Annotated in this window: 42 protein-coding genes (1 of these 42 running past the window's edge); 31 read left to right on the top strand and 11 right to left on the bottom strand. The window is 64.2% G+C overall.

Going from position 1 to position 56556, the window contains the following annotated elements; translation table 11 throughout:
• Window positions 1-131 precede the first annotated feature (131 nt).
• The 6 genes from ACEQZD_RS12060 to ACEQZD_RS12035 all read left to right on the top strand — a co-directional run bounded on the left by ACEQZD_RS12060 (window position 132) and on the right by ACEQZD_RS12035 (window position 6563).
• A complete protein-coding gene (locus ACEQZD_RS12060; protein WP_370185801.1) occupies window positions 132-983 on the top strand; it encodes an energy transducer TonB in 852 nt (283 codons plus the stop codon).
• 88 nt (window positions 984-1071) lie between these two features.
• The gene (locus ACEQZD_RS12055) at window positions 1072-2946 is read left to right on the top strand and encodes a PhoX family phosphatase (protein WP_370185798.1); all 1875 of its coding nucleotides are present in this window, start codon (window positions 1072-1074) and stop codon (window positions 2944-2946) included.
• Window positions 2947-3078: 132 nt separating this feature from the next.
• Complete coding sequence (locus ACEQZD_RS12050; RefSeq protein WP_370185795.1) at window positions 3079-4137, top strand: NAD-dependent epimerase/dehydratase family protein; 1059 nt, start codon at window positions 3079-3081, stop codon at window positions 4135-4137.
• 98 nt (window positions 4138-4235) lie between these two features.
• Window positions 4236-5663 carry a diguanylate cyclase gene (locus ACEQZD_RS12045; RefSeq protein WP_370185793.1) on the top strand — a complete coding sequence of 476 codons (1428 nt, stop codon included), beginning with the start codon at window positions 4236-4238 and terminating at the stop codon, window positions 5661-5663.
• 247 nt (window positions 5664-5910) lie between these two features.
• The gene (locus ACEQZD_RS12040) at window positions 5911-6255 is read left to right on the top strand and encodes a toxin (protein WP_370185790.1); all 345 of its coding nucleotides are present in this window, start codon (window positions 5911-5913) and stop codon (window positions 6253-6255) included.
• Window positions 6252-6563 carry a DNA-binding transcriptional regulator gene (locus ACEQZD_RS12035; RefSeq protein WP_194855767.1) on the top strand — a complete coding sequence of 104 codons (312 nt, stop codon included), beginning with the start codon at window positions 6252-6254 and terminating at the stop codon, window positions 6561-6563. Before ACEQZD_RS12040 ends, ACEQZD_RS12035 begins: the two co-directional genes overlap by 4 nt.
• Here the strand turns inward: ACEQZD_RS12035 and ACEQZD_RS12030 are convergent.
• Both ACEQZD_RS12030 and ACEQZD_RS12025 read right to left on the bottom strand, forming a co-directional pair.
• A complete protein-coding gene (locus ACEQZD_RS12030; protein WP_370185787.1) occupies window positions 6560-8599 on the bottom strand; it encodes a carboxylesterase family protein in 2040 nt (679 codons plus the stop codon). The genes ACEQZD_RS12035 and ACEQZD_RS12030 overlap by 4 nt on opposite strands.
• A 12-nt stretch (window positions 8600-8611) precedes the next feature.
• Window positions 8612-10459: a carboxylesterase/lipase family protein gene (locus ACEQZD_RS12025; RefSeq protein ID WP_370185784.1), complete on the bottom strand. Its 1848-nt coding sequence runs from the start codon at window positions 10457-10459 to the stop codon at window positions 8612-8614.
• A 326-nt stretch (window positions 10460-10785) separates the two neighbouring features.
• On the opposite strand from ACEQZD_RS12025, the gene ACEQZD_RS12020 reads away from it, so the two are divergent.
• From ACEQZD_RS12020 to ACEQZD_RS11995, 6 genes are all read left to right on the top strand, one after another.
• Window positions 10786-11649: a helix-turn-helix domain-containing protein gene (locus ACEQZD_RS12020; RefSeq protein WP_370185781.1), complete on the top strand. Its 864-nt coding sequence runs from the start codon at window positions 10786-10788 to the stop codon at window positions 11647-11649.
• A 117-nt stretch (window positions 11650-11766) separates the two neighbouring features.
• Complete coding sequence (locus ACEQZD_RS12015) at window positions 11767-13011, top strand: DUF1611 domain-containing protein (protein WP_370185778.1); 1245 nt, start codon at window positions 11767-11769, stop codon at window positions 13009-13011.
• A complete protein-coding gene (locus tag ACEQZD_RS12010; RefSeq protein ID WP_370185775.1) occupies window positions 13008-14102 on the top strand; it encodes an alanine/ornithine racemase family PLP-dependent enzyme in 1095 nt (364 codons plus the stop codon). The genes ACEQZD_RS12015 and ACEQZD_RS12010 overlap by 4 nt, the downstream gene beginning before the upstream one ends.
• Before the next feature lie 108 nt (window positions 14103-14210).
• Window positions 14211-14957 (top strand): subclass B1 metallo-beta-lactamase, encoded by a 747-nt coding sequence (gene bla / locus ACEQZD_RS12005; protein ID WP_370185772.1) that lies wholly within the window; start codon window positions 14211-14213, stop codon window positions 14955-14957.
• Window positions 14958-15010: 53 nt separating this feature from the next.
• Entirely contained in the window at window positions 15011-15670 is a 660-nt protein-coding gene (locus ACEQZD_RS12000; protein ID WP_335629726.1) for a methyltransferase, read from the top strand.
• Window positions 15660-16436, top strand: a complete 777-nt coding sequence (locus ACEQZD_RS11995) for a nucleotidyltransferase domain-containing protein (RefSeq protein ID WP_335629727.1) — start codon at window positions 15660-15662, stop codon at window positions 16434-16436. The genes ACEQZD_RS12000 and ACEQZD_RS11995 overlap by 11 nt, the downstream gene beginning before the upstream one ends.
• An 8-nt stretch (window positions 16437-16444) precedes the next feature.
• On the opposite strand, the gene ACEQZD_RS11990 is transcribed toward ACEQZD_RS11995, so the two are convergent.
• Window positions 16445-18163, bottom strand: coding sequence for an alpha/beta fold hydrolase (locus tag ACEQZD_RS11990; RefSeq protein ID WP_370185768.1), 1719 nt, complete (start codon window positions 18161-18163; stop codon window positions 16445-16447).
• Window positions 18164-18300: 137 nt separating this feature from the next.
• Window positions 18301-20313 (bottom strand): hypothetical protein, encoded by a 2013-nt coding sequence (locus ACEQZD_RS11985; RefSeq protein WP_335629729.1) that lies wholly within the window; start codon window positions 20311-20313, stop codon window positions 18301-18303.
• A 152-nt stretch (window positions 20314-20465) separates the two neighbouring features.
• Between ACEQZD_RS11985 and ACEQZD_RS11980 the strand changes: the two genes are divergently transcribed.
• Together ACEQZD_RS11980 and ACEQZD_RS11975 are read left to right on the top strand one after the other, a co-directional pair.
• Window positions 20466-21632 carry a zinc-binding dehydrogenase gene (locus ACEQZD_RS11980; RefSeq protein ID WP_335629730.1) on the top strand — a complete coding sequence of 389 codons (1167 nt, stop codon included), beginning with the start codon at window positions 20466-20468 and terminating at the stop codon, window positions 21630-21632.
• Window positions 21632-22672: a proline racemase family protein gene (locus ACEQZD_RS11975; protein WP_370185764.1), complete on the top strand. Its 1041-nt coding sequence runs from the start codon at window positions 21632-21634 to the stop codon at window positions 22670-22672. The genes ACEQZD_RS11980 and ACEQZD_RS11975 overlap by 1 nt, the downstream gene beginning before the upstream one ends.
• 181 nt (window positions 22673-22853) lie before the next feature.
• On the opposite strand, the gene ACEQZD_RS11970 is transcribed toward ACEQZD_RS11975, so the two are convergent.
• Both ACEQZD_RS11970 and ACEQZD_RS11965 read right to left on the bottom strand, forming a co-directional pair.
• Window positions 22854-23711: a PA4780 family RIO1-like protein kinase gene (locus tag ACEQZD_RS11970; RefSeq protein WP_370185761.1), complete on the bottom strand. Its 858-nt coding sequence runs from the start codon at window positions 23709-23711 to the stop codon at window positions 22854-22856.
• Window positions 23712-23766: 55 nt separating this feature from the next.
• On the bottom strand, window positions 23767-24921 hold the full coding sequence (locus tag ACEQZD_RS11965) for an aromatic ring-hydroxylating dioxygenase subunit alpha (protein ID WP_370185758.1): 1155 nt from the start codon (window positions 24919-24921) through the stop codon (window positions 23767-23769).
• Window positions 24922-25086: 165 nt separating this feature from the next.
• On the opposite strand from ACEQZD_RS11965, the gene ACEQZD_RS11960 reads away from it, so the two are divergent.
• From ACEQZD_RS11960 to ACEQZD_RS11950, 3 genes are all read left to right on the top strand, one after another.
• Window positions 25087-25701 (top strand): DUF2238 domain-containing protein, encoded by a 615-nt coding sequence (locus tag ACEQZD_RS11960; protein WP_335629596.1) that lies wholly within the window; start codon window positions 25087-25089, stop codon window positions 25699-25701.
• 97 nt (window positions 25702-25798) lie between these two features.
• On the top strand, window positions 25799-26176 hold the full coding sequence (locus tag ACEQZD_RS11955; RefSeq protein ID WP_142948552.1) for a thioredoxin family protein: 378 nt from the start codon (window positions 25799-25801) through the stop codon (window positions 26174-26176).
• A gap of 110 nt (window positions 26177-26286) precedes the next feature.
• Window positions 26287-27246, top strand: a complete 960-nt coding sequence (locus tag ACEQZD_RS11950) for a DegV family protein (RefSeq protein WP_194855755.1) — start codon at window positions 26287-26289, stop codon at window positions 27244-27246.
• A gap of 10 nt (window positions 27247-27256) precedes the next feature.
• Here the strand turns inward: ACEQZD_RS11950 and ACEQZD_RS11945 are convergent, their stop codons facing one another.
• Window positions 27257-28834 (bottom strand): MFS transporter, encoded by a 1578-nt coding sequence (locus tag ACEQZD_RS11945; protein ID WP_370185753.1) that lies wholly within the window; start codon window positions 28832-28834, stop codon window positions 27257-27259.
• Between the two features lie 12 nt (window positions 28835-28846).
• On the bottom strand, window positions 28847-29215 hold the full coding sequence (locus ACEQZD_RS11940; protein ID WP_142948555.1) for a YciI family protein: 369 nt from the start codon (window positions 29213-29215) through the stop codon (window positions 28847-28849).
• Window positions 29216-29378: 163 nt separating this feature from the next.
• Between ACEQZD_RS11940 and ACEQZD_RS11935 the strand changes: the two genes are divergently transcribed.
• The 4 genes from ACEQZD_RS11935 (at window position 29379) to ACEQZD_RS11920 (ending at window position 33438) form a co-directional block, all read left to right on the top strand.
• Window positions 29379-30317 carry an aldo/keto reductase gene (locus ACEQZD_RS11935; RefSeq protein WP_370185750.1) on the top strand — a complete coding sequence of 313 codons (939 nt, stop codon included), beginning with the start codon at window positions 29379-29381 and terminating at the stop codon, window positions 30315-30317.
• Between the two features lie 4 nt (window positions 30318-30321).
• Window positions 30322-31617, top strand: coding sequence for an NTP/NDP exchange transporter (locus ACEQZD_RS11930; protein WP_370185747.1), 1296 nt, complete (start codon window positions 30322-30324; stop codon window positions 31615-31617).
• A 106-nt stretch (window positions 31618-31723) separates the two neighbouring features.
• Window positions 31724-32179 (top strand): hypothetical protein, encoded by a 456-nt coding sequence (locus ACEQZD_RS11925; protein WP_370185744.1) that lies wholly within the window; start codon window positions 31724-31726, stop codon window positions 32177-32179.
• Between the two features lie 8 nt (window positions 32180-32187).
• Window positions 32188-33438 carry a cytochrome-c peroxidase gene (locus tag ACEQZD_RS11920; RefSeq protein WP_370233020.1) on the top strand — a complete coding sequence of 417 codons (1251 nt, stop codon included), beginning with the start codon at window positions 32188-32190 and terminating at the stop codon, window positions 33436-33438.
• On the opposite strand, the gene ACEQZD_RS11915 is transcribed toward ACEQZD_RS11920, so the two are convergent.
• Window positions 33416-34324: a LysR family transcriptional regulator gene (locus ACEQZD_RS11915; RefSeq protein ID WP_142948559.1), complete on the bottom strand. Its 909-nt coding sequence runs from the start codon at window positions 34322-34324 to the stop codon at window positions 33416-33418. The two genes, ACEQZD_RS11920 and ACEQZD_RS11915, sit on opposite strands and share 23 nt — an antisense overlap.
• Window positions 34325-34501: 177 nt before the next feature.
• Here ACEQZD_RS11915 and ACEQZD_RS11910 point away from each other — a divergent pair, with 177 nt between their 5' ends.
• The 9 genes from ACEQZD_RS11910 to ACEQZD_RS11870 all read left to right on the top strand — a co-directional run bounded on the left by ACEQZD_RS11910 (window position 34502) and on the right by ACEQZD_RS11870 (window position 53953).
• The gene (locus ACEQZD_RS11910; RefSeq protein ID WP_370185738.1) at window positions 34502-35689 is read left to right on the top strand and encodes an acyl-CoA dehydrogenase; all 1188 of its coding nucleotides are present in this window, start codon (window positions 34502-34504) and stop codon (window positions 35687-35689) included.
• The gene (locus tag ACEQZD_RS11905) at window positions 35686-36933 is read left to right on the top strand and encodes a CaiB/BaiF CoA transferase family protein (RefSeq protein ID WP_370185736.1); all 1248 of its coding nucleotides are present in this window, start codon (window positions 35686-35688) and stop codon (window positions 36931-36933) included. The genes ACEQZD_RS11910 and ACEQZD_RS11905 overlap by 4 nt, the downstream gene beginning before the upstream one ends.
• Window positions 36934-36982: 49 nt before the next feature.
• Window positions 36983-38620 carry a VRR-NUC domain-containing protein gene (locus tag ACEQZD_RS11900; protein ID WP_370185733.1) on the top strand — a complete coding sequence of 546 codons (1638 nt, stop codon included), beginning with the start codon at window positions 36983-36985 and terminating at the stop codon, window positions 38618-38620.
• Complete coding sequence (locus tag ACEQZD_RS11895) at window positions 38617-40902, top strand: helicase C-terminal domain-containing protein (RefSeq protein ID WP_370185731.1); 2286 nt, start codon at window positions 38617-38619, stop codon at window positions 40900-40902. The genes ACEQZD_RS11900 and ACEQZD_RS11895 overlap by 4 nt, the downstream gene beginning before the upstream one ends.
• Before the next feature lie 187 nt (window positions 40903-41089).
• Window positions 41090-47320 (top strand): carboxypeptidase regulatory-like domain-containing protein, encoded by a 6231-nt coding sequence (locus ACEQZD_RS11890; RefSeq protein WP_370185728.1) that lies wholly within the window; start codon window positions 41090-41092, stop codon window positions 47318-47320.
• A gap of 41 nt (window positions 47321-47361) precedes the next feature.
• A complete protein-coding gene (locus ACEQZD_RS11885; RefSeq protein WP_370185725.1) occupies window positions 47362-50421 on the top strand; it encodes a transglutaminase domain-containing protein in 3060 nt (1019 codons plus the stop codon).
• A 966-nt stretch (window positions 50422-51387) separates the two neighbouring features.
• Window positions 51388-51834 carry a hypothetical protein gene (locus ACEQZD_RS11880; RefSeq protein ID WP_370185722.1) on the top strand — a complete coding sequence of 149 codons (447 nt, stop codon included), beginning with the start codon at window positions 51388-51390 and terminating at the stop codon, window positions 51832-51834.
• Window positions 51835-52677: 843 nt separating this feature from the next.
• Entirely contained in the window at window positions 52678-53310 is a 633-nt protein-coding gene (locus ACEQZD_RS11875) for a hypothetical protein (RefSeq protein WP_372530079.1), read from the top strand.
• 208 nt (window positions 53311-53518) lie between these two features.
• A complete protein-coding gene (locus ACEQZD_RS11870; protein WP_370185717.1) occupies window positions 53519-53953 on the top strand; it encodes a DUF3617 domain-containing protein in 435 nt (144 codons plus the stop codon).
• Here the strand turns inward: ACEQZD_RS11870 and ACEQZD_RS11865 are convergent.
• Window positions 53950-55479 (bottom strand): AMP-binding protein, encoded by a 1530-nt coding sequence (locus ACEQZD_RS11865; protein WP_370185714.1) that lies wholly within the window; start codon window positions 55477-55479, stop codon window positions 53950-53952. The two genes, ACEQZD_RS11870 and ACEQZD_RS11865, sit on opposite strands and share 4 nt — an antisense overlap.
• A gap of 30 nt (window positions 55480-55509) precedes the next feature.
• Window positions 55510-56289: a crotonase/enoyl-CoA hydratase family protein gene (locus ACEQZD_RS11860; protein WP_370185711.1), complete on the bottom strand. Its 780-nt coding sequence runs from the start codon at window positions 56287-56289 to the stop codon at window positions 55510-55512.
• Between ACEQZD_RS11860 and ACEQZD_RS11855 the strand changes: the two genes are divergently transcribed.
• On the top strand, window positions 56282-56556 hold the 5' end (the start) of the coding sequence (locus ACEQZD_RS11855; RefSeq protein ID WP_372530078.1) for a PaaX family transcriptional regulator. It continues 661 nt past the right edge of the window; the window shows 275 of its 936 coding nt (coding positions 1-275); it begins with the start codon at window positions 56282-56284; its stop codon lies beyond the right edge, outside the window. The two genes, ACEQZD_RS11860 and ACEQZD_RS11855, sit on opposite strands and share 8 nt — an antisense overlap.

Here is a 56556-nt window from a genome sequence, read left to right as displayed (position 1 = left end):
GCCCGCGAGGCCAACGTGCAGGTCTTTATTCGTGCCGATGAAGACGCGGTGTACAGCATGGTTGTATCCGGCATGGCCTCGCTGCAACGGGCCGGGGTGACACAGCTCGGGTTGATTACCGAGGCCCCGCAATGACGGATGTGATCCGTGCCCACCACCTGCCGGAAGACAGCGTGTGGCAACGCCGCCAGCGGTGGCTGGCGGTGGCGATCAGTGTGCTGCTGCATGGCCTGCTGGCGTTGTTTCTGTTTGGCGACTGGATGCCGTCCACGCCGCCGGCGCCGGTGATTCAGACCCTGGAGGCCCGTCTGGTGACCTTGCCGCCGCCACCCCCGGAGGTCGCCCCCGCGCCCGCCCCGGAACCCGAACCGGAACCCGCCCCGGAACCTGAGCCGAAGCAGGCGGACCTGGCGTGGGAGAGGACTGAGCCGGAGCCTGAACCAGAGCCAGAGCCAGAGCCAGAGCCAGAGCCAGAGCCAGAGCCAGAGCCAGAGCCGGAGCCGGAGCCGGAGCCGGAGCCGGAGCCTAAGCCCGAGCCCGAACCCGAACCTGAACCTGAACCTGAACCTGAACCGGAGCCCCGGCCGGAATCCCAGCCCGAGGCGAGGGAGCAACCGCCGCGGGCGCAGGAAGAAGTGGCCGGCGAGTCCACCGCCGAGTCCTCGGCGCCGGTCTTTGTCCCCGAGCAGGTGGCCGCCAGCGACATCGAGAGCAGCTACCGGCCACTGAGCAAGGCACCGCCGAACTATCCGCGCCGCGCCCTGATGCGCGACATGGAAGCGGACTGCACCGTGACCTACACGGTCAACAAGCAAGGGCGTGTGGAAGCCTTGAAGATTGAGGAAGGCGAGTGCCATCCGCTGTTCGAGCAGCCGTCGCTGGCGGCGGCCCGAAAGTTCCGGTACAGCCCGCACAAGATCGACGGTAAAGCGGTCACCGTCACCGGCGTCAAAAATACTTTCCATTACCGGCTGAGTCGTTGAGCGCGCGGCCAGGGGGAATATCGTGAAAAAACTCCGTCAACAACATGAACACTTTCACCGGACCCTTGAGGCCCAGGGTGATGTGTCAGTGAATACGTCAACCAACCGGTCGCTGGACGACGTGATCCGGCTGCGTCGCCGCGGTTTTTTGAAAGGCTCCCTGGCGCTGGCGGTATCCGGTTTCATGGGCGGCTCGTTATCGGGCTGCGCTTCCGGAGGCCGCGCCGCGCCGCAGGGCTTCGAGGCGGTGCCGATACATACCGGGGAAGACTTCGACACCGTGGTGGTGCCGCCGGGCTATACCGCCCGGCCGTTCTTTTCCTGGGGCGACGCGGTGCTGGCGGACGCGCCCGCCTGGCGGCCGGACGCCGGCAACAGCTGGCAGGATCAGCTCAAGCAGGGCGGGCAGAACAACGACGGCATGCACTTCTTCCCGTTCCCGGACGATCCCAACGGCCGTGGCCTGCTGGTGGTCAACCACGAGTACGTCAATCCGACGCTGCATCGCGATGGCTTTGACTTCGTCGATGGCAAACGGCCGCTGGAACAGGTGCGCAAGGAGCAGGCCGCCCATGGCGTCAGCGTGATCGAGATTGCAAAAGACCCGGCCGGCCAGTGGCAGCGGGTCGTCCCCTCACGGTGGAACCGCCGCGTCAGCAATCTGACGGATATGGAAATCCGCGGTCCGCTGGCCGGGCACGATCTGATGAAGACGGTGGACGACCCGGCGGGCAAAACCGTGATCGGGACCTTGAATAACTGCTCCATGGGGTACACGCCCTGGGGTACCTACCTCGCCTGCGAAGAGAACTGGCACGACTATTTCGTCAACCGGGACAGCAGCGACCGGCGGACGTCCCATCGGCGTTACGGGATCCTCGATGGGGAGCGGGCGGACAAGTACGCCTGGAATACGGCGGAGCCGCGCTTCGACGCCACCGCCGATCACAGCCGGCCCTTCGGCGGCCACGTTCAGGAACCGCACCGCTTCGGCTGGGTGGTGGAGATCGACCCCTTCGACCCGGACTCCCGGCCCATCAAACGCACCGCCTTCGGCCGCTTCTGCCGGGAAGGCTGCACCGCCTCCCTGGGCGACGATGGCAGCATGGCGTTTTACTCCGGCGACGACTCCCGTGGCGAATACCTCTACAAGTTCGTGCCGGAGGGCCGCTACATCGAAGGCGACCGCGAGCACAACCGCCACCTGCTCGACAGCGGCACCCTGTACGTGGCCCGCTTCGATGGCGACGGGCGCGGCGTCTGGCTGCCGCTGGTGCACGGTGAGAACGGCCTGACCCGGGCCAACGGCTTCGCCGACCAGGGCGAGGTGCTGGTCAACGCCCGCGCCGCCGCCGACCGGCTGGGCGCCACGCCCATGGACCGCCCGGAGTGGGTGGCCGTGGACCCGAATAATCGGGAGGTGTACGCCACCCTCACCAACAACCACAAGCGTGGTCACGCCCACCCGATTAACGCCGCCAACCCCCGCCACGACAATCACCATGGCCAGATCATCCGCTGGCGCGAGCAGGGCGCGGATGTCACCGCCACCCGCTTCACCTGGGATTTGTTTTTGCTGGCCGGGGAAGCGCAAGGCGGCCACCCCGATCACCTCACCGGCACCATCAACGGCGATATTTTCTCTTCGCCGGACGGGCTGGCCTTCGACGCCGCTGGCCGGCTGTGGATCGAAACCGACTACGACGACCGGGACCCGTTGATGGAAAACATGGGCTGCAACCAGCTGCTGTGCGCCGACCCGCAAAGCCGGGAGGTGCGCCGCTTTCTGGTGGGGCCGCGCGGCTGCGAGATCACCGGCATTACCTTTACGCCGGACCAGCGCACCCTGTGGGTGAATATCCAGCACCCGAAAATCAGCTACCCCGCCAGTGATGGTGTGACCCGCCCCCGTTCCACCACCGTGATGATCACAAAAGAGGACGGCGGAGTGATCGGCACCTGACCTCACTCTTTACTCCGGCGACCCGCCGCACGTGCCGGGTAACCTAATGTCCACCTTGTTTGGCACGAAAGGCCCGTTACAGGTCCATCCGCCGGCGCCATGATGGTGGCCGACTTGGTAAAGGGGCTGACTATGCAAATCGATACGAGCACGCCGGTGATGGTCACTGGCGCCACCGGCTACGTGGCCGGCCGTCTGGTGGAGCGTTTGCTGGAAGAGGGCGTCACCGTGCACGCAGCGGTGCGCAACCCGGATGACAGCCACAAGCTTCAGTATCTGAACGCCATCGCGGAAAAAACGCCGGGTAGCATCCGCTACTTCAAGGCGGACCTGCTCTCACCCGGTTCCTACGCGGAGGCCATGGCCGGCTGTTCGGTGGTGTTTCACACCGCGTCGCCGTTCACCACCACGGTGAAGGATCCGCAAAAGGAGCTGGTGGAACCGGCGCAGCTGGGCACCCGCAACGTGCTGGAAACCGTCAACGAGACGCCGTCCGTGAAACGGGTGGTGCTGACCAGCAGCTGCGCGGCGATCTACGGTGACAACGCGGACCTGAAGCACACCGCCAGCGGCGTCTTCACCGAAGCGGACTGGAACACCAGCTCGTCGCTGGATCACCAGCCCTACGCCTACTCCAAGACGGTGGCGGAGAAAGAGGCCTGGAAGATCGCCGATGCCCAGGACCGCTGGGATCTGGTCACCATCAATCCGTCCCTGGTGGTGGGGCCGGGCATCAACCCGAACGCCACTTCCGAGAGCTTCGACATTCTGTGTCAATTCGGCGACGGCACCGCGCGCCCCGGCGTGCCCGATGTGGGCATCGGCGTGGTGGACGTGCGCGAAGTGGCCGAAGCGCACCTGCGCGCCGCCTACCTGCCCGAAGCCAATGGCCGCTATATCCTCTCCGGCCATAACACCGACTTCCCGGAGATGGCCGCCGTGCTGCGCCGCCGCTTCGGCAAGAAATACCCGATCCCCAAGCGCACCCTGCCCAAGGCGGCGGTATGGCTGGTCGGCCCGGTGGTGAACAAAACCCTCACCCGCAAGTTCGTCAGCCGCAACGTCAACCTGCCGTGGCGCGCCGACAACAGCCGCAGCCGTGAACAACTCGGCATCCAGTACCGCCCGTTGGACGAATCCTTGAACGAATTCTTCCAGCAATTGGTGGACAGCGGCCAGTTGAAGAAGTAACGGCGCTGGTCACTGCCGAGCCTTGGTCTACGGGGTGGTGTTGTGCGGTGGATGCTCTAAACTCCTGGTTGTCTTTGAAACCAACAATGAGATAGGTCATGTCCCACACTGACCCTTATTCCGACGGTCAGGCGCACAATGCCGGAACCGCGGCCCCCGGTGATTTGACGGCATTGTCGCCGTTCTCGCTGGCCAACCTGTTTGATACGCTCCCTGAAGCGGTGGTGGTGGCGGACCGGGAGCGCCGGGTGGTGTATATCAACGCGGCGGCGGAAACGCTGTTCGGCTACCGGCTGGCGGACCTGCGTGGCAGGAAAACCGAGATTTTCTACGCGAACCAGGCCGACTTCCTCAACATGGGTAAGCAGCGTTACAACACGACGGCGAGCCGGGGTTTTTCCGCGTACCGTGTCTTATACCAGTGTTCCGACGGGTCGCAGTTTTTGGGCCAGACGTCCGCAGGCGGCTTGTCCGGTGCTCAAGGGGAGATACAGGGGTACTTGGCGTTGATTCGGCCAGCTCGCTCCTTGGAACAGTCCGTGGACACGTTGCAGCGCTTGCATGCCATTACCGCCGATATGAAGCGGGATCATCGCGCCAGAATGGCCGATATTCTGGCGCTGGGGGCCAGGCATTTCGGATTGGACCTGGCGATCCTTTCCAGCATCCAGGGTGAGGTTTACCGCGTCGAGCATTGCCATGATCCGGCTGGTGGGCTGTCGCCGGGTACCACTTTTGATCTCGGCGGTACCTATTGCGTGCATGTCTTGAGCGCGGATGGGCCGGTGGGGTTTCATCATGCCGGGGAAAGTGAAATCCGTACCCATCCGTGCTACCGAGATTTCGGCCTGGAGGCGTATATCGGCAGCCCTATTCAGGTGAACGGGGCGTTGTACGGCACGCTGAATTTCTCCTCGGTACGAGCCTGCGAGCCCTTTTCCCGTGATGATCTGGTGTTGATGCAGCTGCTCGCTGACACCGTGGGTTACGAGATACACCAGAGTGCCATGCAAAAGCAGCTGGGGGTGCTGGCCCGTACCGACGAACTCACCGGCCTGGCCAATCGGCGTGCGGTGATGGAGTCGCTGCGCTGGCAGATGTCGCATTCACTGCGGTCCGGCCTGCCGCTGACCATAATGTCGCTGGATCTGGACCATTTCAAGGCTATTAACGATACCTGGGGGCACGCGGCCGGGGATCAGGTGCTGCGTGGCTTCTCCGAACTACTTGGCGGCGTGACCCGAGAGGTTGATCTGTGCGGCCGGCTCGGCGGGGAGGAGTTTATCGTAGTGCTTCCGGACACGGACGCCAGCGGCGGCTGTGTGGTGGGTGACCGGTTGCGCCGTCGTCTCGCGGGGACCCCGATGCCGGTGTCGGAAAGGGAATCGATCCAGGTCACGGTGAGTGCGGGCCTGACGTCGCTGCAGCCGGAAGATGACCTGGAATCGATGCTCCAACGCGTCGACCTCGCCCTGTATCAGGCCAAGCAGGGCGGCCGTGATCGTTTGTGCGTTGCCCAGGAGTAGCCCGGTATGACGTATGGCCCGCGGCCCGGCCTTAACCTGGCCTGACTGACCCCCCCGCACACCAACCACAACGACCAGATCATCCTGCGGGGCTTCGCTCACCCGCAGCAAAAATCTTACCTGTCAGCGAGCTAATTGCTGACAGCACGCCCCGTGTGTTGCCGACATCTCTTTGGATTCAGTCGCTCTAGAGTGGGCTGAAGGCTGATTGGCCGCCCTTTTAATATATACGCAGGTAGCGTACAGTATGGATGCTGTGTTCGTGGAACTGGCGCCCTTTCGCCGTCATCGCGCGGGGTATCTGGATGATGACGCCTATCGGTTGCTGCAGCAGCTATTGATGTCGCGCCCGGAGGCGGGCGCCCTGATGCGCGGGACAGGCGGGCTTCGTAAGCTGCGCTTCGCCGATGAGCGCCGGGGTAAGGGCAAGCGCGGGGGCTTGCGGGTTATTTATTATTGGTGGCGCGGTGGCGGCCAGTTCTGGCTGTTCACTCTCTACGGTAAGGACGAAGCGAGTGATCTGACCGCTGAGCAAAGAACCGCGTTGAAGAGGATGCTGCAGGTAGAAACAGAGGCCAGGAGAGGCTTATGAAACGGGATCTGTTTGCCGAACTGAAAGAGGGCTTCGCGGAGCTTGAAGCCGAGCGCCACGGGAAACTCACCCTGCGCGACCAGCCCGCGCGCTGGGCGCCGGTGGCCGGCTTTGATGCGCAGGAGCTGTTGGCGCTGCGCGAGAAGCTGGGCCTGTCGCGGGGCGTGTTCGCGACCTACCTGCGGACCAACCCCCGTACGCTGGAAAACTGGGAGCAGGGGCGGGCCAGGCCGAACGCCCAGGCCGCCATTCTGCTCCGCCTTATCCAACAATACCCAGACACTCTGGAGCGCCTGGCGCGTCTTTAATCCAGGCCCATGGCCGCGTCGACGCCGGTTTCCACCGAGGCTTCCGTATCCTGGCGGATCTCCAGGTAGGAGTCGTTGGCCTCGGTGTAGGCTGGCCATTGCAGGCTGGACGGGCTGGGGTCGCCGGTCTTCGCGAAGTTGGTCCACATCGTCATCATCAGCTCGCTGACGGTGGCGTCGTCGGCGCCGTACTGCATGGACAGGAAGATGTCCTGCGGGTCGCCGGCGCTGCCGGTCACGCCGTTGCCGTTCAGGTCGCCGATCTCCGGCCGTGTGCCTTCCGGCGTCAGCACCAGGCCGAGCAGGAAGTTCTGCACCAGCCCGCTCGGGTGGTTGAACAGATAGGGCAGTTCGCAGCCGTGGCAACTCTGCAGCCCCAGGGCTTCCCAGCCGTCCGGCACCCGGGTGAACTTGTAAACGTACTGGTCGGATTGGTAATCCTGGGAACGCTGTTCCAGCCACACCGGCAGGGCGCCGCGCAGGCTGGTGTAGTCGCCGGCGGTGACGCCGGCCATCAGCGGCACGTCGCTGGGCATGCCGTCGAGCACGTTCTGGTAGTAGGTTTTCGGCTGGTAGTAGTAGTCCGCGTTGGGCCGGTAGGTCTGGCGCGGAATGTTATTCTCCGCGTCGGCGTCGGTGAAGGCGGTCCAGGGCAGTTGCCGGGCTTCTTCCAGGGAGTCCACGCCGACCCGGTCGAACAGGGCGCTGCCGATGGCTTCCGATTCGGCCAGGGAGTCCGCCGGCACGCTGTCGGTGTCCAGCGGGGCGAAGCCGCTCATGACGATGGCTTTGTGGAACAGGCCGGTGGCCTGCGGCGAGTTCATCAGCGAGTAGGTTTTGCCGCCGCCGCCGGACTGGCCGAAGATCGTCACGTTATCGGCGTTACCGCCGAAGGCGGCGATGTTGTCCCGCACCCATTCCAGGGCCATTACCAGATCCATCTGGCCGTAGTTCCCGGAGCCGCCGTAGCCGCTTTCCTCGCTGAGGTCCGGGTGGGCGATGTAGCCGAACGGGCCCAGTCGGTGGTTGACGGTGACCAGCACCACGCCCTTTTTGGTGAGGCTGTCCGGGTTGTTGTACTGCTCGGAATTGGCGGACAGGATCGCGAACGAGCCACCGTGGAACCAGACCATCACCGGCAGGTTTTCGGCGTCCTTGGGCGCGGTGACGTTAAGGTACAGCGAGTCTTCGCTCATGCCGCCTTCGTTGATGCTCTCCAGCGCCCGGTCCTGGGCGGATTGGTCCGCCCACTCCACCGCGTCGCGCACGCCGTTCCAGGGTTCCGGCGCCACCGGCGGTCGCCAGCGCAGCTCGCCCAGCGGCGGCTTGGCGTAGGGGATGCCCAGGAATTGCCAGGTGCTGTCGTCGGCTTCGAAGCCGCGCAGCTCGCCGCCGGTGGTGCTGACCACCGCACGCGCGCCGGTGGACCGGCTGAAGTGCGCCAGCGCGTCGGCCGCGTCACGAACCTGGCGCGGTCGCGGGTCGGTGTCGGTGAACAACGCGTTGTTCTCCAGCTCGGTCACTAGCGATGCCAGACTGGTGCGGAAGCTGTCCGTGGCCTGGTCGAAATCAATGCCCGCCGCGTTGTCCGAGACCAGGGTACGAATGGCCTCGGTGATCTGGATGCCGTTGTTGAGGTCACCGTCCTGATCCAGCGTTTGCAGCAGAACCAGCTTGTTGCTGACGCGGTCGTCCTCGGCGGCGTCGGCGCCCTCGGTGATCGTCAGCGGGGTCAGTTGCCGGGCGCCCTTGGCGCTGCCCAGCGGCAGGTCGCCGATGGAGAAGGTGAGGGTTTCGCCATCCTGGTATTGGAACTGGCCGGCGTCGTGGGTGACCCCGGCGGCGCTGTCGGTGCCGGCGTAGTCGAGACCGGCCACCGGGCTGCCCACGAAGGTGCCGGTGCGGGTGGCCGGGCCGGCTGAACCGCCGTGGTCATTGTCGCTGTCGCCGCCGCAGGCGACCAGCGCCAGCAGCAGGGGCGTAACGGCGGCGGCCAGCCAGGCCGGCCGGGCGCCGTGTCGTTGTGGGTGTGTCATGGTTCTCTCCCTTTAATCGTTCAGTACGTCGCCCAGACCGGCCTTTATCTCGGCGTCGGCGCTGATCTCCACATAGCTTTCGGTGGCCGCGTCGTAGAGCGGGTAATCGATGTCGCCGTCGATACTCGGGTCCCCGGTCTTGGCGAAATTGGTCCAGATAGTGAGCATGCGGTCGATCACCTGTTGGTCGGTGGCGTCGAAACCGGCGGAGGCGAAGATGTCCACCGGGTCACCCTGGGAGCCGGTCACGCCGTTGCCGTTCAGGTCGCCGATCTCCAGTGAATCCCCGGTGGCCGGGTCGATCACCAGGCCGAGCAGGTGATGGGTGATCACGCTTTCCGGCATGTTGAATACATAGGCCAGTTCGGCGGCGTGGTAAGCCTCGACGCCCTGGGCTTTCCAGCCGGCGGGCTGGTGGGTGAAATAGGTGGCGTAATGATTGGCCGAGCACAGCGGCGCCATCCACGGGAACACGTTGATCGCGGTGTTGGTGGGGTCCGGCGTGTCGTTGGCGTTGATGCTGAACATGAACGGCACGTCGTTCTGGTTGCCGGACTCGAAAGCGACGCGTTCGGCGTAGGGCAGATAGTGGTTGTCCACGTTGGTGTAGGGCACCAGGGTGGCCGCGGCGGCCACTACGTCCTGCCAGCTTTTTTCCCGCATTTCCGTTACCGAGGCGGCGCCGAGATTGGTTTGCAGCTCGCTGCCTATGGCTTCGGCGTTGGCGAGGCTGCGGGTATCCGGAATCAGCGTGCCGCTCTGGCTGATGGCCCGATGGAACAGGCCTGAAGCCTCTGGGGAAGCCATCAACGAGAGCACCTTGCGGCCGCCGCCGGACTCACCAAAAATGGTGACGTTGTCGGCGTCGCCGCCGAACGCGGCGATGTTTTCCTGCACCCACTCGAGCGCGGCGATCAGGTCCATCTGGCCGTAGTTGCCGGACCCGTTGTAGCCGCTCTCCGCACTGAGGCCGGGGTGGGCGATGTAGCCGAACGGCCCCAGACGGTGGTTTACCGACACCTGCACCACGCCCTTGCTGGCCACCGCTTCGGGGTTATTGAACGGCTTGGTATTGCTGGTCAGCGCGGTGAAGCCGCCGCCGTGGAACCACACCATTACCGGCAGGCCGTCGGCGTCCTTGGGGGCCGTCACGTTCAGATACAGCGAATCCTCGCTCATGCCGCCTTCGCCGAAGCGTTCCAGGGCCGCGTTCTGGGCGGCCTGGTCGCTCCAGGCGGTGGCATCGCGGACCTCGTCCCACGGGGCCACCGGTTGCGGCGCGCGCCACCTCAGGTCGCCGAGCGGCGGCTGGGCGTAGGGAATGCCGAGGAACTGCCAGGTATGGTCGTCCGCCTCGAAGCCACTCAGCTTGCCGTCGGCGGTGTCCACTACCCGGCGCGGGCTGCTGGCGCGCTCGAACTGCTCCAGGGCGTCGCCGGCGGTGGTGAGGGCGCGTGCCCTCGGGTCGGTGTCCGGGAAGGCGCCGGCGCTTTCCAGGCTGGTCACCACGTTTTGCAGCGCGGCGGTGAAGTCGGCGGTGGGCTGCTCGAAATCCAGATCGCCGGCGTTGGCGGAGACCGCGTCCTGAATCTGTTCGGTGAGCTGAATGCCGTTATTCAGATCCCCGTCCGCGTCCAGGGTCTGCAGCAGAATCAGCTTGTTGGTGACGTCCGGCTCGTTGGTCGACGCCGCGCCGCCGCTGATGCCCAAGACCGTGACGTTCTCCGCGCCCGGCGCCTCGCCCAAGCTCAGGTCACCAATGGAAAAGAGCACCTTCTGGTTGCCCGTGTAGAGGAAACGGCCGCGTTCGTCGGTGGTTCGTGTCGCCGCGTCGCCGCTTTGGTAGTGCAGCCCGGACACCGCGGTGCTGCCGAAGGTGCCGGTGCGCGATACCGGGGCGGGATCGGGGTCCGACGACGAGGAGCCACCACACCCGGTCAGTGACAGAAGGATCAGTGGCAGGGAAGCGGCCAGGCCGGCGCGCAGGCGCGGACTGTGATCGCTGTCACTTTTTTCATATATTGTTCTCCCGAAGTATTTTTTATTCTCAGACTGCTTCCTTCAGGGTGTTATAGGCTGGGCGGGGAAGTATTGAATGTTTTTGCCGCGCCACCGCAAAAACGTACAAGCCGGGCCATCGAAGCGGTGGGCTATGATCAGGGTGGGTAAAAAGGGGGAGCTGTGTCTTGGCGCCGTTCAACGAATGCGCCATCGAGGGCAGGAGAGATCCCATGGTTTTAAAGTATCAAGAACAAGAAAGCACGGCGCGGGGTAGCGTGCCGGATGCACCTATAGATAACGCTTACATCGTCGGTTGCTCCGGGTTTATCTACACGGGGGCTTCGATTGTCAGTGAGGAAACCCGGCCGCCGTCGGCGGCGCTGATTGTTTCGGCCGGGCCAACCCCGTTCAAGATTTTGGTTAAGGGGCAGGAACTGTTGACCCGGGCGGCGGTGATACCCCCCTTTCTGGCGCGCGGGCTCGATGCCCGGGCGGTTCCACTGGTGTGTTTCCATATCACGCCAAGCTCCCCGCTTTATGTCGAGTTCAGGGCACTGGCGCACGGCCGGGTGGTGTTGCTTGAGCGTGCTTTTTTCCAGAGTCTGGATGCGCCACTGCACGCTCTCTATCACGGCCGCCTGGCGCCGGCGCGGGCCGCTGAAATCTATGATCAGGCGCTGCGTATTCCGTTTCAGCACCTGACGCCTGAGTCCAAACCCGACCCGCGTCAACAACGGATACGTCAACTGCTGGAGAGCGGCCGCGATCTCACCCTTACCGATCTCGCCAGGGAGTTAGGCACGTCTTACTTCTGGGCGTCCCGGTTAATGACCGAGGTGTTCGGAATGTCGTTGCGCGATTACAAGTCGTGGCAAAAACTGCAGCGCGTGTTTCACCTGTTGCACTCCAAACACAGCATCACCGAGGTTGCCCACGCCGCCGGCTTTACCGATTCCGCCCATTTATCCCGAACCTACCAACGCTGGTTTGGACAGCCGCCGTCCTACAGCCGCAATCGCAATAACGTGCGGGTGATGCGTTGTCGCTGACGTTGTCCGGCGCACCGGGCCGATTCGTGCTACGCTAGCCGCGCTTCACCCCACCGCTTAGTGGGGACTTCCTAGCGCCATGGCCCCTCTAAGCCCTGCGCCGCCCGAGGAGTTCCCATGACCGTCGTTATCCCCGCTTCACCACGAGCCCGCCCTTATTCGGCGCAAGCTCCGCCCGGCACCCAGCGTGCCGCGTTATCCCCCGCTTCGTCCGCTCTTCCCCTCGATCCACTGTCTCACCACGCACACCCCTCCGCTCATCGGGCCCCGTCACGCAGCACCGCCACCGCGATTGTCTACTGCGAAGGCCAGTTCGGCGCCATCGACGGCAAGACCGCCAACGGCCTGATTCGCCACTCGGAAAAATACGATGTGTTGTCGGTGATCGACAGCGATCAGGCCGGTCTCGATACCGGTTCGATCCTGGATGGGGTGCCGAACGGCATTCCCGTGTGCCGCGACCTGGCCGACTCGTTGCGGCAGGCGGAGACCGTGCCGGACTTTCTGATCTTCGGCATGGCGCCGGCCAGCGGCTTGCTCTCCGAAGGGCAGCGCAAGGTGGTGCTGGCGGCGATGGGCGAGGGCATGAGCATCGTCAACGGCCTGCATGAGTTCCTTAACGACGACCCGGAGTTCGCCGCCGCGCGCATCACCCACAACGTGGATATCGTCGACGTGCGCCGCCCCCGGCCGAAGAAGTACCTGCGCATGTTCAGCGGTCGCATCCATGAGGTCACCTGCCCGCGCATCGCGGTGCTGGGCACCGATTGCGCCATCGGCAAGCGCACCACCGCCACGGTGCTGGCGGCGGCGCTCAACCGGGTCGGCCTCAAGACGGTGATGGTCGGCACCGGCCAGACCGGGCTGATCCAGGGTGCCCGCTACGGCGTGGCGCTGGATTCCGTGCCCTCGCAGTTTTGCGCCGGCGAACTGGAAGCCACCATCGTCGAAGCCTTCCACGCCGAGAGCCCGGACGTGATTATCGTCGAGGGGCAGGGCGCTCTGAGCCACCCGGCGTTTTCCACCACCTCGTTTATTCTGCGCGGCGCCTGCCCCCAGGCGGTGGTGTTGCAGCACGCCCCGGCGCGGGCCTTCCGGTGCGATTTCGAGACCATGGCGATGCCCGAGCCGGCGTCTGAAATCAACCTGATTGAAACCTTTTCCGATACCCGGGTGATCGGTCTGACCCTGAACCACGAAGACATGGACGACGACCAGGTGGCCCGGGCCATCGCCGCGTTCGCCCTCGATCTGGGTATCCCCGTCACCGACGCGCTGGCCCGCCCCGGCGGCGAGCTGGTGTCCATGGTGCTGGCGGCCTTCCCGGAGCTGTCCGCACGCCTTACCGGAGAACGCCAATGAGCGCGCCGCGACTGGAAATCGACCTGGATAAAATTACCCATAACGCCCGCGTTCTGGTGGAGGATCTCGGCGAGCGCGGTATCGCGGTCACCGGCGTCACCAAGGCCGCCCTGGGCGCCGTGGAAGTGGCCAAGGCGATGCTGCGCGCCGGTGTCAGCGGTCTGGGTGACTCCCGCATCGAGAACATCGAAGCCATGCGCCACCAGCGCATCGCCGCGCCGATCATGCTGATCCGCTCGCCCATGCTCAGCCAGGCGGAGCGGGTGGTGAAGTCGGCGGACATCAGCTTCAACACCGAGCTGTCGGTGGTGCGCCGTTTGTCCGCCGCCGCCCAGGACGCCGACCGCGTCCACGGCATCGTGCTGATGGTGGAGCTGGGCGATCTGCGCGAAGGCATTCTGCCGGCGGACCTGATCGGCGCCGCCCGGGAAGTGCTGCGCCTGCCCAATCTGGAACTGACCGGCATCGGCGTGAACCTGGCCTGCCACAGCGGCATGGCGCCGGACGCCACCAACATGGCGGCGTTGTCGACCCTGGCCGACGAAGTGGAAGCGGCCCTGGACGTGAGCCTGGAGATTGTCTCCGGCGGTAATTCGGCCAATCTCAACTGGGCGCTGGGCAAGGGCAAGATCGGGCGCATCAATCATCTGCGTCTGGGCGAAGCGATTCTGCTCGGCTGCGAGCCGCTGCACCGCACGCCGGTGGACGGCCTGCACACCGACGCCATCACCCTGGTGGCGGAGGTGATCGAATCGAAGACCAAGCCATCGCTGCCCTGGGGCACGTTGGCGGAGACCGCCTTCGGCGGCGACGTCACCTCCACGGACACCGGGGACATGAGCCGGGCGATCCTCGCGCTCGGCGAGCAGGACATGGACCCGGCCGGTCTGGTGCCGCCGGACGGCCTGGCGATACTCGGCGCCAGTGGCGACCATCTGCTGATCGACTGCGGCAAGCGGCGCCTGCAGGTGGGCACCGAGGTCCGTTTCGCGGTCAACTACAGCGCCTTGATCCGCGCTATGACGTCACCGTTCGTGGACAAGGCCATGGCGCGGGGACGCACCGCGCGGCCGAGTCTTAACCTGGCCTGATCCACCCGCCGTGGCCGGCGATCGCCGGTTATGCCGAGCCCGTCATAGCGCGGGCCGGGATACCGGGTTAAGGTCGCCGCTATTGCCATCCGCAGCGGGACCCCTTGCATGAAACGCCACGTCTTCTTTCCCTCTCTGTTGTTGCTTTGCGGCTTGCTACTGGCCGCCTGCCAGAGCCCCCACAGCCAGGCTCCGCAAACCGCCCCCGGTCTGGAAGTGAAGCCGCTTCGCCCCGGCGTCTGGATGCACACCTCCTACAACACCTTCGATGGTGTGGTTTACCCGTCCAACGGCCTGATCGTCCGGGAAGGCGATCACCTGGTGTTGCTGGATTCCGCCTGGGGCGCCGAAGCCACGGAAGAACTGCTGGTATGGATCGATGAAGAGATCGGTCTGCCGGTGGACCGGGCCCTGTCCACCCACTTTCACAGCGACCGCACCGGCGGTGTGGCGGTGCTGGAAGCGGCGGGTATCCCGGTCTGGTCGCATCCGATGACGCAGCGCCTGAGCGCGGAAGAGGGCAACCCGGTGCCGCCCAACGCCTTGAGCGGCATCGACGCCCCGGGCAGCGCCACCGGCTTCGGCACCGTGGAGGTGTTTTTCCCCGGCGGCGGCCATGCCCGCGACAACATCATGGTGTGGCTGCCCGAGCAGAAGATGCTCTACGGCGGCTGCGCGGTGCGCGAACTGGCCACCGACAACCTGGGCAATACCGCCGACGCCGACCTGGCCCACTGGCCGCGGGCGATCCGCAATGCCCAGACGCGCTACCCTGGGGCGGAAACGGTGATTCCCGGCCACGGCGAGCCCGGCGGCCCGGAGTTGCTCGAGCATATGCACGCGCTGTTTGAATGAACCGGCGGTTGACGCTGGCCGTTGAAACAGCCGGTCTTTAGACTGACTGGCCTATGCCTTTCTCCACCTCGATGATGGATCAGGCCACGCCGCTCCACGCGGCGCGCCTGAATTACGTGCTCCGCCACCTCAAAGCCAGTGGCGCCCGCCGGGTGCTCGACCTGGGGTGCGGCGGCGGCTGGCTATTGCATGAGTTGCTGGGCGATGACCAGTTCACCGAGGTGGTGGGGCTGGAGAGCAGCGCCGCCGCCCTGGCGGAGGCCCGGGCCATGCTGGCCGCCGACCTGGACGCTCCGGTGCCGCGTTTGCGGTTGTTGAACGCGTCCTATCTGGACCATCACCCGGCATTGGCCGGTTTCGACGCGGCGGCCATGGTCGAAACCATCGAGCATATTCCGCCGGGGCAATTGAGCCGGGTGGAGCAGGCGGTGTTCGGCACCCTGGCGCCGGCGACGCTGATCGTCACCACGCCTAATGTGGAATACAACCCGCTCTACGGCCTGGCGCCGGGCCAGTTCCGCGAAGCGGACCACAAGTTTGAATGGTCCCGGGACAAGTTCCGCCAGTGGGCGCGGGGCGTGGCGGGCCGCAACGGCTACCGGGTCGCCTTCGGTGGCATCGGCGACGCCGATATGGAGCTGGGGCCGCCCAGCCAGGTCGCGTTTTTCCGGCTCACGGCGGCGATCCGACAAGGACGGTTTTATGATCAGTGATGATGTTCGGCGGGAGATTCAGCGCCGCCTCCGCGCCGTGGAGGAGGCGCACGACGTGCGCGTGCTGTTCGCGGTGGAGTCCGGCAGCCGGGCCTGGGGCTTTCCCTCACCGAACAGCGATTACGACGTGCGCTTTATCTACGCCCATCCCCGCGAATGGTACCTGTCGCTGGACCTGGAGCAGCGCCGGGACGTGATCGAGTGCGAGATCGTCGACGACATCGATCTCAGCGGCTGGGATATCCGCAAGGCCTTGAAGCTGTTCTGGCAGTCCAATCCGTCGTTCGTGGAATGGCTGCATTCCCCGATCGTATACCGGGACGAGGCGGATTTCGCGGCGCGGGCCAGGGCGTTGCTGCCCGACGTCTACGATTTGAATAAGGGCGTGCACCACTATCTGGGCATGGCGGACAAAAATTACCGGGGCTATTTGAAAGCGCAGCTGGTGCCGCTGAAAAAATACTTCTACGTCCTGAGGCCGCTGTTGGCGATCCGCTGGTTGGAGCGCCACCGCACGCCGGCGCCGGTGGCGTTCGAGCGGTTGCGCACGCTGGTGGCCGACGACGCCGACCTGGACGGTCAGATCGAGCGGCTGCTGGCGCGCAAGCAGCGCAGCCAGGAAAAGGAATTCGTGCCGGTCATTCAGGCCTTGAATGAGTTTATCGAGCAGGAGCTGTCCAGGGTATCGCGCTGTTCCATCCAGACCGCCCCACCCACCGCGTCCCTGGAACAGCTGAACACCCTGTTCCGTGATTGCCTTTCCTAGGGCCGGACTCAGACCGCCGTGGGCAGACGCCGGGTGACATCCGGCGCTGCCTCGCCGGGCAACTCCAGCAGTTCGGTGAGAAACGCCTTCCAGACCCGGTACACCATAAAACGCCCCAGGCCGGGGAAACTCCGGAAGGTCACGTTGGGCATGCTGGCGGCCAGCCCCCGCGCGCTGCCTATGGAAATGATGCGGTCGTCCTCGCCATGCCAGTGGAGAATGGGCACCGTGATCCGGCTCAGGTCCACATGCCAGGGATGCTGCATGCGCAGGTATTCGTCGATGATGATGCGCGCGCCCTGGAAATGGCTGAGCTCCATCCGTTCGATCAGCCTCGCCAGCAGGTCCGGGTCGCCGAGCACCGCCTGGTCGTCGGCGCACAGGGATTTGGCCAGCCTGGCGAAATACTTTTCCGGGGCGCGCTGCACGCCGCGTAACGCGAGCCGGCCGATCAACACGAACAGGCGCGGGTCCCGGCGGAAGAGGCGCAGGAACATGGCGTGGATACGGTCGAGCTTGTCCAGCTCGAAATGCTCGATCGGCACGGTGCTGGCGATCAGCCCGAGGCGCTCGAACAGGTCCGGGTACTGGGCGGCGGCGCACAGCGCGTAGGGCCCGCCGCCGCAGTAGGCGGCCATGGGCGGGCGCTCGATCTCCAGGTGGCGGCACAGGGCGCGGATGTCCGGGCCGAAGTCGCGGAATTCCATGTCCGGCTGCGCGGTGGAAAGGCCGTAGCCGGGGCGCACGATCAGAATCATGCGCAGCCCTTTTTCGCGGTACCAGTTTTCGAACAGGCGGTGGTCCGGAATGGTGCCGCCCAGGTTGTCCAGGGTGAGCACCGGGCGGCCGTCCGGGGCGCCGTACTCGAACCAGCTCAGCACGCGGCCGTCGGCCAGGGTCAGAGTGCGTTCGGGGGTCTGGCGCAGGGCGGGCGGCTGAACGGTCTGCACCAGGGCGTGGCCCATCGCCTGGCTGACCAGCTGCACCTGGCTGTTGGCGTTGAGCTTCGCCATGATCGATTTCAGCTGGGTGCGCGCCGTGTGTACGCTGACCGACAACAGCTCCGCGCTCTGGCTGACGTTGCCGATCTTGCACAGCAGATGCAGCAGCCGGGCTTCCGCGTGGGTGATGTTGAAGATCGCTTTCAGCGATTCCGGTGACGGCGCCACCAGGCTGTGCCCGGCCAGCACCCAGACAATGGTGCGCACCCGCGCGATGCGCCCGGGGGCGTCGGATTTGCGGACCGGCATGCACAGCAGGGTCACCGCGTCCCGCTGCGAGGAGAGCAGCTGGGTGCGGCGGCCGCCGGCCAGGGTGGTGACCCTTTTGACGCCCAGCTTCAGGGCCGGGTCGGTGAACCTCAGGCTGCCGTCGTCGAGCAGGGTGACGGCGCCTTCGCGCAGCCCCTGCCTGGCGGCCGGATTGCACTCCAGACACTGCATCCGCTCGTCGAGCATGAGCATCGGCCAGGGCATCTGGTTGTACATGGTGTTGAGGATGTGGGTGCGGTCTTCCAGGGCGTGCATATAGGCGCTGCTGCGCACCGCCCGCTCCAGATGCTCGACCAGCCGGTCCACCGCCACCGCGCCGCCGGCCGGGTCGCCGCCGGCATCGACCGGGTCGGCGCTCCAGCCGGTGAGGGTGTCGAGCAAATCCACCCAGTCTCCGGGGGAGAGCGCGGTCTCGTAGATACGCCCGATCAGGTCGTTGTTGTTGTCGTCCTGCAAGGCGGAAGTCCCCGGGTCTGGTCTGCGTGTAGCTTGATCATAGGAAGCGTTTACCGGCACCGCAACGAAAAAGACCCCGGCGAGCCGGGGTCAGGGGCGACGCCTCGCGGCGTCCGGGGGGTGAATCCGTGAGTGGCTTACTGCGGGTTTGTGGCGCCGTCAGCCACCTCCACCAAGACCACAAGGCCCAGTTCACTGGGGTCGCCACCGTCGGGTACACGGCGCATGGTGAATACGCCCACACTGGCGTCCTGGTTGAAGAAGCCCTCGATAACGGTGCTCCCGGTCTGGTCCGTGATGGTCAGAGTGGTCGCGCCGTTGGCGGCAATGTCCGCGCTCAGGGGTGTGTTGACGGCATCGTTCTCGATGCCCACGTTACCGCCCAGGCCGGCTTTCTCGATTTCAGTGATTTCGCCGTCCAGGGTGCCGGCGGTGTTGCTGGTCATACTGATGAAGCTGTTGAATTGGCTGTTGAGCAATTCGATGTCACCGGTGCCGTTACCCACGCCGTCCAGCGCTACGGACAATTGCATGAAACGGTAGTTTTTGCCGGTAACATCCGGAGCGCTATCGGGCAGCTTCACCATCAGGGTGTTGCTGAAATCGGCCGAGAAGTTCTCATCGTTGTCGGATTCCGCGAAGGCAAGGAAATCGAAGGTATCATTGATAAAACCATCGGCGGGGGAGGGCTGACCGTCATCGGTGCCGGCGGACACAATGTCACCGTCCTCGGTGATCTCGATCGGCTCACCGGTAAAGCCGGTTTCGGTTGTGGTCTGGTAAAAAGTGCCGTTCCCTTGCAGGGCCAACAGGTGCCCACTGGCGTCGCCGTAATCAAAAGTACCGTCGCCGTTGAAGGTGAGCTCGTTGGTCGCGGTCTGCACTTCGATCACGCCGGACTCCAGATAGGTCTCGATGAATACGCGGCCGAAATCACCGTTGAGATCCGAATCCTGCATGGCCGAGGGTGAGCGTGCGAATATCTCCAGAGCGCGGAATACTTCGTCACCTCTGCGGTCATCCGGATTCAAGGCGTCCGGCTCTTGGTCGCCGTTGGTATCAATGGTGCCATAGCGCACGCCGGCTTCCTGGGAAAGTAGGAAGAAAAGCCCTTTATTATTAGCCTTTTGCAGGTTGTAGATGACGGCTGGATAACGGAAGGCGAAGTCGCCGTCGACTTCTTCTTCAAAGGCGCCTTCGATGCTGAGAATCCCGGATTCGGTCAAGGTTCCGGTGAAGCTTTCGCCGTCTTCAATCTCCGCTTCATAGAACAGCGATGCCGTGTCCACGCTGGCGCCGGAAAAATTGGACGAGGCGCTCTCTTCCGATTCCAATGTGATTGCCACGGTGCCGTCGCCGCCGTCGGCAAAGGTGAAGTCGGTCAGCCACAAGTCGTTGGCGAAAGTGCCGAAACCATCGTTGTCGCTGTCGTGTAGCCCCAGACCGAATGCGGAACTGCGGTAGTCGCCGGCAATATCACCGGCATCGCCGGGCTGATCATTGATGATCGCCACTTGCTGTTCGACGAACTCACCCACTTCCTGGTCCAGTTTGGCGAGCATTTCGCTGAGGTCGTTTCCGGCGGTAAGATCGAAGGTGTCCACCTTGCCGCTCAGAGTAACCACTTCGGTGACGACCAGCTGTTCCAGGTCCGCGCCTTGCTCGATGAACTTGCGCAGCACGAATTCCGACACCGGGTTGATGTCCACGGCCTGATCAACGACCTGGGCGCGCAGTTCCGCGCCGTTGCCGGTAATGCGTACGATCAGATTACCCGCCAGATCGACCCCCTGGGGCAGTGTCAGATCGTAGTCCCCGCTGATGGAGGTCACGGTCTCGGCCAGCACGTCGCCGACCTGATCGCCGTTGTTGTCCACGCGGATCAGCTCCACGGTGGCGCCGTCCACCGGCTGCAGCCCGGTAATCGCGGCGGCGGCCGGTTCGATCAAGGCGTTCAGCACGATACGGGTGAAGGTGTCGTCGCGTAACGCGGCGACCATGCCCGAGGGCGCGCTGGCCGTGCCCTCAACGGTAAGTGCCTGGGGCGCCGGGTCGCTGGGCGCACTGGACGAGGAGGAACTCCCGCCACAGCCGCTGATCGCCGCCAGCATGGCGATCACGGTGATGAGATAGGAAACGGATTTGATCATGACAGTACCCTTTGACGGAGGAAGCAAACCACTTAAGCCTAGCCAGTGGCGCTATGCCGCCGCATACCCCAAACAGGGTATGCGGGGTTGAAATCCTCCGGCACGTCTCCAGGCACCGGGTAAGCGGCATTTCGCAGCAAGGAGGCGATCCTATGGTTACCGAGCCCGCTATTCCCGAGACCATGTCGGCCATGGTGCTCACCGGCCACGGTGGCGTGGATAAACTGGTGTACCGCCACGATGTGCCGGTGCCGCGGCCGGCGCCGGGCCAGGTGCTGGTACGCGTCACCGCCACCGCCAAGAACAACACCGACCGTAAGGCCCGTGAAGGCCTGTACCCCACCAAGGACAAGGATGAAGTGGCGTCCTTTCAGATGGGCGGTTCGGCCACGCTGACCTTTCCCCGTATTCAGGGCGCCGACGTGGCCGGACGCGTCGTCGCCGTCGGCGAGGGCGTGGATCCGGCGCGCCTCGGTGAGCGCGGCCTGCTGGATTTCAACCTTTACCCGGACGACCGCCGCGACATCAACCTGACGCCGGACTACTACGGCCACGGCGCCGACGGCGGCTTCGCCGAGTACGTGGCGGTGCCCTCGGATCAGTTCCACAGCGTGGACAAGGCGGACCTGGCCGACGCGGAGCTGGCGGCCATGGGCATGTGCTCCTACCAGACCGCCCTGCACATGCTCACCTCCGCCAATGTCGTCGCCGGGGAGCGGGTGCTGGTCACCGGCGCCAGCGGCGGTGTCGGCACGGCGCTGATCCAGCTGTGCCGGGTCCTGGGCGCGATTCCCTATGCGTTGAGCACGCCGGACAAGGCGGACGCCCTGCGTGAGCTGGGCGCCGAAGCGGTGCTCGACCGTTCCGACATGGACGGCTTCACCGACCGGGTCCGCGAGCTGACCGGCGGCGCGCCCCTGGACGCGGTGATGGATCTGGTCGGCGGCGACATGACCGACCGTTTTATCGACGCCATGATCTTCGACATGAAGGCGCGCAGCAGCTACCCGCGTTTAAGCATCGCCGGCGCCAGCGGCGGCAACCTGAGCGAAATCATGTGGACGCGCATCTACCTCTATCAGGTGCAGGTGTTCGGCGTCTCCCACGGCACCCGGGAAGAGGCGGAACAGCTGATCGGCTGGATCCGTTCCGGAGAGCTCAAACCGGTTCTGCACGCGGCTTTCAAACTCTCCGACCTGCACCGCGCGGAGGACTACTTCGTCAGCCGCGGCAACAACTTCCTCGGCAAGATCGTCATCGTCCCCGACCGCCAGTGGGCGGACTTCGGCGAACCCTTCGCGTTAAAGGAGACAACCTGATGCGCCAGGAGTTAAGCCTGAAACTCATGGACACCCACGCCGGCGGCGATGTCAGTCGCATCGTTCTCGGCGGTATTGATCCGCTGCCCGGTAAAACCGTGCGCCAGCAAATGGAGTACCTGCGCGACGACGCCGACGGCCTGCGCCGGCTTTTACTGGAGGAGCCCTACGGCATTCCGGAAATGTCGGTGGATCTGATCGTGCCGCCGTCCCACCCGGGCGCCAGCGTCGGCTACATCATCATGGAAGTGATGGGCTATGCGATTTACTCCGGCTCCAACACCATCTGCACCGCCACGGCGGTGCTGGAAAGCGGGCTGGTGCCCAAGGAAGAGGGCCGGCAAAGCTTTATGATGGAATCGCCGGCGGGGCTGGTGCACATCGAGGCCCAGGTCCACGACGGCGTGGTGGAATCGATCACCTGCGGCGGCCTGCCCAGCTACATCGACACCCACCGCGCCACCATCCATGTGCCGTCGCTGGGCAACGTCACCTACAGCGTGGCTTACAGCGGCGGGTTCTACGCGCTGGTGGACGCCACCGAGCTGGGCTTTCATCTGACCCTGGATGAAGAGGCGGATCTGGCGCGCTGCGCCCGCGCCATTGTCGAAGCGATCCAGGCGGAGCGTGGCTTTTCCCACTACACCCTGGGTGACGTGGGCCCGCTACCGTTCCTGCACTTCATGGGCCCGGTGGAGCAGGTGGGCGATCACTTCTACCGCTCCCGTTCCGCCACCTATGTGCACCCCGGCGTGATCTGCCGCAGCACCACCGGCACCGGCACCTCCGCGCGGCTGGCGCTGATGCATCACGAAGGCAGGATCAAACCCGGCGACCGCCTGGAAACCGTCTCCCTGCGCGGCTCCGGCTTTATCGGCGAGTTCATCGACACCCGCCGGGAGGAAGACCACGAGGTGGTGGAAAACACCATCACCGGCAAAAGCTACGTGCTGGCGCACTCCAGAACCGTGGTCAATTGCGAGGACCCGATGGTCGACTGCGGCGGGTTGCACCACATCCTCAGCGACGGCCATGGCTGACGGTAGAGACGGACTTGTGAAAGCGGACTTGTGGGAGCGGGCCCAGCCCGCGAAAGGCCGGCGAAGCCGGCCGGCAGGATTCCAGAGACGCTCTTTGTGTTGCAGTTAGAAAGGGCTCTGGGATCCTGCCGGGCGCTCCGCGCCCTTTCGCGGGCTGGGCCCGCTCCCACAAAGGTTCCAGCTAATCCGGGTCGCGGGCGTCGTGCAGGCGCTCCTGGCGCTCCTGTTCTTCCTCAAAGGCGGCTTTGATTTCAGCGAGGACGTCCTCGACGTTGGCGGCTTCGCCGGAGTCCTCGAATATACCCGTGAGTGACACGTCCGGGTGCAGGTCGCCGGCCTCGTAGAGGGCCCAGATCTCCTCGCCGTAGCGGCTGCCGAGCAGGCTCGGGGCGTACTGGCCGTAGTAGCGCGTCATGTTGTTGACGTCGCGCCGCAGGAAGGCTTCGGCGTGGTTGTTGGCGGCGGCGTCCACCGCCTGGGGCAGGTCGATCACCACCGGCCCGTAGGCGTCCACCAGCACGTTGAATTCGGACAGATCGCCGTGGACCAGCCCGGCGCACAGCATCAGCACCACGTAGTGCATCATAAGGGCGTGGTCTTCCAGTGCCTGCTCCTCGGTGAGCACCACGTCGCACAGGCGCGGCGCCACGTCGCCGGCGTCGTCGGTGATCAGCTCCATCAGCAGCACGCCTTCCAGCATGTCGTAGGGCCGGGGCACGCGCACGCCGGCGTCCGCCAGGCGGCGCAGGGCGTCCACTTCGGCGGTCTGCCAGACCTTTTCCTGCTGATCGCGGCCGAACTTGGAGCCCTTTTCCATGGCCCGGGCACGGCGCGTGCTGCGCACCTTGCGGCCTTCCTGGTAGTGCACCGCCTGCTTGAAGCCGCGCTTGGCGGCCTCCTTGTACACCTTGGCGCACTGCACCCGGTCGCCGCAGCGGACCACATAGATGTCCGCCTCTTTGCCGCTCATCAGCCGGCTGATCACTTCGTCCACCAGGCCGTCATCGACCAGGGGTTGTATCCGTTTCGGGGTTTTCATGCCGCCCTTATACGCTATTCGCCGATGGCGGGCATCCCCTGGTGGAGGGGGTGGTTCACGGCGCTCGGCCGGTGGCGTCGAGTTCCGCCTCCAATTGCCGGTGAAAACGCGGCGCGCTGTACTCAAACGTGCCGAATGTGAGTACCTGATTGGCGCCGGACGGCAGTCCCTTCTGGATCGATTCCGACAGGTTGTAGTCCTCGGCCAGGGTGCGCCGGTACAGGTCCACGTTGGCTTGCCAGTAACGCTCCGCTTTGTCGCTGTCCGGGGCGGCGGGCAGCAGGGTGATCTCGTGGACACGGGTACGGTTCGGCCCGAGCGGCTCCAGGGTGCTGAACTGGGCGTGGTCGGGCTGCACCAGCACGGTGGTGTTGGGAAAAAAGAAGTACAGAATGTTGCCGTGCCGGCGCGGTTCAAAGCCGTCGGCGTCCGGCGGGTTGGCCGGGTCCAGGTTGGATTTGACCAAATACAGCCGGCGATTGAGTCCCGCTTCGTCGATGATCTGGAGGTTGTCGGTGAACAGGTGCGCGATGGTATTCCGGTGCGCCACCTTGAAGTGGTAGGCCTCAAGGGAACCGTCCACCAGCAGTTTCCAGTTGGCGGCCACCTCATAGTGGCGCGGCGCGTAGGCCACGGGCGCGGACAGATCCAGGGCTTCCAGCTCGCCCATCAATGGATCGAGATGGCTGTCGATATCGCTGTCCGCGAGATCCGGGTCGGCGACTACCCAGACCAGGCCGCCGCGCTCCCGAACGGCCAGGCGCCGCAGCCCGGATTCCGCCTTGTTCAGGCAGGGAAAGCCGAACGCCTGGGGCAGCCCCTTCAGGCTTCCGTCCAGGGCGTAAGTCCAGGCGTGGTAGGGGCAAACAAAGGTCCGGGCGCTGTGGCCGGCGCCTTCGTCCAGCAGGCGGGCGCCCCGGTGGCGACAGACGTTGAGGAAGGCCCGCAAGGCGCCGTCCTCCTGACGCACCAGCAGCAAAGGCACGCCCAGCCGGTCGCGGGCCAGCCAGGCGCCGGCGGCGGGCAGTTCGCTGCTGGCGGCCACCGCCTGGGGGCGGCGCCGCATCAGGGCCCGCTCCCGGTCGGCCCGGTCGCGGTCCAGATAGCGGTCCACCGGCACCTCGCCGGGGGCGGCCCGGCCTTCCGGCCGCGTCCCGTTGAGCGCCTCCAGGGTGCGCCGGTAAAGGTCTGCACGGACCTCAGGTTTCATGTTGGGGCTCCGGTGTCATCTTGTTGTTCTGATCGGACCAAAATGCGCGTGGCGCCGATAGTCTGTCAATGCGCCCCTTGCCGGCTCGGCGCGCTTGCAATGGTGAGGCCTCCTGTGACGTTATAGACGGCTTCGGCGTTGTGTCGTGGCGAAAGAGGAAAAGGGATGTCCAACCGGCGTTGTTTCGGTGTGCTGATGGCGCTGTTCGTGGTGTTGTTTGCGGTGCTGGCGGTGTCGCCCCGCGAGCCGGCGACCTGGGCGATGGAAAACGCCGTGGCGGTGCTGTTCGTCATCGGCCTGTGGGCGACGCGCCGCTGGTTCCGGTTCTCGCGCAGCGCCTACCTGATGATGTTCTCGTTTCTGGCGCTGCATGAGATCGGCGCCCACTACACCTATTCCCATGTGCCCTACGACCAGACCGTGCATGCGCTCTTCGGTTTCAGTCCGGACGCGGTGATGGGGTGGCAGCGTAACCAGTACGACCGCTTTCTACATCTGCTTTACGGCGTGCTGTTGGTGTTGCCGCTGAGTGAGCTGTGCCGGGAGTGGGGCGGTCTGCGGCGGCCTGGTGCGGCGCTGTTCGCGTTCAGCCTGATACTGGCCTCGTCGCTGCTCTATGAGCTGATTGAGTGGGGCGCCGCCGTGGCGCTGGGGGACGGCAGCACCGCCTTTCTCGGCACCCAGGGCGACCCCTGGGACGCCCAGAAGGACATGGCACTGGCCACGGTCGGCGCGCTGGCCTCGCTGGTGATCGCGGCACTGGCACGGCGTATCCGGTGAGCTCTAACCGGATTTTGCATTCGCGCCGTATCCGCGCCGCCGGCCGGGTGTCTACACTGGAACTCGTTCATACACGCCCAATGGCAAGGAGAGCACCATGACCTATAGCGCGGAGTACGCTACCGATCACCCCACCCGGGACGAGGTGGAAGCCATCCGCGAGCCCACCGTGGTGGAATTCGGCCAGCCCGGTTGCGGCCACTGCCAGGCCGCCGCGCCGCTGATCAAGGCGGCGTTCGCCGATTTTACCGGGGTGGTGCACCTGAAACTGGAGGACGCCAAGGGCCGGTTGCTCGGGCGCGCGTTCAAGGTAAAACAATGGCCGACACTGATCTTCCTGCAGGAGGGCGAGGAAGTGGCGCGTCTGGTGCGCCCGCAGAGCGAGCAGGCGGTGCGCGAAGCCCTGGAGAAAATCGACACCAAGGCCTACCGGGACGCCGACCAGGCGGGCACGGGCGGCAGCAAGGATCCGTGAAGAACCGGTTTTAATTTGTGGCGCGCAATTACATTAACAATGTGGTTGCGCGTCCTTTGCCATGCTAAGTTTGCCCGAAATAAAAATAAACATAATTAATGGGGTAAACAATGCGCATTGGTATTGTCGTGGATTCCACCTGCGATTTACCGGAATCCTATTTCGAAAAAAATAATATACAGATTCTTCCCATCTCCATTCGCCTGGGCGACGAACTGTTGGTCGACAAGCGCGACGCGCAGGCCACGCGGCGGTTCTACCAGGAGCAGCTGGATTCGGAAGGCATCCACGCGGAATCCATTCCTTATTCCGTGGATCAGATTCAGGCGGTGTTTCTGGAGCAGCTGGTCATCGATTATGACCTGGTGTTCTGCATCACCGTATCCGGTAAGCGCAGCCTGATTTTTGATAACGCCACCAAGGCCTCGTTCTCGATTCTCAAGCAGTACCAGAAAGTGCGCGCCGACGCCGGCGTGCCTGGCCCGTTCTCGATGCGGGTGATCGACAGTAAAACCCTGTTTTCCGGCACCGCGGTATTGGTGTGCGAAGTGGCTAAAATGATCGAGCAGGGCGCCAACCGTAATGCGATCCGCCTGCGTATCGATGAGATGCTGCCGCACATTTGCGGTTACATGGTGCCGGAGAAACTGGCCTATGTGCGCGACCGGGGTTTCAAGAAGGGCGAGCGCAAAAGCTTTTCCGATTCCATGCGCGGCGTGGCGCTCACCGTGGGGTCGGCGCTGTCCATGCACCCGGTGATCCGCATCCACGGCGGTGAGGAAAACCCGGCCACGGTGAACCGCAGCTACGAGAAGTCCGTGCGCCGCATGCTGGAGCACGTCGCCAAGCAGATCCGCGCCGGAAAGTTGATGTCCGGCCATGTTTGTCTCAGCTACGCCGGCGACGCCGCCCGCGTGCCGACCATGCCCGGTTATGCCGAGCTGGAGGCCGCCGCCCGCGAGCACGATGTGCAGCTGCTGGTCTCCACCATGAGCCCCACCGGCGCCATCAACGTGGGCGCCGGCTGCCTGTTCGTGGCGTTCGCCAGCCAGGACGATGAGTTCGAGTAAAGGGGCGGCCCTAGGGCTGCTCCTCCACGGTTTCCGCCGCGCCGGCCGGGGCGGCGGCGTTCGCCGGCCGGCCCCGCAGTAACAGCGCCGTCATCAGGGCGGTGCCGGCGATGATCACCGCGCCGATGGCGGAATTGGTGTGCAGGGCGGCGCTGAAGCCGGCGCGGGCCGCTTCCAGCACCTGGGCGGCCAGCGCCGGTGGCAGTTGCGCGGCGGCGCCGATGGCGCCCCCCAGCGTATCGCCGGCGGCCAGGGTCTGGGCGTCGTTGAGCCCCGCCGGCATGGCGTCCAGCATATGCCGCCGGTAGACCGCCGCGCCGACACTGCCGATCACCGCGATGCCCAGGGCCATGCCCAGCTCGGTGGCGGTTTCCGAAGTGGCCGAGGCGGCCCCCGCCTTGGTGGCCGGCGCCGCGCTCACCACCATGTCGGTGCCGAGGATCATCATCGGCATCACGCCCATGCCCATGATCGTCATGCCCACCACCAGCAGCATCAGGTCGTCGATATCGTTGACCCGCATCAGCGCCGCCAGGCCCACGGCGGCCAGTACCAGGCCGCCGCTCACCAGCCGCGAATGCGGTATGTAGCGGGTGGCCGCCGGAATCAGTAACGACGCCGCCGTCTGCACCACCGCCGGCGGCAGCATGGCCAGCCCCGCCTGCAGCGGCGACAACCCCAGCACCCCCTGCAGGTACTGAAACACCATCAGCCAGGCGCCGGAGAGCGCCAGGATGGTCAGCATCATGGCCGCCACCGAGGTGCTGAAATGGCGGCTGCGGAACAGGCTCAGGTCGAACATCGGCTCGCTGAGACGGCGCTGGCGCCGGGTGAACACCACGGCCAGGGCCAGGCCCAGCAGCATCGACAGGAACGGCGCCGCGTGCACGCCGTTGCGGGCCAGATCCTTGAGCCCGTAGATCACCGCCAGCACCATCGCCACCGACAGCAGGGCGCTGGGCAGATCCTGGCGGCCGGCGTTCTCGTCGCGGAACTCCGGCAGCAGCCAGGGGCCGCACAGCAACAACAGCAGCATCACCGGCACCCCGAGCAGGAACACCGAGCCCCACCAGAAGAATTCCAGCAAGGCGCCGCCCACCAGCGGGCCGATGGCGCTGCCGACGATAAAACCGGTCATCCACACGGTGATCGCCAGGGTGCGTTCGCGCTCCACCTGGAACATATTGCGCAGCAGCGACAGGGTGGACGGCATCAGCGTGGCGCCGGCCACGCCCAGCAGAGCACGCGCCGCGATCAGGGTTTCCGCGCTCTCGGAGAACGCGGCCATCACCGACGCCAGCCCGAAGGCGCTGGCGCCGGCCAGCAGCAGCTTGCGGCGGCCGATGCGGTCGCCCAGCGTGCCCATGGTCACCAGGAAGCCGGCGATCATGAAGCCGTAGATATCCAGAATCCAAAGCAACTGATCGCTGGTGGGCTGCAGGTCGGCGCTGAGATGCGGCGCGGCCAGGTGCAGCACCGTCATATCCAGCGCCAGCAGCACCGTGGGCAGCATCAATACCGCCAGGCCCAGCCATTCGCGGCGGGTCGCCGGGGTCGCGGTGATTTCATCGGGTACAGCGGGGGGCATGGTGGGGTCCTTTCAGTAACGTCCTTCTTCGCGCAACTCGGCCTCGATGGGCCGCACTTCGATAGCGCCGATGCGGGCCGACGGCCAGTGGGCGGCGATCTCCAGCGCGTGCTCGTCGTCGCGGGCTTCGATCAGGAAGTAACCGCCGATCTGCTCCTTGGTTTCCGCGAACGGACCGTCGGTCACCGAACCTTTGCCGTCGCGCACGCGGGCGACCCTGGCGCGGGTGGGGCTTTGCAGGGCCTGGGTGTCGAGCAGCTCGCCGCGCTCGCGCAGCGCCGCCACATAATCCAGGGTTTCCTGGCGCAGTGCCAGCCACTCCTCGCGGCTCAGGGACTTGAGGTCCTGTTCCGCTTCATAAGCCAGACAAAGATATTTCATGTTCGCTCCTGTTAACGGAAGGGTGTCGTCTCACAGTCGTCGTGGCGGCCGCCGTTTCGACAATCCGGGTTTCACGTTTTGTGGATACTTTTTCGCCTATCCAGTGTCCAGTGGTTTAGTCTGACCAAAAATAATGCCGTTGGAGAGTGACAAGGAGAGTGCCATGTTTTCACGTCGTGATTTCCTCAATACCAGCCTCTGGGCCGGCGCCGGCCTGGCCCTGGGCGTGCACCGCGCGGCACTGGCGGCGGACGGCAAGGGCGCGCTGCCCGCCGGCGAAAGCCTGCGCACCCGCGCCATCCCGGCCAGCGGCGAACAAATTCCGGTGGTCGGCGCCGGCACCTCCGGCAGCTTCGTGGCCGAGATCGGCTCGGAGAAGTACCAGCGCCTCAAGGAAGTGATGGCGATCTTCTTCAACAGCGGCGCCACCGTGTTCGATACCTCGCCCAACTACGGCGGCGCGGACAAGGTGCTGGGCGCGCTGCTGGAAGAGGGCGGCTGGCGGGACCAATGCTTCCTGGCCACCAAGATCGCCGCCGACAGCCGCGCCGAGGCCGAGCGGCAGTGGGCCGAATCCCTCAAGGCATTGCGCACTGACAAGGTGGAACTGCTGCAGGTGCACAACCTGCGCGACTGGAAAACCCAGCTGCCTTACGCCCGCGAGCTGAAAGAGCAGGGCAAAACCAGGTATGTGGGTGTCACCCACTACCTGGATCGTGGCCTGGACGAAATGGAGCGGATCCTTCGCAGCGAACCGCTCGATTTTATCCAGATCCACTACTCCATCAACGCGCCGGCGGCGGCGGAAACCGTCCTGCCGCTGGCCCGTGACAAGGGTGTGGCGGTGCTGATCAACCGCGCCTTTGACGACGGCAAGCTGTTTGGCCGGGTGAAGGACAAGCCGCTGCCCGGCTGGGCGCCGGAAGTAGGGGTGGAATCCTGGGCGCAGATGTTCCTCAAGTTCGCCATCAGCCACCCGGCGGTGACCTCGGTGATCCCCGCCACCAGCAAACCCAAGCATCAAAGGGACAACCTGCAGGCCGGCTACGGGCCGCTGCTCAGCGAGGCACAAACTCGGGAACTGATCGCGATGGACCTGTAGCGGCGTGAGCACCTTCGCCCGCTTGTTCAATCTGCACAGCCGGGAAGCGCCTTCGGTGCTTGCCGGTCTGTTGATGTTCTTCCTGCTGTTCACCGGTTATTTCATGCTGCGCCCGGTGCGCGAGACCATGGGCGTGGCCGGCGGCGTGGACAACCTGCAGTGGCTGTTCACCGGCACCTTCGTGGCGGCGCTGGCGGTGTTGCCGCTGTTTGGCTGGCTGGCGTCGAGAGTGGCGCGGCGGCGCATCATGCCCTGGGCCTACGGTTTTTTCGTCGCCAACCTGCTGCTGTTCGCCGCGGTTTTCCTGCGCTGGCCGGAAAACCCCTGGGCGGCGCGCAGCTTTTATATCTGGTTGTCGGTGTTCAACCTGGTGGCGATTTCCCTGGCCTGGAGCGTGCTCGCCGACGTGTTCTCCACCACCCAGGCCAAGCGCCTGTTCGGCATGATCGCCGGCGGCGCCAGCCTGGGCGGGCTCACGGGGCCCGGCCTGGGGGCGTTGCTGGTGGCGCCGGTGGGCCACGTCGGCCTGCTGATGTTGGCGGCCCTGTTGCTGGCGGCGAGCGCCGGCGCCGGGGTGTGGCTGTACCGCTGGCGCGACCGCAACCCGCTGCCGGCCGGGGCACAGCCCGAAGAAGAGAGCCGCCATGTGCCGCTCGGAGGCAACCCCTTCGAGGGCGCCGCCGAAGTGGCCCGCACCCCGTTTCTGATCGGCATCGCCGTGTTCGTGGTGCTGCTGGCCAGCGTCAGCACCTTTCTCTACTTCGAGCAGGCGCGGCTGGTGGCGGAGCACTTCCCGGACCCCACCCGGCAGACCCAGGTGTTCGGCCTGATCGATACCGTGGTCCAGGGCCTCGCCATTCTCACCCAGATTTTCCTCACCGGGCGCATTGCCCAGCGCCTGGGCATCGGCGTGCTGCTGGTGGCGGTGCCGGTGGTGATCGCCGCCGGCTTCCTGTGGCTGGCGCTGGCGCCCACTTTCGCGGTGTTCGTGGTGATCATGGTGGCGCGCCGGGCCGGCGAGTACGCGCTGGTGCGCCCCGGCCGGGAGATGCTCTACACGGTGGTGCCGCCGCAGCAGAAGTTCAAAGCCAAGAACTTCATCGACACCGTGGTCTATCGCGGCGGCGACGCGGTCAGCGGCTGGGTGAAGCGGGCGCTGGATCTGCTCGGCGAGCTGCCGGGGCTGGCCATGTTCATCGGCGCCGGCATCGCCCTGACCTGGGCGGGCACCGGCTTTCTGCTGGGACGGGCCCAGCGGCGCCGGGAAGCGGATCCGGAGGCCCCGGCGCGGCGCTCTTGAAGCGCCGCCCGGGCCGCCGAAAACGGCCAGGGTAAACACGGCGTTTCACGGAAGGCTCACGCCGCCGTGACGACGATGACGGGTTTGGATCACCGGGAGCCCGATAATGATAACAGCGCGCCGCCTGCCCCTTTTTACCTTGCTCTTCGCGATCCTCTGGTCGCCCTCCGTACTGGCCGCCGGAGGCGATGACGCCGCCGGCGCCGTGCCCGCCCAGGTGTTGAGCGAGCAGGGACGTTACCGGGTGGAAGTGCGCCAGGTGCCCGAGCCGCTGCCCGAGGGCGAGCACTTCAGCCTGGGGTTACGGGTGGTGAGCATGGATAACCCCGACGCGCCCCTGGACGCCTCTGCCGTCACCGTCGAGGCGGGCATGCGCCACGGTCGTGACCAGGGTTTCGCCCACGGCATGCAGTCCGAACCGCAAGTGAGCGCCCGCGACGGCCTGATCCTGGTGGAGGGGCTGTACTTCCATATGGGCGGTGCCTGGACCCTGCAGGTCGCCATCGACGGTGACGACGGCGAAGACCGGGCCTGGCTGACGCTGCCCTGCTGCGGGGGATGAGCCGGCTCTTGGGAGGCGCCGCCCTGATCGCGGCGCTGGCTGTGGCGGTGCCCTGGCTGGCCGCCGCTGGCGCCGGTGACACCGCGTTCACGGACGCCGAGCGGGCCGCGGTGCGGGCGCTGGCGGTGCCGCCGGGCCATACCCCGCCGGAAATTCCGGACCCGGCGCTGGCGGAGTTCGGCCAGCGCCTGTTCTTCGACCGCCGGCTGTCCGGGGACGGCCGCTTTTCCTGCGCCTCTTGCCACCAGCCGGAACGCGCCTTCACGGACGGCCTGGCCCTGCCGGAAGCGGCCGGGCGCGGCCACCGCAATACTCCGACTCTGATCAACGTGGCGGACAACCCCTGGTTTCAATGGGACGGCGCCGCCGACAGCCTCTGGTCGCAAATGCTTCTGGTGATTGAGAACCCTCGGGAGCTGGATAACGACCGTCTGAACCTGGCGCATACGCTGTATCGAAATAAGGATTTGCGCGCCGCCTACCGGCGCCGCTTCGGCCCCCTGCCGCCGATGTCCGAGGGCGCGCGTTTCCCGGCCCACGGCTCGCCCCAGGCCGCATCGGACTCGCCCGAAGGCCGGGCCTGGCGGCGCATGGCGGCGGCGGACCAGGACGCGGTCAACCGGGTGATGGCCAATCTGGGCGTGGCCCTGGCCGCCTGGCAGCGGCGGCTGGTGCGCTATGATTCGCCGTTCGATCGCTTCGCCGCCGCGCTCGCCGACAACCCGGACCCGCCGCCGGACGACGCCTTCCCCGCCGCCGCCCGGCGCGGGCTCAAGCTGTTCGTCGGCGAGGCGCAATGCACGCTCTGCCACAGCGGCCCGGATTTCAGCAACCAGGCGTTCCACAACCTGGGCGTGCCGGTCACGGACCACCGGGACACCGGCCGGGAGCAGGGGCTGCGGCGCCTCGCCGCGAGCCCGTTCAACGCCGCCGGGCCCTACGCGGGCGATGACGGCGACGCCGACCGTCTGCGTTTCCTGCCGCCGCCGGAAAGCCAGCGCGGCGCCTTCAAGACCCCCAGCCTGCGCAACGTGGCGCGCACCGCGCCGTATTTCCACGACGGGCGCTTCGCCACGCTGGAACAGGCGGTGCGGTTTTACCTGGAGCCACCGGACGGCGACACCCTGGGCCAGCGCGAAGACACCCTGGACCTGATCCCCGATCTCACCGACCGCCAGGTGGCGGACCTGGTCGCCTTCCTGAAAACCCTGAACAGCGCGCCGCTGCCCGAGGCCGTTACAGCGCCGCCGTCTCCTTAAACGCGGTGACCTCCGCCACCAGCCAGTCGCTGAACGCGCTCAGGCTGGGGTCTTCCGCTTTGCGCTCCGGCAATACCAGGTGGTAGGCCTTGGCGGTGCGGTAGCTGTGCTGAAACGGCACAACCAGCCGCCCGGCCTCCAGCTCCTGGCGGATCAGGAAGGGCGGAATCAGCGCCACGCCCATGTCCTGCATGGCCGCCTCGGCGAGCATGGAGAACAGTTCGTAGCGCGGGCCGGCCATGTCCTGGTCCACCCGCAGGCCCAGCGAATCAAACCATTCCCGCCAGGCGTAGGGGCGCGTAGTCTGTTGAAGCAGGGTCTGTTCGGCGAGCTGCTGCGGGGTGCGCACGCCGTTGGCGTTGAGCAGGCGCGGGCTGCACACCGGCACCGGCTCTTCGTGCATCAGCGCGGTGGTGCGGGTGCCGGGCCACTCGCCGTCGCCGAAGTAGATGGCGGCGTCGAATTCGGTGTCCGCGAACAGGAACGGCCGGGTGCGGTTGGTCAGGTTCACGGTGATGCCCGGGTGGGCGTCGTGGAAGCCGCGCAGCCTGGGCAGCAGCCAGCGGGTGGCGAAGGTGGGCACCACCGCCAGTTCCAGGGTCTGCCCGGGGCCGTGCTGGCCCATCACCGCCAGGGTATCGCGCTCCAGATCGTCCAGGCGGGCGGTGACCCGGCGGCTGTAGGTGCGGCCGGCCTCGGTGAGCTGCACGCCGCGCCGGGTGCGCCGGAACAGCTTCACGCCCAGGAAGTCCTCCAGGTTGGCGATCTGCCGGCAGATGGCGCTCTGGGTCAGGGCCAGCTCTTCCGCCGCCTTGGTGAAACTCTGGTGGCGGGCGGCGGCCTCGAAGCCGACCAGGGCGGTGGTGGCGGGGATTTTCCGGCGCATGATTCACTCGCTTGATATCAACAAGTGACAAAATAGCACAGGTTGGTGCAATTTTATCGTTTGAAAGCGGTGCGCCGTTCTCCCTAGGATGACGCCCAAATCCAATAATGACACCGGTTTGCGGCGCCCCGGGGCGTGACAGGCCGACTTTGGTTCGGAATGAAGAGGACGAATTCCATGGCACAGAACGCATCTTTTGATTGGGCCAGCCCGCTGCTGCTGGACCAGCAACTCACCGAAGACGAGCGCATGGTGCGCCAGACCGCCGAGCAATACGCCCAGAACAAGCTGGCGCCGCGTGTCCTGGAAGCCTTCCGCCATGAGAAGACCGACCCGGAAATCTTCCGCGAAATGGGCGAGCTGGGCCTGCTCGGCGCCACCATCCCGGAAGCCTACGGCGGCGCCGGCATGAACTATGTGTGCTACGGCCTGATTGCCCGCGAAGTGGAGCGGGTGGATTCCGGCTACCGCTCGATGATGAGCGTGCAGTCCTCCCTGGTGATGGTGCCGATCAACGAATTCGGCAGCGAAGAGCAGAAGCAGAAGTACCTGCCCAAGCTGGCCAGCGGCGAGTGGATCGGCTGCTTCGGCCTGACCGAGCCGGACCACGGCTCCGACCCGGGCAGCATGGCCACCCGCGCCAAGAAAGTGGACGGCGGCTACAGCCTCACCGGCAACAAGATGTGGATCACCAACAGCCCGATCGCCGACGTGTTCGTGGTGTGGGGCAAGACCGAAGACGGCAAGATCCGCGGCTTTATTCTGGAAAAAGGCTGGGAAGGCCTGTCCTCCCCGGCGATCCACGGCAAGATGGGCCTGCGCTCTTCCATTACCGGCGAAATCGTCATGGACAATGTGTTCGTGCCGGAAGAGAACATGTTCCCCGAAGTGACCGGCCTGAAAGGCCCGTTCACCTGCCTGAACTCGGCCCGCTACGGCATCTCCTGGGGCGCGCTGGGCGCCGCCGAGGACTGCTGGCACAAGGCGCGCCAGTACACCCTGGACCGCAAGCAGTTCGGCCGCCCGCTGGCCGCCAACCAGCTGATCCAGAAAAAACTGGCTGACATGCAGACCGAGATCACCCTGGGCCTGCAGGGCTGCCTGCGCCTGGGCCGCATGAAGGACGAAGGCACCGCGGCGGTGGAAATCACCTCCATCATGAAGCGCAACTCCTGCGGCAAGGCCCTGGACATCGCGCGGATGGCCCGCGACATGCTCGGCGGCAACGGCATCTCCGACGAGTTCGGCGTGATCCGTCACCTGGTGAACCTGGAAGTGGTCAACACCTACGAAGGCACCCACGACGTGCACGCGCTGATTCTGGGCCGTGCCCAGACCGGCCTGCAGGCCTTCACTGGCGAATGACCAGGACGCAAACGGGCGCCGCCAGGGGCGCCCTGGATGGCCTCCGCGTCCTGGATTTGTCGCGGGTGCTGGCCGGCCCCTGGGCCGGTCAGATCCTCGGCGATCTGGGCGCCGAAGTGATTAAAGTCGAGCGCCCCGGCCGGGGCGACGACACCCGCGCCTGGGGCCCGCCCTATCTCAACGACGGCCAGGGCGCGCCCACCTCCGAATCCGCCTACTACCTGAGTGCCAACCGCAACAAGCAGTCGGTCACCATCGACATCACCCGCCCGGAAGGCCAGCGGCTGGTGAAAGAGCTGGTGGCGGAAAGCGACGTGCTGTTGGAGAACTTCAAGGTCGGCGGCCTCAAGCGCTATGGCCTGGACTATGCGTCCCTGGCGGCGATCAATCCGCGTCTGATCTACTGTTCGATCACCGGCTTCGGCCAGGACGGGCCCTACGCGGAGCGGCCGGGCTATGACTTTCTGATCCAGGGCCTGGGCGGTCTGATGAGCATCACCGGCCAGCCGGACGGCGAACCCGGCGGCGGTCCGGTGAAAGCCGGCGTGGCCCTCACCGACATCACCACCGGCCTGTACGCGGCCATCGCGGTGCTGGCGGCGGTGAACCATCGCCATCAATCCGGCGAAGGCCAGCACATCGACATGGCCCTGCTGGACGTGCAGGTGGCCACCCTCGCCAACCAGGCGATGAACTTCCTTACCAGCGGCACCGCCCCCGGGCGCATGGGTAACGCCCACCCCAACATCGTGCCCTACCAGACGTTCCCCGCCGCCGACGGCGACATCATTCTCACCATCGGCAACGACGGCCAGTTCGCCCGCTTCTGTGAAGTCGCCGGCCGCCCGGAGTGGGCCACCGACGAGCGCTACGCCACCAACGCCGCCCGGGTGGCCAACCGCGATACGCTGATTCCGGCCCTGCGCCAGACCACGGTGATGAAGACCACCGCCGAATGGCTGCGCCTGCTCGAGGACGCCGGCGTGCCCGGCGGCCCGGTGAACACCATCGAGCAGGTCTTTCAGGACCCGCAGGTGCAACACCGGGGTCTGCGCATTGATCTGTCTCACCCGCTGACGAAAAGCGTGCCCCTGGTGGGCAGCCCCCTACGCCTGTCCGGTTCGCCGGTGCGTTACGCCAGTGCGCCGCCGCTGCTCGGCGAGCACACCGGCGACGTGCTGAGCCAGGTGCTGGGCCTGGACGCGGCCACCATAGACCAGCTGCGGCGCGACGGCGTTATCTGACCGGAACGGACTGATTGGAGCGGGCACTGTCCATTGGTATGCTAGCCAAATGGACAGTGCCCCGATCGCCAACGTCACCTTGGACGACCCGTTTTACTACCTGCACCACTTCCAGGAAGTGCTGAGCTGGGTGGCGTCGCGCCATGGCGATCTGCTGAACGACGACGAGCTCGCCTTCGTGGCGGCGTTCGCGGAACTGCCCCGGCCGTCGCGGGCCTTGTTGGTGCGCATGGTGACGCGCAAGGGCGAGCACTTCCGAGCGGACAAACTGGTTTACCCGGAAATCGGCGATGCCGTCAGTGCCGCCGCGCCGCTGATCGATCACGGCTGGCTGGACCCGGCCCCGACGCTCGACCTGCCGACCCTGTTCCGGCTGTTCACCAAGGCGGAACTGCGCCACCTGTTGCGTGAGCCGTTGGCCGCCGCCGGGGTGCCGGCCTCGGCCCGCAAGGCGGACTGGCTGGAAGCGCTGTCCGAACTCGAAGACGTTTACCAGGCGCCTTCGGACACGCCGGTGTACCACCTCACCCTGATGCCCCTGTGCGACCGCTTCCGGCTGATGTTCTTCGGTAATCTCTATCAGGACTGGTCCGAGTTCGTGCTCAGTGACCTGGGCACCTTCCAGTACGAGCCGGTGAGTTTCAGCCAGGGCGTGCGGCCGTTTCAGAGCCGGCGGGACGTGGACGCCTACCTGCACCTGAACGCCTGCCGGGACCGGTTCCAGGCGGGCGACGCCCTGGAGGAGGTGGAAGCGGCGCTGCCGCCGGCGCCCGAGAACCCCTGGGCCCGAGAACGCTGGGACCGACTGTGTTTCAAGCTGGCGCGAGAGTGGGAGCGGGCCGGCGAACTGGAACGGGCCGGCGCGCTGTATCACCACTGCCGCCACCCGGGCGCCCGGGGCCGGCAACTGCGGGTTTTGGAGCGCCGGGAGCACTACGACGCCGCCCTGACCCTGGCGCGGGAAGCGGATCAGGCCCTCGAAAGCGAGGCGGAGCGCCAGCAGCTGCGGCGCCTGATACCCCGGCTGCACCGCAAGCTGGGCCTGCCCCGGCCAACCCCGGCGGCGCCGGCCCGGCCCCAGGTGCTGCACCTGTCCCTGCCGCCGGCGGCCAGTGTGGAGCAGGCGGCGGCCCAGGCCCTGGCCACCTCCGAAGCGCCGGTCCATTACGTGGAAAACAGCCTGCTTCCGGGGCTGTTCGGGTTGCTGTTCTGGGACGCGATCTTCGCGCCGGTGCCCGGCGCCTTCTTCCACCCGTTCCAGAGCGGCCCGGCGGATTTGCACCACCCGGAGTTTCGCTGCCGCCGCCGGGCCGAATTCGACGCCGGCTTCCAGGCTTTGGCGGACGGCGAGCACCGGGCGCGGATCCTGGCCCGCTACCGGGAAAAATCCGGTCGCCTGTCGCCGTTCGTGCACTGGGGCCGGCTCTCCGAAGCGCTGCTGGCACAGGCGCTGGATTGCCTGCCCGCCGATCACCTTGCCCTGTGCTTTGAACGGTTGCTGGCGGACATCGCCGCCAACCGCGCCGGCCTGCCGGACCTGATCCAGTTCTGGCCGGCGCAGCGTCGCTACCGGATGGTGGAAGTGAAAGGCCCCGGCGACCGGCTGCAGGACAACCAGCGCCGCTGGCTGGATTTTTTCATCGCCCGCGACCTGCCGGTGGCGGTCTGCCAGGTGACGTGGCAATGACCGACGCCATCGGGACCCCCAACACCTATACCGTGGCGGTGCGCGCCCTGTGCGAGTTCACCGCCAAGGCCGGCGACCTGGACCTGCGGTTCACGCCGTCGCCCACCGCCCAGGAAGGCATCGCCGGCCACGCCGTGGTGGCCGGTCGCCGGGGCGAGAGCTACGAAAACGAGGTCGCTTTGAGTGGCGAGTTCAAACACCTGAAAGTGCGCGGCCGCGCCGACGGCTACGACCCCAAGCGCAACCGTCTGGAAGAGGTGAAAACCTTCCGCGGTGATCTCGACCTGATGCCCGCCAACCACCGCGCCTTGCACTGGGCCCAGGCGAAAATCTACGGCTGGCTGCTGTGCGCCGAGCGCGGCTTGGACGAACTGGAACTGGCGCTGGTCTATTTCGATATCGTTAAACAGAAAGAAACCCCGCTGCGCGAAACCCACAGCGCCGAAGACCTGCGCGCTTTCTTCGAAACCCAGTGCGAAATATTCATCCACTGGGCCGACCAGGAACTGGCCCACCGCGACGCCCGCGATCACGCGCTGGCTGATCTGGCGTTTCCCCACGAACGCTTCCGGCCCGGGCAACGGGAGCTGGCGGAAGCGGTGTATAAAAGCGCCAGCACCGGCCGCTGCTTGCTCACCGAAGCGCCCACCGGCATCGGCAAGACCGTCGGCACCCTGTTCCCGTTGCTCAAAGCCATGCCCGGCCAGAACCTGGATAAGGTGTTCTATCTCAGCGCCAAAACCCCGGGCCGCAAGCTGGCGCTGGACGCGCTGCAAACCCTGGACCCGGCGCCCCTGCGCACGCTGGAACTGGTGGCCCGCGACAAAAGCTGCGAACACCCAGACAAAGCCTGCCACGGTGAATCCTGCCCGCTGGCGCAGGGCTTCTACGACCGGCTGCCCGCCGCCCGCGCCGCCGCCGCCAAAGAAACCCGGCTGACCCAGACCCGCCTGCGCGAGCTGGCCCTCGAACACAGCGTCTGCCCCTACTACCTGAGCCAGGAAATGGCCCGCTGGAGCGACCTGGTGGTGGGCGACTACAACTACTACTTCGACCTCAGCGCGCTGCTGCACGGCCTCACCACCACCAACCAATGGCGCGTCGCCGTGCTCGCCGACGAAGCGCACAACCTGGTGGAGCGGGGCAGGGGCATGTACTCCGCCGAGCTGGATCAGGCCGCCTTCCGCGCGGTGAAGAAACACACGCCGGCGGCGCTGAAAAAAGCCTTCGAAAAACTGCAACGGCAATGGAACAGCCTTAACCGGGACAGCGAAACCGAGGACCCGCATGCCGATTACCAGGTACAACCGGAACTGCCCATCGCTTTCCTGAACAGTCTGCAAAGCACCGCCGCCGCCATCACCGATTACCTCGCCGAACAACCCTTCGCCCTGGACAGCGATCTCACCCGTTTCTATTTCGACGCGCTGCACTTTTTACGGGTGGCCGAACTGTTCGACGACGATGCGTTTCTGTTCGACATCACCTGGCACCAAAGCCTGAAAGGCCGACGCGCCAGCCGCCTTTGTTTGCGTAACGTGGTCCCCGCCGCGCTACTGCGCCCGCGCTTCGAAAGCACCCGCAGCACGGTGCTGTTCTCCGCCACCCTGCGCCCACCGCGCTATTACGCCGACCTCCTGGGGCTGCCGGACAACACCGCCTGGAGCGAAGTGGCGTCGCCGTTCCAGGCCGACCAGCTGCAAGTGCGTGTGGCGCGCCGCATTTCCACCCGCTTCCGCGACCGCCCGGCCTCGCTGGTCCCCATCGCCGACCTGATCGCCGACCAGTACCGCCAGCGGCCCGGCAACTACCTGGCCTTCTTCAGCAGCTACGACTACCTGGACCAGGCCCTCGCCACCCTGCGCCAGCGCCACCCGGACCTCACCGTCTGGGCCCAGGACCGGCGCATGGACGAAGCCGCCCGCGACGCCTTCCTGGAGCGCTTCCAGGCGCACAGCCGGGGCATCGGCTTCGCCGTCCTCGGCGGCGCCTTCGCCGAAGGCATCGACCTGCCCGGCGCCCGCCTGATCGGCGCCTTCGTCGCCACCCTCGGCCTGCCGCAAATGAACCCGGTCAACGAGCAGTTCAAACAACGCATGGCGGCCCTGTTCGGCGACGGCTACGACTACACCTACCTCTACCCCGGCCTGCAGAAAGTGGTGCAGGCCGCCGGCCGCGTGATCCGCACCGAAACCGACCGGGGCGTGGTGCACCTGATCGACGACCGTTTCGCACGCGGCGAAGTGAAGGCGTTGTTGCCGGTGTGGTGGACGGTGCAGTAACCCGCTGCCAGAGCATTCTGGAACCGAGTTCACACTTCGTTGCCGACTGGCTGATTTCTTACAGCCGGTGTAAGCGATCTCTTATGCATCTTGTTGGTTAGCTTTGCTAGTTTTGGCGGCTCTAGGTTTGCCGCTCTCGGTCCGTGGGGGATCAAAAGCGCAAGGAATAGCAATTTGGGGGTAGGGCATGGAGACGCCTTTTGCCGGACCTGGCTTCCGGTTTCGTGTTGTGTTTTTTCTTTTTGCCATCCTGATGGCGGTAGCAGCGTCATCACCGGCGCACGCTGGTCTGGCGGAAGGCCGCAGCTGGCTGGCCAGTCAGGTCACCGACAATGGCGGCATGGCCGGAGACGCCAGCCTGGCTATCGGTTTTCAGGCCACCTCGGAGGCGGTGGCACTGTGGCGCACGGCGGAATGGTCCGGCGGTGCGCTAATTGATGGCCTTCCGGCCTATCTGCAAACCGCGGAAGCGGACGCCAGCACGGAAAATCTGGCGCGGCGTTTGTTCATGGGGCTCGCTGCCAACGGTGTTGATGGCGACCTTCGTGATCGACTGCTGCGCCGCAAGGGCGAGCGTTCCGGGTTCGGTGCCTTCCCGGGCTACCAGCCCGATCCGCTTAGCACGGCGTTCGCTCTCGCCGCGCTGCGGCAGTACAACATCACCGGTGAGCCGGCGGCCCAGGCCATCGGTTTTCTGCTTGATAGCCAGAACGAAGACGGTGGCTGGGGCCTGGACGGGGAAAGCTCCCAGGTCCAGACCAGTGCCCTGGTAATGCAATCGCTGTGGGAGTTCCGGCGTGACTTCAATATCGCCGGCGCGCTTGCCGAGGCGCGTGGGTTCTTAAGCAACCGCCTTGCCAACGGCGCCGTGACCGACACGGAGAGCCTGGCCCTAGTACTGATTCCGCTACTGAACGAAGCGGTGGACCGGTCCCCTTACGATGACTGGGTGGCGGAACTGACGAGCCGGCAGAACCCCGCCGGCGACTTTGAGAGTGACACCTACATCACGGCTCTGGCGCTTCGGGCGCTGGTCTTGTCGGCGCAACCGCCGGCGGATCTCACGGTGCTGAACGGCACGATTGTCGACGCGGACAGCGGCCAGCCCTTGCCCGATGCGCTGATCGCCTTGCAAGGTCCACAGGACATCGACGCGCGCAGCGACCAGGCGGGCGCCTTTCGTTTTACCGATCTTCAGCGCGGCCATTATCGCGTAGAAATATCCCGTTCCGGCTATCGCACGCTGATTCTTAACACCGTGTTGGAGACCGGTGACAAGCGTGACCTTGGCGAGATCCGACTGGATGTGCGTGCCACCGATCCGGACACCGGCGAGCCGGTGACCACCGGGCTGATACGCGGGCAGGTTACCGACCGCCGCAGTGGCGCGCCGCTGTCCGGGGCAACCATTGCTCTGGCCGGTGGCACGTCGGTGATTACCGGCGCGGATGGACGCTATTTGCTGGACGAGGTCGCCGCCGGAAGCGTTGCGGTGTCCGCCTCGGCGCCGGGTTACGGGCAGGCCCAGGGCCAGGCCGAGGTGGTGGCCGGCCAGACACTGATTTTTTCCCCGGCTCTGGATCCGCAGCCGGACGGTGATGTGACCCTGTCCGGTACGGTGACCGCGCAAGAGGGCGGTGAGCCTGTCGCCGGGGCGATGGTAACGGCTCAGGTCGGTAACGACAGCAAAAGTGCCACCACTGGCGCCGACGGCTTCTACCAGCTGGACGAACTGAACGACGGCGAACTGACGGTGACGGTCAGCGCCGGTGGCTTTCAGCCGGCGTCCGGCGTGGCGCAGGCCTCGCCGGGCGCCGACATCACTTTTTCTCCGCGCCTCGTCGAGGAAGGCGCCCCCGGCGGCGAACAGCCCGGCGGCTTTACCGGCACGGTGGTGGACGCCATCACCGGGCGCGGCATCGAAGGCGCCCGGGTGCTGGTGGAAGGCGACAGCTATCAGGAAGAAAGCCTGACCGACCAGGACGGTGGCTTCCAGGTTGCAGGGCTGCCGAGCGGTGACGTGAGTTTGGAAGTCAGCATGGATGGCTACCTGCCACTGACCGGATCCGGTGCGGTGGAGGCCGGCTTCATCAATGATCTGGGTGAAGTGGCCATCACGCCTCGGGACGAAGCGGTGAACAGCGTGACCGGCCGTGTGGTGGACGTGCGCACCGGTGATCCGCTTCAAGGCGTGCTGGTGCAGGTCGGGCCGCCGGGGAGTGCCACCGTGAACGGCGAAGGGCTCACCGGCCAGGACGGTGCGTTCGAGGTGCCGGGCTTGTTGCTCGCGGATTATGAAATCCGCTTCTCCCTGGATGACTATCAGGACAAGGCGTTCCCACTGGTGATGACCACCGGCGGCACGCTTGATCTGGGTGAAATCCGCATGCGTCATCCCGGCGTCGACGCGCTGCTTCCGGATCTCGCCGTACAGGGCCTGGATACCGCCGCGCTGACCTCGAATCAAGCCACCTTCGCCGCCGGCGGTACGCTGGGCGTCACGCTGATTAACCGGGGTAACAGCGATCTTACCCAACCGTTCGAAGTGATCGCGTTCAGTGATCTGGATGGCGACGGCGTCTGGGGTGTCGATAACGAGCCCGTACTGGGCAGCCTGGTTGTCGCCGAAGCGGTGGAAGTGGACACCACCCTGGACCTGGAACTGGCCATCGAGGGGGATCTGCCGTTCAGGGACGCGCCGATTTCGGTGATGCTGGATTCAGAGCAATCGATCACCGAACTTTCCGAAAGCAATAACCTGGAAAGCACCGCCGGCGAGTGCGTGAACAATCAGAAGCCCTATCTGGACCTGGGGCTGTGCATGGATTCCTCCGGCAGCGTTAGCCGTTCGGAGTTCCAGCTGCAACTCGAGGGCACCGCGCGGGCCATCGAAGACGCGGATATTGTGCCCCGGGATGGCAGTGTGCGGGTGTCGGTGACGCAGTTCGCCAGCGGCGCCTACGTGGAATTGGATCCGGTCATTGTTGAAGAAGACAACGTCGCCGAAGTGGGCGATGCGATCCGCGCGATCAACAAGCGCGGCGGCGGGACCAGCATCCACAGCTGTATCGATCGTGCTTCGGACCTGATTACCAACGCGAGCCCGGCGGCCCCATTGCGTGTGATTGATGTCTCCACGGACGGGCAATCCAACCAGTCCCGTGCGGTGGCTGCCTCCGAGCGTGCCCGCCAGGCTGGTATTAGTGTGCTAAACGCAATCGGCGTGGGGTCTGGTGCGAACGAAAATCTGCTGAACACTATTGTCTTTCCCCAGCCCGCGGGCGGCGAGCGTGGTTTCGTCCTCACGGTGGATGGCTATGAAGAGTACATGGAAGGCATCGCCGGCAAGATTTCCAGAGAGACGCGCATCGCCGACCTTACGGTGGGTGCGCTGACCCTCCTCGACAACGGTAACGGGCAAACCGTCAGCCTCAGTGCCGTGTTGGGCAACGCCGGCTCGGCGGATATCTCCGAAACGGTCACGTTGACGTTCTACAACGGCGATCCATCGGCAGGGCAGGTGATCGGTGACGTTGAGTATACCGGCGGCCTGGAATCCGGTACCCGTCAGACGGTGGTGTTGGAGGATATCGACGCGACCCTGTTGTCCGATGACGAGGTACAGGTCCGCGCGCAAATCAGCGGAGAGGTCTCCGAGTGCAACACCGGCAACAATACCGCCTCCGAGACCGTGTCCGCGCGCCTCGGCGAGGTCTCGCTTATGTTGTCGAGCCACACCCTGGCGCCGGGCGAGCAGCTGGAATTGGACGCTTTGGTCACCAACAGCGGAGCGCTGCCGGCGGGCTACCAGGTGGCCTTGCATATCGAGGACAGCGACGGCGTCCGCGTGATCGGCTTCCCGGAACAAGGGGTCGCCGAGCTCGCCGCCGGCGAGGCGCAACGGGTGGTCGATCAATGGAACACCGGCGTTACCGTGGCCGGCCCTTACCGCGCGGTGGCTGTTCTTTACGCGGCCGATGGCCGCACGCTGGATACCGACAGCGCGGACCTGGTGATCCGGGAGGGCGGTGACTCACCCGTGCCGGTGGCTGATGTGGGCGTGGGTGCCGAGCGGGCGTCCTACCGGCTGGACGAGACCGCCGCTCTGGAGAGTCTGCTCGAAAATACCAGCGCCAGTACCCTGATCCAGAATGCCCGCTATCGGCTTGTGGTCAGCGGCCCTGATGGTGCCGTGCTTCTCAACGAGGAGCGACCGGTAAGTAGCCTGGCCGTGGCGCAGGTGCTGCCGTTCAGCGACGCGGTGTCGCTGGATAACACGCAACCCGGCACCCACAGCGTAGCCGGGACTCTGCTTAACGCCGATGGGGAAACGCTGGCGCGGGATCAGGCGACGTTTGATGTGGTCAGGGACCCGTTGGCTGCCGTGTCCGGCGAAGTCACCCTGGCGCAAGAGTGGGTGTATCAGGGCGACAGCCAGACCTGTCGCTACCGTGTCTCGTTACCCGAAGGCGCCGATCCCCGCACCGTGACGGTGACGCGCACCCGACTTGATGTGGACAACCGTGAAACCCTGGCCACTGAAAGCGCCTCGGTCACCCTGAGTGGCGATGAACCTGTGACCTTCACGGATTCGTTCAATACCGCCGGACGAACCCTGACACGACATGCCTGTGCATTGAGCGTAAGCCTGGACGGCGAGGTCCGGGAACTGGACCAGGCGTTGTTCCAGATTAAGGAGAAGCCGCTGTCGATCGAGACCGGTTTATACGCCTCCGATGCACCACGACTGCTGGTGCTGGCGGATCCGGTTCGTTCCACTTGTGAAGCCGTCACCGGTATCACTCTGAAGGCGGATTTCGAACAGCCGATCCGGCCACTGGATACGGTTAACGCCAAGGCGCTGGAAAGCCCGTTCCTGATTCGGGACCTGGAAACCGCCACCCCGCGCTTCTTCGACGGCGAGATGGATAACGACGGCGAGCGCCGCCTTGATCTGACGATCAGCGATCTCGATGCCGAGGGCGTTGAGGTGCGGATCGAGGGTGAGGACCTGGCGGAACACTTCGAGAGCAAGCACAGCCTTGAGGTGATGGTGGATTACCCGCGCTTCCTCTGGTTCCGGAACACTCTGACCACCGGAAAGCGGAAGTTTCATTGCGGCAAACCGCCGGAGCCCGGCGATAACCTGGGCGATTTCCAGGTGGTGGACGTCTCGCTGGAGGAACGCGCCAGGAGCGATCAGCGCGACCATAAGCTGGAGCAACCCGCGATCGCCGAGCAGCGCGCCCGTCTGGACACCTTCCTGGCAAGCCGCGCACACACCCTGGTGGATTCATCAAAGGCGTTCCGGCGGCAGCTCCATGCCGGTCAGCACCACCAGTATCTGCTGCTCGCCGATCGTGTGCCGCTGAATCACTGGGACGCCAAGTACCTGCGCGAAGCGGCAAACCGCGGCGAGGGCGTCATCCAGGCTTCCGGCGACCGGCCGCACCCGCTGCTTCTGACCACGGCCCTGGGCCTGAAGCCCGGTCACGGGCCGGGCCATAAGCCGCACCGGCCCCACACCGTGACCTTGTTGGACAGCGCTCTGGCCCAGGCCGGTGAGCTGCCACTGCTGTTGCAGCGCCAGGTCCCAGCGACCCGTCTGCACGGGGCGAATCTGGCCGGTTACTTCAAGTCGTCATCGCATCACAAAGGACGTCGTGGCGGTCATCACCACGGTTGGCCGCATCCGGAGCCCAACACGCCAGCGGTCACGCTCAATGAATACGGGGAAGGGCGCACGGTGTTCCTGGCCTTTGACTGGCTCGCGGAAATGACCGCCTCGGACGCCGGCGGTGAAGAACAAGGGGCGATGGCCGAACTTATGGAGCGGGCCCTGGACCACACCGCGCCATCCAGTCTGAACCCGATCGCCGGTGAACCGGTGCCGCTGCGCCTGATCGTCGAGAACACGGGACCGGCCTTGGCGGTCACCGCCTCTCTGAACTGGGACAACGGCGGGACGTTACTGGACGCGATGCCCGATACCGGTGACGACGGGCAATGGCGCTTTGACCTGGCGGCCGGTGAGACCCGCGTTCTGCAAGCCTGGATCGCCTCGGACGAAAGCGACCAGAGCCTGCGAGTGGAGGCCGTGTTTGAAGGCGAAGACCAGGCCGGCAACCAGGTAGAGGCTTCAAGGCAGCTTCACCTGGAGCTGGACCAGGATGGACCTGACCTCGATCAGGTCCATGAAAAGGTCGGTGCCGCTTACTGGCAGAGGCCCTGGGACCTGGCTTTGAAAAAAGCCCTGCTGGCACTGGGCTCAGCGAAACACGCGTTACACCAAGGCAAACGGGAAAAAGCGTTGCGCTTTGCGCTGAAAGCCACCTCGTCCCTGGCAGCGTCACACCATTCGGAGGCCAGTGCGCTGCGGCTTGAGCTCGACCGGGCGATTCGGGGGATTCGCCCATGAAAACCACATACGGAAAAGGACCTTCTCTGGGGGAGACCATCATGGAACAGATTCGTCGCGCCGGTGCGCTGTGCCGCACCGTGGCCCTGGCAACCACTATTCTGCTGCTTAACGCCGTGATCTGGCCGTCCTGGGCGATCGCCATCGAAACCGAGCGTCACAAGGAGCAGCAGGAACAGGCCCGCTGGGAAGCCCGGCATCAGACCTTCGAGCAGGTCTTGCGCGGCATTCACGACCAGGCGCGCGAGCAACAACAGACTATCAACGAGCGACTCGGCGAGGACTCCGGAATCATGGCGCGCGCTGCCCGGGCGCTGGGGCTTGGCGACGAAGCGCTGGCTACGGAGCGCCTTGTCTGGCTGCAGGAAAAAGCGAAGGCGATGCACCAGCAAGCGTTGGCCGGTTTTGAAGAAACCGGGGCCCGGCTGGAGAAAACCAACGCCAGTGCTCGAATTCGCGACCGGCATGAGCGCGCGGTGGCGGACTATCGCCAGCGTTATCGACGTTTGCAGGAGCAACTGCGGTCGGTAACCGGCTCAGCGTCACTCGCCGCTCAGAGCGACGCCACTGCGGAGCTGGTCGGCTTCCTGGAGCCGTTCCGCATGGAGAAGCCCCGTGACCCCTTCGACCCGAACAAACTCCCCTGGCGAACCCCGGACCCGGACCAGACCCGCGCCCCCGCGAACAGCGCCTCCGAGTTAAGCCGCAGCAGCGGGCTTCCCCTGTTCGATATGGGGGTGCAGGTCGCCAGTTCATCGGCATCCATGGACGGCCTCCTGTTGGAAAGCGCGGTGGCCCCCGACGAGGAGCATCTGGCGAGCACCCTGGACGCGGATATCACGCCGGCCATCGAAGCGCTGGCGGAAGAGCTGAATCACGAGCCCGTGGCGATCTACCAGTGGGTGCGCAATAACATCGAGTTCGTTCCCAGCTACGGCTCCATCCAGGGTGCCGAATACACCTTGGAAAGCCGTCGCGGTAACGCTTTCGACACCGCCAGCCTTCTGATTGCGCTGCTGCGTGCCTCTGAAATACCGGCGCGCTACGCCATGGGCACCGTGGAAATACCCGCGGACCAGGTAATGAACTGGGTGGGTGGCGTCCGTGCTCCCGGCGCGGCCGGCAACCTGCTCGGCCAGGGCGGCATCCCGAATACAGCCATGACCCGTGGCGGCCGTGTCGACAGCTTCCGCTTGGAGCACGTCTGGGTGGAAGCCTGGGTGGACTTCCACCCGAGCCGTGGCGCGGACCATCGCCAGGGCGATAGCTGGATCCCAATGGATGCCAGCTTCAAGCAGTACGACTACGGTGACGGCATGGCGCTGGACCAGGAGGTGCCTTTCGATGCGCAAGCGCTGGCCGACACCATCGAACAGCAAAGCACCATCAACGAAGAAGAAGGCTGGGTGCAAGGCGTGCCCGGCGGCGCCATTGAAGACAGCCTCGAAGACTATCGCGCGGAGTTGGAAGCCTACATCGACAGCCAGGCCCCGGACGCCACCGTGGGCGAAGTGTTAGGGAGCAAGGGCATCAAGGAAGTGATCCACGAGCAACTGGCGCCCTCACTGCCGTACCAGCGGATCACTCGCCAGCTGACCACGCCGGAGCTGTCGGATTCACTACGCTGGAAGTTCAAGTACCAACTGCACGCCGACGCCAACGGCTACAAAGGCACCGAGCTGTTCACCATCGAAGAGCCCACCGTGGCGCTCGCCGGCAGAAAGCTCTCAGTGTCTTTCTCTCCCGCCACGCAGGAAGACGAAGACACCCTGGCAGGGTATCTGCCGCAACCGGATGAAGAGGGTGAACTGGATACGGGCCAGCTCCCCGACACGCTGCCCGGCTACCTGATCAACCTGAAGGCTGAGCTTGCCGTCGACGAAGACATCGTCGCCAACCCGGACGTGGAAGTGACTATGGGGTCCGGCTTAATTTCGGAGATGGGCTACTGGCAGCCGGGCCGGGGCTGGGACACCTCGAAGAACAATCCGGTCGCCGGTGAATACCGCGCGCTCGCCCTGGACCTGCAAGGCATCAGCGCCCAGGCCGCCGAAGATCTCGAAACCAGCCTGGAAGACACCCGGGCCAAGTTGGATGCCGAGGACTACACCGGCCTCACCAAGCAACAGCTGGTGGGTGACATGCTCTACAGCACCATCCTCGGCTACTTCGCCCTCAACGACATGCAGGACCAGATCGGCGAACGGCAAGCCAACAGCATTGGCTACAGAGCGCCCAGCTACGGCCTGTTCAAAACCAGCCTGCAACCGCAATACTGGTTCGGCATGCCCAGGGACGTAAAAGCAAGCGGCCTGACCATGGACGTGGACCATATGAGCAGTATCCGGGTCGACAAGGACAACAACCGGGAACGCTGGGTCGCCCTGAACCGCGCCAACGGCGCCCGCATGTCCGCCATGGAGCACCTGGTGCCCGAAGAGATGTACAGCACCGAGGACAACCCCGCCCACGGCATCAGCGCCGTAAAAGCCCTGCAGCTGGCGGCGGCGGAAGGCCAGAAAATCTGGACCATTACCCAGAGCAACCTGAGCCAGGCCATGGCCGCCCTAAACCTGAGCAGTTCCGTGGAAGCCGACATCCGCAATGCCGTGCGCGCCGGCAAGGAAGTCACCGCCCACGAAGACACCATCAACTTCCACGGCCGCCCCTCCGCCGGCTACATGGTCATCGACCCCGAAACCGGCGCCGGCGGCTACCTCATCGCCGGCGGCGAAAACGGCGGGTTTCTTGATTTTCTCTCTGAGTTTTCAACATGGTACGCCTTCGCTTTCTCAATTAAAGCCGAACTGGTTGCTTCTCCATCTGATGCGAATAAAGTAGCAATCCGAGCTATTGCGTCTACAGTGACTAACTTCCTGTCTTTGATAGGCTTATCGATCGATATATTTGATATCGTTACGGCATGTGGCCAGAAAGGAACTGTTCTTACACTGTTCACTCTTCTTGGGTACTTGGGGCCACTGCTGTCTTTGATGTTCTTGGCCGCTCTACTGCCGGTATTTTGGGGCGTGGTTGCGGGAGTTGCGATAGCGCTATCGAGCCGTTGGTATAAGGAATTAACGATAGGGAGATGTTCGTGAGCTTGTGTGGCCCTTCAGAGTATATGGTGTTCGCGGCATCATTCGGGGCATTGGGATTTATGTCGGCGAATTTTGTGTACCTTATTTTTCTTGTGCTTGATTTGGCTAAAGGCTGGGAGAGGGTCCGATGTAGATGGGAAGGAAATGAGTATTATTATTGCCGTAAAGGGGTGACTTACCGATCGGGAGCATTGAGCGTAAATTCCGAAATTCCATTTGATAGTGTTGATCCCTTCGTTCGTGATGATTACTGTTTTGTGAAAAGTAAAAACGCAGAAAGGTCGAGGCATGTTAACGAGTTTGTTAAGCTGGGAAACCCATCTGCGATGGCGCTGGGGCCTTTTTTAATATTGTTATTCTTATATATTTTTTTGCCTGACTGTTTCCGGCAGCGGTACGGCGAGATGTCGGTATGGGCTTGTCTGGGCGTTGCGTTTGGTACAGGTCTAATTGCTTCCGTCAGGTGGTCATGCCGCGCCAGGGCCGTTGGTTAGTTCGGGCGTATCGATAATCTGATATTATTTTCGATGGTTTTGGCCGGGCCTGGCCATACTAACTCTTACCCGTCATCATTGGCGTCATTTTGGCCACAACTCATGATTGGCGTTGTTTTTGTATGCTTTTCTGTTTTAGGTTTCATGTTTGATGCTTTCTATAAGACACAGGTACTCTGTGAAAAATTATTATATGAGTGCTTTGTGAAAACGAAAGAGTACATCTTTGCTTTTGGTCGACTCTGTTAAGTCTGTGCGGTGTTGGTTTTTTCTTTCAAGGTTTGCTAGCCAATGGCTTGGACTATATGAGCGTGTGCGAGGCCGTTGCTTTTGTTATGAGTCTATTCGCTATTATTACTATGCTTTTTAGTAATTTAATACTAGCTCTCGTTAATGCTTTGGCCGCTTTTGCTATGGGTGTGGCATTGGATGCTGGTTTCTCACGGCTTGTTTCGCAAACTGGAAACTGTCGATGATGTATTTTTTTATTATTTTTATAGGTTTTCTTCTTGTCTTGGCTTTTCTAATTCCATTGTGCAGATTTTTAGTTATGGGGCCTTACCTGGAAGCGGAAATTGAAGATCTGGACGCAAGTATCGTTCATAAAAAAGAGTATGCGATGGCGCCCATGGATCATATCTTTGTTGTGGTTAAATACTCATACCGTGTCAGCGGTGCTACGCTGGAGTCCAATAGAATATCAATAATGGGGAAGGGGAGGTTTCTTTCTGAGGATAAGGCGAAGCGTTTTAAGGAAACTTTGTGCGAAAAGAGAATCTGCTATTACTCGGGAAAGAAGCCTAGCTTCTCACTTTTGTATAAAAGGTTATGGATTGCTGAAAAAGATACACGAGCAGTTGTCTTTATTGCAGGTGTCGCTTTGATTGCTATCGGTTTTTTTGGCCTCAATTTAGGTTGAGCGTTGTTCCAGTAGTCTAAGGAGATATGAAATATACTATTCCCAAGCCTTTTTTTACCTTGGTGAGCTCCCTCGTGTGGCTAATACGCCCCGGGCCGGGCAGCTTTACTTCCGGTATTCTGGTGTGATGGCCGGAGTTGCGATAGTGCTATCCAGTCGTTGGTATAAGAAATTGACGATATATTGCCAGCTATCTGAATTCTATATAGGTAACTGGCATAAAAGAGGCTGGCATTGTCATCATTTTGGTCACAGTTCCTGGTTGGCATAATTTTCGTATATTCTTTCCTGGTCTTGGTCTCGTATTTGGTCTTGTCTATAAGAAGCAGGTACTTTGTTGCAATACCCGCGCGGCTTGCCGACGATGGCAATCATTCGAGGGGTAGAAAGTTCGTATATAAGTACGTTGTAGGAGGGAAAGAATACTCTTGTCGCTGCGGTTCGAGCCTCCTAAGCCTGAGTGGTGCCGCCGTCTTATTTGGCAAAAAAGAGGGCCATAGATCGTGGTGCGGGAGCAGAGCCGTGATTTACTGCGACCCGGCGATTCCTTCGGTTTCGTGCCATAATAAAGAGGTTAAATCGTATGTTGTTGTTTTCTTGTCAGCACTGAACATTTCCTTTTTTGCGTTTCTGGTACTTTTATAGGACATGTAAATAGAGGCTCTATTCAGAAAATGCAAATTGGAATAACGTGGCGGCCCTATGTTTTCGTGCGCGTTGTTGCTCTTGTCTTTTCGGTATCGGCAGGGTGGGTTCCGTGAAAAATATTATTATGGCAGGAGTTGGGAGAGGAAGGCCAGGCTGGTTAGCATATCTTGGTCCAGCTGCTCGGGAAGCCGAGTTATGTATATGACGACTCAAGCATACTTAATATTATTTCTGATCAGCGCGATGGTGGTTTCTTTTTATTTGATCCTGCTTTGGCGTGGAAGACGGAGGAGGGAATCTGTTCTTCTCGATATCGGCTTTAATAAACTGCTAGGGCCGCAGGCGCGGAGTATTGCTCGATCGTTAAAGATTGAAGGGGCGGGCGCGCAGTCTATTCGCTACGGTTCGAAAGTCTGTCTTCTCCCGGGCCAGGACGGCGACCTTATTGTCTGTGACCTGGTGGTGTCTGTTGGTTTCGCCAGATACTCAGGCTTCTCAATGGTCACTCTGCTCGGTTTCATTGGCAACTTTGAAGAGAGCTCCAGTTTTGTTATCAGGAAGGCAAATATCCTGGAAACTCGCTTTGAGCTACGGAACGCTCTGCCTTTGAAGAACGACTGGTACCTGTGGCACACGGGCGTGCGCCATGGTTATCTCGATAAGGTGACGGATCAGCTTGATGCCTTTGGAGAGTCTGCGATTTTGAGAAAGAGCGGTAGGTTTCTGAGTTTGTATTTTCGGAACAAGTATCTCAGTGAAGGAGAGATTCGGGCATTGCTCCCCGGGTGGCGGCTTCTCTGTCAACGGTTTTCTAATATTAATGAATAGGCTGTGCCTTTGTTGGTGACATGAATATCTTTATAGGATGTGTGGTTCATTCCTGTCGGAAACTTAGGTTTGCGGCGATGATTCATGTATGAGTACTTTTCTATGTCTGGTTGCGTACTTTGGGTGGGTTGCCCCGTTTGGGTGATACGCCTCCAGGCCGGGCCGCGCTAGGGTCGGCTAAGCCGACAATACTAAAAGGAGAAATACCATGAGGAAGTTGAAGGCTTGTGCCCTGTCCCTGCTGGTCGCGGCGCCGGCGTTGGTGTCGGCGGAGACGCCGAACGTTAATCCGGGGCAGTGGGAGTATCAGACCACCATGACCATGAGCGCCGGTGGCCAGGCGATGCCGGCCCGCACCGCTAAGAACAAGGATTGCGTGCGCCAGGAAGACGTTACCGATCCGGATCTGTTCGGCGGTGACGAGCTGAACAATTGCGAGGTGTCCGAAATGGAGCAGAGCCGGTCACGCCTGCGTTACAGCCTGACCTGTCCGGGCCCGGACGGGTCGCCCTACACGATGAGCGCGGATCTCAAACTCCAGGGCGACACCATGGAGGGGACCATGCAAGGTGACATGGAATCCCCCATGGGGCCGATGAAAATGCGCATGTCGCTCAGCGGCAAACGCATTGGTGAGTGTTAGGCGGTTTTCGCGTACTGGTCCCGCAAGGCTTTGCGGTTGATCTTGCCGACCGCGGTCTTGGGGATCGCGTCGGTGAAAATCACCTTGCGGGGTTTCTTGTAGGAGGCGACCTGCTCGGCAACGAAGTCGATCAGGGGCTGCTCATCAATGTTTTGGTCCGGTTTGAGGGCCACGACGGCGGTGACCGCTTCCACCCATTGCGGGTCTTTCAGACCGATGACGGCGCACTCGGCCACGGCGGGGTGCGCGGTGAGCACGTCTTCCACTTCTTTGGGGTACACGTTGTAGCCGCCGGTGATGATCATGTCGGAGGTGCGGTCCTTCATGTGCAGGAAGCCGCGCTCGTCGAACTGGGCGATGTCGCGGGTGCGCAGCCAGCCGCCGTCCATGAACATCTCTTTGTTGAGCTCGGGGGCGTTGTGGTAGCCGGCCATCATTGACGGCGCGCGCACCGCAATTTCGCCGGGCTCGCCTTGCGGGACGTCGTTGCCTTGTTCGTCGACCAGACGGATCTCCACGTCGATGCTGGGTTTGCCGCAGGCGCCGAGCAGCTCCTCTTCATGGTCCTCGGGGCGCAGCACGGCGATGGTGAGCGGGCATTCGGTCTGGCCGTAGTACTGCCAGAATTTCTCCCGGCCCCAGGTGGCCATGGCTTTCTGGATCACCGGGCGCGGCATCGGCGAAGCGCCGTAGATCACCTGGCGCAGCCGGCTCACGTCGATCTCCGCGAAACGGGGGTGGCCGAGCAGCATCTGCAGCATGGTGGGCACCATGTTGACGGCGGTGATGCGCTCTTTCTCGATCAACTCCAGGAAGGCGTCCGGGTCGAAGCCGGGCATGATCACGGTGCGCGCGCCGCGCAGCCAGAACGGCAGCACGAACACGCCGCTGGCGTGGATCAGCGAGGCGGCGTGCAGCATGGCATCGTCCTGCTCCACGGCGACCAGGTTGAGCAGCACGTTCTTGCAGACGCCGGCGTAGGAGGCCTGGGTGTGTTGGGCGGCTTTAAGCGTGCCGGTGGTGCCGGAGGTGAACAGGGTCAGGATCACGTCGTCCGGTTCCACGGCCACGTCTGGATTGGCGGTGCTCTGGTTGGCCGCGTCGGCCAGCAGGTCGTCACCGCCGCCGTCGGTGCTGCCGATGCCGTGGCATTGCAGGGTGGGGAGGGCGTCGCGCAGTTCGCTGGCCCGTTCGCTCAGGTCGGCGCCGTAGAGCAGCAGTTCGCAGCCGGTCTCTTCCAGCATTTTCCGGTGTTCGTTCAGGGACAGCCGGGCGTTGAGCGGCACCCGGTTGATGCCGGCTTTCACGCAGGCGAAATCCACCGGCACGCTGTAAAGGCTGTTGTTGAGCAGCAGTGCCACGCGGTCGCCCCGTTTTACGCCGCGCTGCATCAGGCTGTGGGCGAGCTGATTGCTAAGCGTGTGGGTCTCACTAAAGGTCAGGCTCCGGTCGCCGAAGACGATGGCGGTCCGCTCGGGGTAGTAGCCGGCACCGCGATTAATCAGGTCGAGATAGGTGGTGGTCATTCAAGCTCTCCTCTTGTCTGTTCATTGTCGTTATTCGAATTCGCCGTGGCGGCCGGCGCCTTTGGTGAAACGTTCGGCGCCGGCGATGGCCTCTTCAAAGACGATCGGGTAGCCTCCCGCGCCTTCCCGGGCGAGGGCATCGGCCAGCGGCTGGTCCCATTGCCGGTAGGCGGAGAGGCGGTCGGCGCGCAGGCAGCGTTGCGGGAAACCGGCGATGCTGTGCGCCAGGGCCCGGGCGGTGTCCAGGCCTTCGCCGTCGGCGACCACGCGGTTGGCGAGGCCCATGCGCAGGGCCTCGTCGGCGTGCACCGGGCGGCCGGTGAGGATCATGTCCATGGCGTGGCCCTGGCCGACGATCCGCGGCAGGCGCACCGTGCCCCCGTCGATCAGCGGCACGCCCCAGCGCCGGCAGAAGACGCCGAACACGGCGGACTGCTCCGCCACGCGCAGGTCGCAGAACAGGCTCAACTCCAGGCCGCCGGCCACGGCGTAGCCGGACACCGCGGCGATCACCGGCTTGCTGAGCAGCATGCGTGATGGCCCCATGGGGCCGGGGCCGGTGCCTTCCGGTTCCACTTCGTTGCGGCGTTGCGGGTCGCCCAGGGCGGCCAGATCGGCGCCGGCGCAGAAGTTGCCGCCGGCGCCGGTGAGTACGGCCACGCTGACGCTGTCGTCCTCTTCGAAGGCTTGAAAGGCGTCGCGCAGGGCGTCGGCGGTGGGTCGGTCCACGGCGTTGCGCTTATCCGGCCGGTTAATAATGATGGTGCGGACGGGGCCGTCGGTTTCGACAAGGATCGGGGGCGTGGACACGGGACTCTCCTGGGCTTGGCCATCGGGCGTTATTTATTTCCCTTTGTGGAACAAAGGGGATGGTTTGGATATATTTCACCATATGACTGCAAAAGACAGCAAGAGTTATAATTTGGCCGTGACCGACGGCCCGTCCGACGGTCAATATGAGCTCGGCGCCGCGGATCTGGTCCTGGATATTCTGTCCACACACGATGCCCGCCAGGTGTCGGTGGCGGCGCTCTGCCGGGCCGGCGAGGTGTGCGGGCTTCGTGACCAGAACGTGCG

The organism is Alloalcanivorax sp., assembly GCF_964221125.1.
Lineage (GTDB): Bacteria > Pseudomonadota > Gammaproteobacteria > Pseudomonadales > Alcanivoracaceae > Alloalcanivorax > Alloalcanivorax venustensis.
This window is presented reverse-complemented; position numbering and strand designations above follow the sequence as displayed.

Coding starts and splice junctions, on each gene's coding strand:
- ACEQZD_RS12060 (WP_370185801.1), top strand. CDS start 132: ATGACGGATGTGATCCGTGCCCACCACCTGCCGGAAGACAGCGTGTGG.
- ACEQZD_RS12050 (WP_370185795.1), top strand. CDS start 3,079: ATGCAAATCGATACGAGCACGCCGGTGATGGTCACTGGCGCCACCGGC.
- ACEQZD_RS12045 (WP_370185793.1), top strand. CDS start 4,236: ATGTCCCACACTGACCCTTATTCCGACGGTCAGGCGCACAATGCCGGA.
- ACEQZD_RS12040 (WP_370185790.1), top strand. CDS start 5,911: ATGGATGCTGTGTTCGTGGAACTGGCGCCCTTTCGCCGTCATCGCGCG.
- ACEQZD_RS12035 (WP_194855767.1), top strand. CDS start 6,252: ATGAAACGGGATCTGTTTGCCGAACTGAAAGAGGGCTTCGCGGAGCTT.
- ACEQZD_RS12030 (WP_370185787.1), bottom strand. CDS start 8,599: ATGACACACCCACAACGACACGGCGCCCGGCCGGCCTGGCTGGCCGCC.
- ACEQZD_RS12015 (WP_370185778.1), top strand. CDS start 11,767: ATGACCGTCGTTATCCCCGCTTCACCACGAGCCCGCCCTTATTCGGCG.
- ACEQZD_RS12010 (WP_370185775.1), top strand. CDS start 13,008: ATGAGCGCGCCGCGACTGGAAATCGACCTGGATAAAATTACCCATAAC.
- bla (WP_370185772.1), top strand. CDS start 14,211: ATGAAACGCCACGTCTTCTTTCCCTCTCTGTTGTTGCTTTGCGGCTTG.
- ACEQZD_RS12000 (WP_335629726.1), top strand. CDS start 15,011: ATGCCTTTCTCCACCTCGATGATGGATCAGGCCACGCCGCTCCACGCG.
- ACEQZD_RS11995 (WP_335629727.1), top strand. CDS start 15,660: ATGATCAGTGATGATGTTCGGCGGGAGATTCAGCGCCGCCTCCGCGCC.
- ACEQZD_RS11985 (WP_335629729.1), bottom strand. CDS start 20,313: ATGATCAAATCCGTTTCCTATCTCATCACCGTGATCGCCATGCTGGCG.
- ACEQZD_RS11980 (WP_335629730.1), top strand. CDS start 20,466: ATGGTTACCGAGCCCGCTATTCCCGAGACCATGTCGGCCATGGTGCTC.
- ACEQZD_RS11975 (WP_370185764.1), top strand. CDS start 21,632: ATGCGCCAGGAGTTAAGCCTGAAACTCATGGACACCCACGCCGGCGGC.
- ACEQZD_RS11970 (WP_370185761.1), bottom strand. CDS start 23,711: ATGAAAACCCCGAAACGGATACAACCCCTGGTCGATGACGGCCTGGTG.
- ACEQZD_RS11965 (WP_370185758.1), bottom strand. CDS start 24,921: ATGAAACCTGAGGTCCGTGCAGACCTTTACCGGCGCACCCTGGAGGCG.
- ACEQZD_RS11960 (WP_335629596.1), top strand. CDS start 25,087: ATGTCCAACCGGCGTTGTTTCGGTGTGCTGATGGCGCTGTTCGTGGTG.
- ACEQZD_RS11955 (WP_142948552.1), top strand. CDS start 25,799: ATGACCTATAGCGCGGAGTACGCTACCGATCACCCCACCCGGGACGAG.
- ACEQZD_RS11950 (WP_194855755.1), top strand. CDS start 26,287: ATGCGCATTGGTATTGTCGTGGATTCCACCTGCGATTTACCGGAATCC.
- ACEQZD_RS11945 (WP_370185753.1), bottom strand. CDS start 28,834: ATGCCCCCCGCTGTACCCGATGAAATCACCGCGACCCCGGCGACCCGC.
- ACEQZD_RS11940 (WP_142948555.1), bottom strand. CDS start 29,215: ATGAAATATCTTTGTCTGGCTTATGAAGCGGAACAGGACCTCAAGTCC.
- ACEQZD_RS11935 (WP_370185750.1), top strand. CDS start 29,379: ATGTTTTCACGTCGTGATTTCCTCAATACCAGCCTCTGGGCCGGCGCC.
- ACEQZD_RS11925 (WP_370185744.1), top strand. CDS start 31,724: ATGATAACAGCGCGCCGCCTGCCCCTTTTTACCTTGCTCTTCGCGATC.
- ACEQZD_RS11915 (WP_142948559.1), bottom strand. CDS start 34,324: ATGCGCCGGAAAATCCCCGCCACCACCGCCCTGGTCGGCTTCGAGGCC.
- ACEQZD_RS11910 (WP_370185738.1), top strand. CDS start 34,502: ATGGCACAGAACGCATCTTTTGATTGGGCCAGCCCGCTGCTGCTGGAC.
- ACEQZD_RS11905 (WP_370185736.1), top strand. CDS start 35,686: ATGACCAGGACGCAAACGGGCGCCGCCAGGGGCGCCCTGGATGGCCTC.
- ACEQZD_RS11900 (WP_370185733.1), top strand. CDS start 36,983: ATGGACAGTGCCCCGATCGCCAACGTCACCTTGGACGACCCGTTTTAC.
- ACEQZD_RS11895 (WP_370185731.1), top strand. CDS start 38,617: ATGACCGACGCCATCGGGACCCCCAACACCTATACCGTGGCGGTGCGC.
- ACEQZD_RS11890 (WP_370185728.1), top strand. CDS start 41,090: ATGGAGACGCCTTTTGCCGGACCTGGCTTCCGGTTTCGTGTTGTGTTT.
- ACEQZD_RS11885 (WP_370185725.1), top strand. CDS start 47,362: ATGGAACAGATTCGTCGCGCCGGTGCGCTGTGCCGCACCGTGGCCCTG.
- ACEQZD_RS11880 (WP_370185722.1), top strand. CDS start 51,388: ATGATGTATTTTTTTATTATTTTTATAGGTTTTCTTCTTGTCTTGGCT.
- ACEQZD_RS11875 (WP_372530079.1), top strand. CDS start 52,678: ATGTATATGACGACTCAAGCATACTTAATATTATTTCTGATCAGCGCG.
- ACEQZD_RS11870 (WP_370185717.1), top strand. CDS start 53,519: ATGAGGAAGTTGAAGGCTTGTGCCCTGTCCCTGCTGGTCGCGGCGCCG.
- ACEQZD_RS11865 (WP_370185714.1), bottom strand. CDS start 55,479: ATGACCACCACCTATCTCGACCTGATTAATCGCGGTGCCGGCTACTAC.